Here is a 56,619-nt window from a genome sequence, read left to right on the forward strand (position 1 = left end):
GTCGGGGGCTTCCCCCTGCAAGAGTAGGACGTCGCTGGGCACAAAGCCGTCTCCTAATGGAGGCGGTTTTTTATTTTATGATTTTTACCATGCTGTATTTTTGGAAAACCAGCGTTTTAAAATATAGTAGTGCATGCCCACGTTGAGACTTTTTACAAATTCACTTGAATATAAAGGAAGAAAGGAATGCGAGATGACTCGGAAAAAGAGTGACCAATTATACAATGGGCTGACCGGCCTGCTGTTTGCGGCCGGTGGCCTGACTTACATAAACACACAATCCTTTGAAGCCGCAGCTTTTATATTTTTTGGCGGTTTGATCGGTTTGTTGTTGATCTTCTTTTCGCTTGGTTTGATGAGAGAACGGAAGCTGAATGCATCCGGCATCCGCCAGGTGGATGAAATGAGCGGCAAGGAGTTCGAACAGTTCCTGAAGCTCCGTTATGAAGCAAGGGATTATAAGGTTCGCCGCACTCCGTATCAGAATGATTTTGGTGCCGATCTTGTCATGGAGCGAGATGGCCGACGGATTGTCGTGCAGGCAAAACGGTGGAAGAAGAATGTCGGCATCAAGGCTATACAAGAGATTGTTGCGGCGAAAAGTCACTACAAGGCCGATGATGCCTGGGTGGTGACCAACAGTCAGTACACAAAGGCTGCAAAAGAGCTCGCATTGAGCAATGGTGTCCGCCTTGTCGACCGGGCACAACTGATTCATATTTTATTGGAGAAGAAGGCGGGTTAATAAAACCGACAATCCAATTCAATACGAACGTATGTGTGGTATATGATTGCGTAATAGAATAGGTGACTCAAGGATGGTCGGCTATCCTCCGGTAGAGTGGAGATGGTCGTATGGCAGTCTCAGAAGGATTGGTGCTCATGGTTTCGTTCGGGGCATTGATCGTGGCGATTCTGTCGTTTCACCATAAAAAAATAATCCATCCTTGAGTTGACGGCTCATAACGGATGGATTAACTCCTTTGACGCCGACCCCGATGAAGGGAGCCTGCTATTACAGACCGCTTACTGTTCCAGCAGTATGCGGTCCTTTTACATATATGTTGCAAATCCAGAAATAAACTTACTGTCATTATAGAATGGGGAGGTGCTTTTTACAATAACCCGTTCAGTTCAGTGGTACAAAAGAAGTTTTAAACCCGCAAACAGCCTCCAAACTAACATTGATTTTGGAGGCTGTTTTTATTGATACATCGAGCTTCCTTGTCATTTTAACGTGTAAATCAGCAATGAAATCAACAGACTTACAATAGCTGTTGCAATGTGAAAAAATGGTGCTGAAATACTGTTGGAAATCACGTTGAAATGATTGTTAATTTTGATGCTAATTCGATTGCTAAAACCGTTGCTAAAACTCCTAAGGATATGAAATGAACATTTTTTGTATTTGAGTTAAAATTAGAATAAGTTGTTAAAGGGTTTACTCCTAAACCATCAGAAAAGTTAGGGAAAAATCTTAAAGTTTATTCTATGTAGAAAAAGTTAGGAGTGTATCATGAGAGTCTTATTAGAGTTAATACGAATTATCGTTATATGTGCTATTGTGGGTGGCACTTTGGTTTATTTATTAAAAAATGCATATCTAGAAATTGGTATAAATACTGGAAAATATAGTTGGATGGGTTTTTTCTCCATATTTATTCTGATTTTTGTGCTTTACAGAAACAAGTTGCAATTTAGCGGATGGTATAATGGGAAGGGTAGAAATAGACTACCAAAAAAAGTTTCTCAAAAACTTATTTTAAGTTCAATTATCCTGTTACTATTACCGCCAATTCTAAATTTATTGTTCAACTAACTGAACGGAAGTAAAATTACAATGAGCTAAGAGCTACATTCCCCAACTCATTTTTATGTGTAATTTCTAGAATACAGCAATAAAAAACACCCATATGGGTGCAAATAAAGATGTTAATGTCTTGTTAAAAACAGTGTTATTTGTGGTGCTAATTCGCCTGTTTGCACCACTCAACTGAACGGGTTATTTTTACAAGAACCCCCTTCTTTATCGGATTCTTCTCCTTGCAGATTTATGAGTACAGAGGGCATTCGGCATGGAACCCATTCACCGGTTATCCCATAGCCTACAGGATGAAGAAAGGGGGAGGGCGCCTGTCCGCTTCCGCATTTATCCTGACGATGATCCCGCTTTATCTAATGGCTGTAATCGGTTTTATTGTGAGGAAAGTGAATATTCTCAGCAGCTTTGCTAATTCCGTGATTACGCAGCTGATGCTGTACGTTACATTGCCGGCGCTGATTTTGTACTCACTAAATACAACGTTTTCTATGGAGCTGTTGGTGGAATTCGGTTGGCTCGTCGCCATGTCGGTCTTTGTCATGACGGTTTCCATTGTAGCCGGTGCTTGGCTGAGGAAGCGGGCTGCACTCCCTGATGGACAGAAGAGCGTGTATGAGAGTCTCATCGTTTTCGGCAATCAGGGATTCATCGGGTTTGCTGTGAGTTATTTGCTTATGGGTGAGCAGGGAGTGATCTACCTGACTCTGTTCAACATCTTTTACCTGGTACTCATCTGGTCCTACGGGATCTATCTGTTCACCCGGCATGAAGCGGCAGTTGATTGGCGGAGGCTGTTCCTGAATCCCGGCATTCTTGCCACGCTGATCGGATTGGTCATGTTGTTTCTCCCATTAAACTGGCCGGACATGCTGTTGAGGACGTTTGAGGACGTGGGGCAAATGACGGTTCCGTTGTCGATGATCCTGATCGGTAGTTTGCTTGCGGACACGAAGATGGCTGATTTCAGGCGATACAGCAGCAACCTTTATCTTTGGATCGCTTCCATCATGAAGTTGCTGGTACTCCCATCGACTCTGCTGGTTTTTCTATTTCTTCAAGTTCCTGACCTGCTTCTTCTCGTTGCCGTGCTGACTGCCGGCATGCCGAGCGCCACGACCACTACGGTGTATGCCCAGAAGTTTGGGGCAGACGCTGTTTTCGCCTCATATGGTGTGATTTACTCGACCATTCTTTGCATGTTGACGATTCCTTTGATGTACAGCCTCTTGCAATGGATGATCAATTAGGGATGAGTGGTTTCGTCATACGCCCGTTTCATTTCGTCATTCAACACAAAATTTTCGTCATTCGTTGCCAGAACCTGGCTGAATAGCGAAATTCGGACCGCCAATGCAGGAATATCGAATGACGAATCCAGAGTCCATCTTTGCGTGATATTCCAAGAAAGCTGGTACCCATCTTCGGGGGCCGGCTTTTTCCTGGTTTTTGTTGCTTTCCACAATCCGGCCAGAGCATCTTTGGGCCATTCCCCATATCTCTTATTGAATAGTTGAGTTAATATTTAAACAATTCATCTATCAAGGGGGATAGTTGCTATGACTAAACTTGCAGGCGTAGAAGAACTCCGCCAGCCGAAAAAACCGAGCTTTTTCCAGAGAATGCTGAATGGGGTGGAGAAGGCAGGTAACAAGTTGCCTGATCCTGTCACGCTTTTTGCCATCTTTACTGTTTTGATCCTTATTGCCTCTGCTATTTTCGCAGTACTGGGTACTTCCGCAGTCCATCCGGGCACTGGTGAGACAATTAAGGTCGTGAACCTGCTGAATGCAGAAGGAATCAGAAGCATTGTCACCACGCTCGTCCCGAACTTTACCGGATTCCCGCCGCTCGGACTGGTTCTCGTCGTCATGCTTGGGGTCGGTCTCGCGGAGTCTACTGGTCTGGTGACAACGTTTATGAAGACGACGATCCTGAACGCGCCGGTGAAAATCATCTTGCCGACGATTCTGCTGATTGCGGTTCTCGGTAACACAGCTGCTGATGCGGCTCAGGTTGTCCTTCCTCCGATTGCGGCTATGATCTTTGCTGCGCTCGGCCGTAACCCGATTGCGGGACTTGTCGCTGGCTATGCAACTGTTACGGGTGCATTTAGTGCCAACCTAATTGTCTCCATGCTGGATCCTCTGATCTTTGGTTTTACACAGTCGAGTGCGCAGATGATCGATCCGTCTTACGTCGGGAACCCGGCCATTAACTGGTATTTCCTGATTGCGTCGACGTTTGTCCTTATTCCGGTTGCTGCCTTTGTTACGACCAAAATTGTCGAGCCGAGGCTAGGGACCTTTCAAGGTGAGGTAGAAAAGCTCGAAAAGACCACTCCTGAAGAAAAACGTGGCCTGCTCTGGGCTGGAATTACCCTTGCAGCTTACTCTGCACTCATTCTTTGGCTCGTTGTTCCGGATAACGCCATTCTGCGCGATCCTGAAACGAACGGAGTCATCGTTTCACCGTTCATGACAGGGATTGTTCCGATTATGCTATTCGGCTTCCTTCTTCCTGCACTCGCCTATGGTTTTGCCTCCGGTTCACTGAAGAACGATAAAGATGTGGCCGAACATCTGGGCAAGGCCATGGCCGGAATGGGCGGGTATATCGTGCTTGCGTTTGTAGCTGCCCAGATGATTTCATTTTTCGGAATGAGCAATCTGGGTCCTATTATCGCCATTAAGGGAGCTGCATTCCTGCAAGGAATCGGCTTCGAAGGATTGTCGCTCTTCCTCGGCTTCATTGTTATTGCAGCGTTGATCAACCTGCTGATTGCAAGTGCCTCGGCGAAGTGGGCGTTGCTTGCTCCGGTGTTTGTCCCTATGTTCATGCTCATGGGCTATGACCCGGCCGTGACACAGGTTGCCTATAGGGTGGCTGACTCGATCACAAACCCGATTACACCGATGCTAGCTTACTTTGCTATTCTCTTGACGTTCGCTAAGAAATACGACAAAAACATCGGAATCGGAACACTGATTGCGACGCTTCTGCCGTACTCTATCGCATTTGCAATCTTCTGGGTTATCCTGTTCTCGATCTGGTTCCTGCTCGGCTTACCGCTTGGACCAGGCGGCGGAATCATGCTGCCATAACATCTTCTAAGGGGGCTTTTGAATGGTATTAAAAATACAGAACGTTACTTTGTATACTGGTAATGGGGAAAAACAGTTAAACACTTCGATCGCAGTTGAGGGAAAGGTGATTCTGGCTGCCGGTGACGAGGCAGACCGCCTGCAGACTGATACCGTTATCGACGGAACAGGTAAGACCGTCATTCCGGGCCTGTTCGATATGCACGTCCATCTTGGGATGGACGGAGTGGGTGACCCATTTGCACAGGTGGCCGGCGACACGCCTGCGCTGTCGGCATATCGCCATCATTTAAATGCCCAAAAGCAGCTGAAATCGGGTGTTACAAGTGTCCGGAACCTTGGCTCCAAATGGCATATCGACCTGGATTACCGAAACTCAATCGCGGATGATATGATGGCAGGCCCAAATGTATATGGATCCGGACAAGCCATCGTGATGACTGGCGGTCACGGATACCCGTTCTCCACTGAAGCGGATGGAGAGGACGGCGTCAGAAAAGCGGCCAGGGATACGCTTAAGGCCGGAGCGGATGTCATCAAGCTGATGGCAACGGGTGGCGTGATGACCCCGGGAGTTGACCCGGGATCCCCACAATTATCGGAAAAGGAAATGAGGGCTGCCGTCGAGGAGGCACTACATGCCGGCAAGACTTCCGCGGCACATGCACAAGGAACGGCAGGCATTCAAAATGCAGTACGGGCCGAGATCACCACGATTGAACACGGGATTTTCCTCGATGACGAAACGATAGAACTTATGATCAAACACAATACGGTACTCGTGCCGACGCTTGCCGCGCCTTATTACATCGTCCAGCATGGAGAGTCTGGTGGTATTCCGGCACATGCCGTCAAAAAAGCAGTTGATTGCTTTAAAATCCATCAGGAAAGCTTCAAAAAAGCGCTCGCCGCAGGAGTTCGGATTGCAGCAGGCACCGATGCCGGAACACCATTCAATGTGCACGGAGACTTTGCAAAAGAGCTGGAACTGATGCACGAGTATGGCATGGAAGTGAAGGACATCATAAATGCTGCGACTCTGCAGGCAGCAAAAACGCTGACCGTCGATCAAACGGTCGGATCGCTTGAAAAAGGAAAAGTAGCAGACTTTGTCATTCTTAACGAAGACCCTGAATCCGATATCAGTGCGTTCCGCAAAATCCATTCCGTATACAAAGAGGGAGAGTGTGTTCATGAGTCCGCAAACAAACTTGAAGCCGTCGTTTGATGAAGATCTCCAGTCATGTCTGGCAACTCTCGAGAGCCTGTCGTCTGAAATGACGGAAATCAGAAGGCACCTGCACCAACACCCGGAACTGTCCTACAAGGAAGTGGAGACTCCAAAGCTGATTGCTGAATATTACCGGAAACTCGGATTGGGTGTCCGGACAGAAGTCGGCGGGCGGGGGGTTGTGGCCACATTCCGTGTGCCAGATCCCGTCAAGACCATCGCTTTCAGGGCCGACTTTGATGCACTTCCGATTCAGGACGAAAAAGTTGTCCCATACAAGTCAAAGATCCCGGGAGTGTCCCATGCCTGCGGACATGACGGGCATACTGCGGCACTTCTCGGATTTGCAAAAAGCCTGGTCGAGAACAAGGATCGAATCCGCCACGACGTGGTTCTGATCCATCAATTCGGCGAAGAGCTTTATCCGGGGGGCGCGATGGCGATGATCAAAGACGGCTGCCTTGAAGGTGTGGATGCGATTTACGGCTGCCACCTTCAGAGCATGATGCCGTCCGGCAGGATGTATTACCGGGAAGGCTATATCCAGGCTGCGGTGGATACATTCAGAATCGCAGTTAATGGAAAAGGCGGTTACGGGGCGGGTCCGCATGAAGCAGTCGACCCGATCGTTGTGGCTTCCCATATCGTGACGGCCCTGCAGACGATTGTCAGCCGGAGCACAGATCCTCTGGAGCAACTGGTCGTATCTGTCGGATCCATCCATGCAGGGGATGCCAACAATGTGATTCCCGGTGAGGCGGTGCTGACTGGAACAATTCGCTCCTATGCTCCGGAAACCAGGAAAATGGCTCGGGAGAAGCTCATAAAAATTGCTTCCAGCGTTGCGGATGCTTTGGACGCCCGTGCTGAGGTCGAACTGGAAAGCGGATATGATGCGCTGTGGAACCATCCCGAAGAAACGAAGGTTGTGAAAAAAGCCATGTTGACTCTCTTCTCGGAGGAGGATGTATTGGAAACGCCGCCGGTAATGCCGGGAGAGGACTTTTCCTACTACACACAACATGTTCCCGGTTCCTTCTTTTTCGCGGGGGCCCGTCCCGAAGGGGAAGCATATCCTCACCACCATGCAAAATTCGACTTTGATGAATCGGCTATGCTGAATACGGCAAAAACATTTTTGGCAATCCTGCATAAATACTGAAGCGTTTTTCAAAAGGCACCCTGTCCAGGGTGTCTTTTTTATTTTGAGAAACACTCAATTTAAATATTCCATCTGTTTGGAGCTTGTAAAGACATTGCAAGCTTACTGCAGGAATCTGCAACGTCCTGGCCATGCTGCAAAAGAGCTTCATATCCATACGAATACCCTCCAGTACAGGATCAAGCAAATCTCACGTCTATTGGATGCCGATCTGGCTGATCCTGAAATCCTTCTGAATTTACAGCTCGCCTGCCGGCTTGCCGGAGATAATAATATTACAATTGATAATCAGTGACTGAAGCAAGCCGTTGCACAAGCAACGGCTTGTTTCATTTGAACACTATTGGGCAAGCACTTTTGTGAGGTATAGATCTTCTATCCCGAGACATTGTCCTCATTCTTCCAGACATTTGCTTTGGTTAGAATTCCAAAACTATTCTTCCTTGGGATATTGCTTGTAGAAAAAAATAAACCGAAAGGCGTAAGATATGGAGTGAGGCTTTATTCTCATCCTTCTTGCACTTTTGCTTTGGTATGATAGAACAGCAGCAATTATTTTGAAAGTGAATAAAGATATTTTCAAATCCTACTTTATGGAGGGTGTTAAAATGAAAAAAATCCGTCTAAGTATGATGATGATTGTCTTACTGATCATGTCATTAGCGGCATGTAATTCATCCGCTTCAGATCAAATGAGTTTAGATAAAGAGTTTGAAAAATACCGTGCAGAAGTGATTGAACCTTTAAATGACCGGGCTATCAAAACGGCAGAAATGGGCGGTCGATATACCATGTTGCTCGAAGAGACGGAAGAAGCATATAACTATATCAATGATGAATTGATTCCATATGCAACAGAAACTAGGGACTTGGCTTTGGAAGCACAGGATGGGCTGGTTAATCCGGAGATTCAAGAGTTAAATGAAATCTTGATTGAAAACCTGGAGCTGACACTAAAATCGTTTGCGAAGACAGCAGCCATGACTGAAATGAATATTCCACCAATCGAGGACGAGAAGGCTGCTTACGAAAAAACAGAAAAAATCTATGCTGAGCTCATGGAGTTACAAGAAGAGATCGATCGTACATCAGCTGAATATGAAAAGCGGGTAGATGCGTTAGCGGAAGAATAAAGGTTCTCAATAAAAGATAAGTCCAATGTTGGAGTGAGGTAGTATGAAATGAACCGAAGAAGCTTTTTGCTCAGTTTGCTCATGATGGCTTTAATGTTCCTTGCCGCCTGCAGCAGTTCCGGAACTAGCTCCGGCTTGAATCCCGCTGAAGAGTTCGATCAATATCGGACGGAAGGGATCGAGCCGCTCCATGAGCGATCTTTGGAACTCGCTGAAATGGGTGGCCATCTTAACGCCATGATTCCTGAGCCGGAAAAGGCCCGTGACTATATCACCGACGAGATGATTCCCCATATTGAAGAAACACAGGGGTTGGCCGAAGAACTGCAGGACGGCCTGATCAACGAGGAAATTAAAGAAGTGAATCAGGTTACGATTGATCAACTGGATCTGATGATTGATTCGTTCAATAAGCAATCGGAGTTCCTTGAACTGCACATCCCGCCGGTCAGCGATGAATCATATGAGGAGTCCAAAGCGGTCTATGCAGAGATCATGCAGCTGCAGGAGCAGATTGATACGAATACCACAGAATACAATACCAAAGTGGACGATTTGGAACAGAAATACGGGAAATGATTTGCGACAAGAGCCGGTGCCCGGGGCATCGGCTCTTGTCTTAGAAGTGGTGGACCATTTTGCTGACGACATAGATGAATGCCGCAGCAATGCCGATCAGGTACAGGCTGCCGAGCAGGAAAAAGAGAAGGTCGACAAAGCTGGACTGTGTCTGTCTGGATGTCACTCCGATCATGGTGCTGGGTGCCTCCCGTCATTTAGGATAATTGGTTGAAGGACGTATCAAAGTCCTAAGGGGTTGGATCGCTTGCAGTCACCGGAATGACAGGATGTCAACTTACACGGGAAGCGGCGGAGCGGCCGGGAAGGGTATGTTATACTTTTCTTACATCATACGAGAGCAGCCAGGGCAGAAGGTAGGAATCCAATCATGTTTCGAATCGGTGTGGTCGGCCCGGCTCCGTCAGTTGAGCGGATCATCGGGGTCACCAAGGAAATTGAACAGGAGATTGAACTCATCCCGCATCCCTATGAAGAGGTGAGGGAAGTGGCGGATATCGTGAGCCGGCACGACAGGCAGGTGGATTACTGGCTGATGTCGGGATTCATCCCCTATCAGGCGGCCAAAAAAATCCTGCCTTCCGATGATAAGCTGGTTTACATCTATTCGACGGAAACCAGCATCTACAAGAGTTTCATGGAACTCGTGTACACTCAAGGCGAATTGTTGGAGCGCATCAGCATCGACATGATCCCCGCCACGAATATCGGAGAAGGCGAGAGCCTGGAAACACTGAAAAATACAATCCATCAGCTGTTTGTGAAGACCATTGAAGCTGAGACTGAGTCCATAGAGTTGCTTGAGTTCCATATGAATTTATGGAAAGAAGGAAAGGTGGATGGCGTGCTGACCTGCTATCCGGCAGTTCGCGATGCGCTGTCCCGCGAAGGCGTTCCGGTGGGGCTGATGTCTCCGACCCGCATTGAAATCTTTCATACCCTAAGAATTTTCTTGGAGAAAGTAAAGTCTTCCTATTATAAAGATACTCAGATCGGCATTGAGAAAATTGAGATCAAGGACTTTGATCTGCTGAAAGAGAAAATGGAAAGAACCTATCAAGTGCAGTATCTGGAACTCCGCCTCAAGGAAACGCTGCTCCAGCTGTGCGAGAAAATTGATGGAACGCTTGTCGATGAAGGGGGAGGCAGGTACTCCATTTTCAGTTCCCGCGGCGCCATCGAACGGGAGCTTCAGGCTTTAAGGGACAAAGCCCGTTATTTGGCGCTGGAAGCGGATACCCCTGTCTCTGTCGGAATCGGCTTTGGCACAACGGTGCTATCGGCGGAAATCCATGCCCACCGGGCGCTTCAGAAGTCAAAGCAGGATTCCGGGCAGCCGATTGTCATCATACAGGATGATGGAACCATCATTGAATCGGCAGGTGAACAAGAAGAGCTGACCTACTCCTACCGGACAGCCGATCAGGAAGTTATGGATAAACTCAAGGAAGGAACGATCAGCGTCAAATCCTATAAAAAGGTGGATGCCCTCGTCCAGAAAATGGGATGGAAGCAGTTTACCACCAAGGATTTGGCTGCTCATCTGCAGATGAGCGAACGGAATGCCCAGCGCATTGTCGCAGAACTGTGCGAAGCCGGATTGGCCGAAAACATTGGCGAAGAAGCCCAGCACACACGCGGGAGGCCGGTTAAACTTTACAGGTTAATTTAGCGCACTTTAAAGCATCCTGATCAGGGTGCTTTTTTCGTTGAAAAAAATATTGAACTATAGCCTAAACTATTATAGACTTATAAACGAAAGTTTCGTTATATGTTCGTTAAACAAAAAAACCTCTCCTTATTGAAAACGCTTCAATGTTGTTGGATAACATGGAAGCGTTTCATCAAGCACGATGAATATGCGTTCAACGACGAAACCACACATCCACACCTAAGAGACTAGGAGTTGAGAGCATGCTGCCCAAACGCGAACGAAACACCATTCTGATCCTGCTTTTCCTCGGCTGGTGCCTGGGCAATCTGGATCGGTACATCATGAACTATGCCGTCCTTCAGATCACGGAAGATCTAAGCCTGAGCGCTTCATCAACCGGGATCATTCTCAGCAGCTTCTTCCTCGGCTATGCCATTATGCAGATGCCGGGCGGCTTGCTGGCTGACAAGTTTGGAGCAAGGAAAGTCCTGCTTGCATCCGTGATTCTCTGGTCAATCTTCACTGGGCTCACGGGAGCGGCCTGGTCGCTTGCTTCCATGGTTCTCATCCGGTTCCTGTTCGGAATCGGAGAAGGTGGATTCCAGCCGTCCAGCTCCAAGATCATTTCGACTACATTCCCTGTAGCGGAACGGGGCAGAGCCATGTCGCTCATGCTGTCTTCCGGTGGGATTGTCGCGCTGATCGTACCGGTTTTGTCGGCATTTCTGCTGACTGCCATCGGCTGGCGGACGACATTTATCATTTTCGGTGCCATGGGATTTGTCATCGCCTTTCTTTATTGGAAGTTTGTCAGATTGCCTGAAGACAACCCTGAAGAAAAACTCGCCCGTGCTGCCAATCCGGCGGAAAAGGGATTGGTCGCTTCACTCATGAAGACGCCGATGATCTGGAATATGGTAATCGCCTACTTCTGCATCTATGCCGTGAACTGGGGCTTGGCTACCTGGATTCCATCTTACCTCGTGCAAGACCGTGGCCTCGACCTGGTGTCGATCGGCTGGGTACAGACGATCCCTGGGGTCACGATGCTTCTCGGTGTTTTCCTGAGCGGCTATGTGATTGATAAACTGCCGCAGGGACGGGAGAAAATTGTCGCTGCCGTCTCGTGTGCGATGATCGGACTGATGCTTTACCTGATGTTCACCGCGCCAAGTGTCACGGCGTTCATCACTTACCAGACGATCGTCAACCTCTTTATCGCATTTGTCATCACGGTCCTGCCGGTCATTATTCTGAAGCAGTTGCCGACATCGGTTACCGGAACGGCAATGGGTATTGCCAACACCGGCGGTCAGCTGGCCGGATTTGCGACACCGATGGCCATCGGATTCGTTGTGGATGCATTTGACGGTTCGTTCAATGCGGCATTTTGGATGCTGATCACCTTCGCACTGATCTGCATCGTAGCCATCCTCACCATGCGCAACAAAGGGGAATTGTTCGACCGGGCGAAAACGGAAGCAGCCGCTTCCTGATCCGGGAAGAACATTTTAAAGGAGGCACTTCAAATGGGAGTTCAAAAAACCATCTCATCGCTGATTGAAGAAAAACGGGATTTGTTTATCAATCTGAGTGACCGGGTCTGGGAGACGCCGGAACTGTACTTTGCCGAACGGGAGTCATCTGAAGCCCTTGCATCCGCGCTGGAAAATGAGGGATTTGATGTTGAACGGAAAGTGGCAGGCCTGGACACCGGGTTTGTTGCAAGCTTCGGCAGCGGAAAACCGGTGATCGCCGTCCTGGGAGAATTTGATGCTCTCGCCGGTCTCAGCCAGAAAAAGGGCCTGACGGAACATGCCCCTGTGAATGACGGAGGGAACGGCCACGGATGCGGACATAACCTTCTCGGCACAGGATCACTGGCCGCTGCAGTCGCAGTCAAAGAATATATGCAGGAGACCGGGTTGAAAGGGACGATCCGCTATTACGGCTGTCCCGCGGAGGAAAACGGATCGGGCAAGGCGTATATGGTCCGCGAAGGATTGTTTGAAGATGTCGATCTCGCCTTTTCCTGGCACCCGATGACGAAACCGAGCATCTGGCATGTCAGCACACTCGCCAACTACTCCGTCAGGTTCAGATTCAAAGGCAAGAGCGCGCATGCCGCGGCCGCTCCCCATCTTGGGCGGAGCGCATTGGATGCTGTAGAACTGATGAACGTCGGTGTCAATTACTTGAGGGAACACATGATTCCTGAAGCCCGCATCCATTATGCGATCACGGATACCGGAGGTCATTCGCCGAACGTCGTCCAATCCCATGCGGAAGTGCTTTACCTGATCCGGGCACCGAGAAAAAAGGCGGTTCAAGAACTGACAGAACGCGTCCACAACATCGCTGAGGGGGCAGCGCTCATGACCGGCACATCGGTGGAGGCAGTGTTTGAAGGAGCTGCCTCAGACTTGGTGCCGAACACCGTCCTTGCGGAAACCATGTATAAACACTTGGCCGCAATCGGTATCCCGGCCTACGACGAACAGGATTACCGTTTCGCAGAAGGGATCCAGGCCACGCTATCGGAGGAAGATATCGAAGCAGACCTGGCCGGCCTGGACCGGGAAACAGCCAAAATGATGAAAGGCCGGGCCATCGCAGACCTTCTTCCGCCGTTCGCGGAAGAAGTTGCGCTGTCCGGATCGACCGATGTCGGAGATGTCAGCTGGGTAGTGCCGACGATGCAGTGCCTCACCGCCTGCTTCGCATTAGGAACTCCGCTCCACACCTGGCAGGTCGTCTCGCAGGGGGCAATGCCGATCGCCCATAAAGGGATGCTCCAGGCAGCCAAAGTGATCGCCTGCACAGCAGTCGATGCAATGGAAAACCCGGCGATCATCGAGAGGGCGACCGCCGAATGGAAAGAACGTCTGGACGGAGAAGCATATCTCTCTTTGATCCCTGAAGATAAAACACCACCTAGACAATGGGATAGGACGTAATCAATCACGGTAAGAAATGATGAGAACACGATTTTCATCATTTCTTTTGCCAACACAGAAAGGAGAGACCGGCATGTCCATGGTAAAAGAAACCTTTCCGGCCAATCAAGAAACAACGCACGAACTGCAGCGCTATGCGGCCCAGCTGGACAAATGGGTGGAGCATGATCGTTTCTTTACGGCGGAAGGCAAGTGCGCCTCTTATATTCCCGCCCTCGCAAAAGCCGACCCTTCACAACTGGGAGTGGTCATGGTGGGACCGGATGGAATGGTCCTCCAGTCCGGAGATTGCGGGGAGCGCTTTACACTTCAAAGCATTTCAAAAGTCATCAGCTTCATGGCGGCCTGCATCGACTTTGGTACGCCTTATGTCTTGGACCGGGTGGACGTCGAACCGACCGGTGACGCATTCAACTCAATCATCCGGCTGGAAGTCCATAAGCCAGGCAAACCATTTAACCCGATGATCAACGCGGGAGCCTTGACTGTGGCTTCCCTGCTCGGCGACCGGACCCCTCAAGAAAAAGTGGAGTCGTTCATGACTTTGATCAGCAGAATGACGGGAACACGTCCCACGATCAACGAGGAAGTATTCCAGTCGGAATGGCAAACCGCGCACCGCAACCGGGCCCTCGCTTATTATCTTCAGGAAAACGGTTTTCTGGAATGCTCGGTTGACGAGGCGCTGGAAGTTTATTTGAAACAGTGCTCAATCGATGTCACTGCGACGGACATTGCGATGATCGGTCTTGTGCTGGCCCATGACGGATACCATCCGATCCTCAAGGAACAGATCTTCCCGGTGGAAATCGCGAAAATTACCAAAGCGATCATGGTGACGTGCGGAATGTATGACGCCTCCGGTAAATTCGCCGCTTTTGTCGGCCTGCCGGCTAAAAGCGGTGTCTCAGGCGGCATCATGGCCTCTGTTCCTTCGCATGCCGGATCCCCAGATTCGCCATTCCCGAACGGCTGCGGAATCGGCATCTACGGGCCGGCCATCAACGAAGTCGGAAACAGCGTGGCCGGAAGCATGCTGCTAAAACAAATTGCGCAAGAATGGAAAATGAGTATTTTCTGATTAAGCCGAAACTATAGGGTATCTTGAACGTATCCAGAGAGAAAGGAAAACAGTTTCCTTTCTCTCTTTTTTATATGGGTTACCAACCTGGACCTGCCAAATTGATGAGGGTCTTTAAGCACCTGCCGTTATTCCTATATTTCCAGTCTTTCCAATTTGCTATGATAAAAGTAACTTTGATTAGAAAAGGAGATTTCGTCCGATGGCCTTGTTAGCTGCTTTGATCGCACAACTCCAACTGAAGAAAGAACAGTTGAGAAGACTGACTGTCTGTGCGGTGAATCTGGGTAATTTGGACGGAGACTTCTCGCAAAACAGAAGTCTTTTGGAGGAGCCGGAGCTAACGGCAAAAACATGGAAAGGAATGCTTTCGGATAAGTTTCTTGAATATCGTGACGTAATGGCTGTGCAATACGACGATATTTCCAGTGTCCAGCTCACCCTTTCCAGACAGATGCTCAGTGAAAAGATTGCCCAAATCAAACTGGAAATCATGGCGCTTGAAGCCAGCATCGCAGCGGAGCGGACAAGGCTGGCTGCTATTCGTGCAGGAAAGGACTGATGTCATTGACTAATCAGATCAAGGTCGAATTTGAAACCGTCAGGCAGTCGGTTTCAAACATGGAAAGCATGACCGAATCTCTGGACCCCGCTCTTCCCAAGGATCTTGCGGGAGACAATGTGCTGGATCTTATTGAGAAGATCAACCAGCTCAACCTTATCCTTGAACAGCAGGGGGAGGAATTCAAGAGGATCCTGAGGCTTAATCACGAGTCGGTCAGGGAATCAGCGGATATGCTTGATGAAACAGATCATCAGCTGTCCATTTCAATGGATGCGAATTAAGGGGGTGAAGACATGAAAACGCTGGAGGTAAGCTCGCTGCTGGAAGGAATCGATGCGGTTGTCCGACAGATCGAGTCTCAGACGGCACAATTAAAGGAGCTTGAAAGAGCGGTTGCGTCATTCACCGATCTCGGAGATTCGTTCACGGGAGAAGGCGGGAACGCCATACGCCGTTTTTATCGGGAATGGCATCTTCCTCTGATTGCCTACAGGTCACTGACACTGGAAAAGTATGAAGGACTTTTGCAAAACCTGAAACAGGCGACATCAGCCCTTGAGCCTGCCCATGACGGATATATTCTGGAATCGTTTCTTGAGGGGCCGCTGATGAATGGAGTAACAAAGTCGGAAAGTGTAACGGCAGCTCTGGTCGACGAAGGGAACAGCTACATGGATGCGGTGAGCGACATCATCAGCTTGCCGAGGCTAAAGGACGATGCATTTCGGGAGGGTGTCCGTGACGCAAAACGGCATATCCTTCAAACCAGCCAAGATCTAAATACATATAATCATAGCCAGACCGGGGAACTGTCCGCACTTGACGCTGATTTAGATCTGATGGACGGCTACTTGAAAGACTTGTCCGGTATCTTTGGAGATTCGTCATTCCGGATTGAGACATATGATCTCCAGGTTCAGGATTTCAGCGGATATCAAAAGCTGCGCGTAAATCTGGCGATGGAGCACTTCAAGGAGTTCTCCGTTAGATTTTCAATGTTCTTCTCAAGTTTCTGGGCGATATTTGGCCCACACCTCATCCAGAGCGGAAAATCCGATGAATTCGTTTATGAGATGCTCCGTGGTTACGAGCGACGTTATGAAGAGCTAGAAAGGATAATTGAGTCTGATTTGGAATCCCGGGGGGAGGAGTTTATCCGAGGTCCTCACCAGGTGGCACGAGGGAAAGAGATCGACCTGGCCGCTATTGATGCAATGGACGGTATTTCAATTGAAACATACAATTTGAGGGGCGTTCCCCTGCACTATGCCATCATTAATGAAAAGTTGGTCATATTTAGGGATAATCCGAACCTTTGGTACTCGATTCAGAATGCAGAAGTCACGCTACTCGAGGAAGCTATGGCAACCACCGCGAAAAACGTTGCTATGGAAGCTGGGGATAGGTTTCTCGGCAAGTTAGGCAGTAAACTGCCTGGCTCAACTACAGTCACAGGGAAAATTGAGGGGTCTCCGGAAATTCCATTCACAGGGAAAAAGTCAGGAGAAATCGTCAAAGAAGAGATTTCAGAAAACATCCAGAAGAAGATCCCGCTTTGGGGTGAAATCATTTCTGCCGATGTTCCTAAAGCGGGAACCAAACAGGTCATTGTTTATCTGTCCGGTGATGGTGTCCAGTATGATCGCCGGGTGAGCATGACACTTGGAAAGGACGGGGTACTCTCCATCAAGGAGTGGTATACCGGTGAGCTGAACACTCTTAAGCAAAAAGATCACGATGAAGTTACTTTCAGCGATCTCTGGAACTGGACACAGAATAATACAGACCCGAACTTCAGTAAAGATTCGCCGGAAGAAGCGAAACAGGCAGTGAATGATTTTGCGCTCAAGGGAAATCAGCCGGAAGGATCTGTGAAGGGAATGGGCTTGGACCTCAACAAACTTGAATTTACAGATGGAGTGGATATCAACACAACAACGGTAAACGAAGTCCCAATCAATTACAGTGTGGTCGGTCAGGAACTCGTGATATTCCCGGATAATCCCGATGTTCATTACTCAATTCAAAACGTAGAGCACGGCAAACTCAATGAGGTGCTCGGAAGTCTTGCCAAGCGGACGCTGGAGAGTGCCGTCGATGAGCAAATCGGGAGTGGCATCGGAAAAATCAAGGGTATGGACGGTTTTGACGAGTATCTGAAACGGCTGCCTGGACAGGACACGTCTGAAGTGATCAAAAGCTCAGCCTCTCAGTTTGCGCAAAACCAGATTCCCGGATGGGAAAAAATCAAAAGTGCACCAGGTCCGTCAGCAGGTGAAAAGGAAGTTCTCCTGACCATCAGCGAAGACGGTAAAAAACCGTCGGGCGTCAAACTGTTCCGGCTCAATACGGACGGAACCATCACACTGTATTAAGATATACAGGATGAAATCGCCGAAGTTTAGGAGTGAAAGTAATGAAACGATTTTTATCGAAGTTGTTCCTGGTGGGTCTGTTGGCTGTATTCCTTGCTGCCTGCAACAGCGGCAACGGAGTGGAATCAAAAAACATAAGTGTTGATAAAGAATTTGAGAATTACAGAAAAGCAGTTATTGAACCACTGGAAGAACGTTCCTTCGAGTATGCGGAAATGTTCAACCACTATGCATCCATCATTGAACAAACCGAGGAAGCCCATAGCTATCTGGAAGAAGAAGTGATTCCTTTCTCAGAAGAATCCAGAAAAATCGCTTCTGATGCCCACGATGGACTGGTGAATGAAGAAATACGGGAACTGAACGAGACCACTATTGAGTATTTGGATCTGACGGTTGATTCCCTTCAAAAGTCTGCGGACTTGCTGGCATATGATCTTGATACAGTGACAGAAGAAACATACCAAAAAGCTGTCAAGTTACATGAGGAGAACATGGAACTGCAGGAAAAAATAGAACGAACCGGCGTGGAAATGGACCGGCAAATCGATGCACTCGCCAATGAACAATGAATCGGGCCGTATGTCGGCACTGCAATTTCAAGAACGGTGAACTGGAGGATTGCGGTGGTCCGGGAATTGCAGCAAAGAAAAGATTCCGTTATCTCCGAAACTATGGTTCTTAATGTGAAGGTCTGTGTTAAAAGGGGAATATCCTCCTTGAAAGGTGTTAGATTGAGAAGGAATAGTGTAGAGGGTGGGTTGAGTATGAACAAGCAAGCATTATTTCTGAAATTCACCTTCATGGCTATATTGGCATGTATACTCGTCGCCTGCAACAACGTAAACGGAGCAGAATCACAGAATATCAGTGTGGAAAAAGAATTTGAAGAATATCGGAAGAACGTTTTTGAGCCTCTGGATGAGCGATCATTTAAGATTGCAGAAATGCTCAATCACTATACATCCATCATCGAACAACCCGAGGAAGCCCACCGCTATATGGAGGAAGAAGTGATTCCCTTTATGGAAGAATCCCGAAAAATTGCTTCTGATGCCCATGATGGACTAGTAAATGAAGAGATTAGGGAACTGAACGATACCACGATCGAGTACTTGAATCTGACGCTCGATTCCCTTCATAAGAGCGCTGAGTTATCGGCAATCGATGTTGATACGGCGAATGTTGATACAGTGACTGAAGAAACTTACCAAAAGGCTGTTAAGATCCATGAGGAGAACATGGAGCTGCAGGAAAAAATAGAACGAACCGGCGTGGAAATGGACCGGCAAATCGATGCACTCGTCAATGAACAATGAACCGGGCCGTATGGCGGCACCGCGAGTAAGAGATCGGTGAACTGGAGGATGCATCATGAAAAATCTGATCCGGCTGATGGGGCTGTTGCTGGTGTTCGCACTGGCGGCTTGCGGCGGTCCGGGAATTGCTGCTGAATACAAGGAATACAAAGAAAAGGGAAGCACTCCGATCTACCAGAATTCCATGGAACTGATCATGATGACCAATCAGTTGAATGCTATTCTGGACAATCCCGAGCAGGCCAATCAGTACCTGAAAACAGAAATGCTCCCGCTGCTTGAAGAATCCAAGGAATTGTCGAAAGATTGGCAGGGCCGTCTGACCCACGAAGAGCTCAAGGAGCTGAACGGGCTGAAAGATCAGGAACTGGCCTTGCAGATTGACTACTTAGGAAAGCTTTCCGAAGTACTGGAACTGACCGCAGAGCCCGGGGAAGACATTGAACAAAAGATAGCTGAACTGTCCAAGGGAATTTCTGATAAACAGGAGCAGCTCGATAAGATTACGGATGATTATGCAGCGAAGTATGAGGAACTGGATAGTAAATACGGAACCGAATCATAAGAACCATGCCCGGGAAGCCAACGATTCCCGGGCATTTTTATATATACACCCGGCAGTGGCGAAGTCTGGAGGTTGTCAGCCAGTCCCGAACGTAGCCATGCCCGCGAACAAGCATCTTACCTCAGGGTAGGTCATCAATCGTGCACGTAGGGTAACCACTCAGGAAGAGTGCCGGATAATCGCAGTACAAGCGTATTCTCCGCACAGCCCCGGCAAGCCGGACGGACGGGGCTTCAGTCTTCCAGGCTCTGCAGTGAAAGAGGGAACGGATGTTTTGAATAAGAAGAAAAGGGAACTCCAGGCCGGAGGGAAATGCAGGTGTACACCCAATCGGGGAGCGGAAGGAGAAGTGCCGAAACTGAAACATGTGGAAAAACGGGCCATTGCTGATGATGCATCGGCACGAATCACAGACCTTTCATTTTCCGCAAACAGAACGCAATATCGAAAAGAGCCGATGCCGGGGGCATGGGCTCTTGTTTTAGAAATAGGAAATCATTTTGCTGATTACATAAATGAGTAACGCTGCGATGCCGGCCACGTATAGGCTGCCGAGCAAGAAAAAGAGAAGGTCGACGAGTCGGGACTGCGCCTGCCTGGATGTCATGCTGATCATGGTGAGGGGTGCCTCCTGTCTTCCCGTGGTGATGTGTTGTAGGACGCCCACTTATATGGAAGGTTCCGAGTCTGATTCTCAGGAATCCGACGGAGGCAGATCGCCTCCGTACCTGATGCCGTGATTGTGATTCGTAGAAATGCTGATGAAGAGAGCAGATATCGAGAGATGTGAGTGTTACGCAAGCGTGCTCGAGTGTTGCCGAACAGCCGGTGAGTGTTACGCAAGGCGTTATGAGTGTACCCATAGGTCATAGCCCGAACAACTGGTGCTTCCCGGGCTTTTTCATTTCGGATGAAGAGATCGCCTGTTGTTTACAGATCACTGTTTTTCCTGTTGTTTTATACCCTCCAAAGAAGGGGATGATTTAAGAAGGGATACATATCCGGCCAGCCGGAAGAAAGATGCGGGGAGGTCTGAAATTGGGGGCTATCTGGAGATTTTACAGGGACCAGTCGTTCATGATGAAAATGTCCGTTGGCTTTCTGCTCGGCATCGTCGTCGGATTGATTTTCGGAGAGTCGGCGGGCGTGCTGTCGCCTCTCGGGGAGCTTTTGCTGCGGCTGCTGAATCTGATTGTGATTCCGCTCGTGGTATTCACGCTGATTGCGGCGGTGGACCAGCTGAATCCGGCAAAGCTCGGGCGGATCGGCGGTAAAGTATTTACCTTTTACTTTATCACAACCGGAATCGCCATTATATTCGGTCTCCTGCTGGCGCTGTTGATCAGGCCTGGTGTCGGGCTGACACTGCCGAATGCCAAAGTGGATGTGCCGGAGCGGCCGTCCGTCGTGGACACCTTGCTCGGGATTGTCCCGGACAACCTATTTTCTGCGTTGGCAAACGCGGACATCCTCGGCCTGATTTTCATATCGGTCGTTGTGGGATTATCCATTTCTTCGATGTTGCATTCAGGAGAGGAACGGGTCCGGAAAATGGGCCATTTCCTTGGTGATTTGACGGTAAGCCTGAGTGAAGTGACCTTCCGGGTGTTGAACGGGATCCTGCAGTACGCGCCAATCGGCATCTTCGCCATCGCAGCATCGGCAATCGGGTCACAGGGGCTGCAGACCCTGGTTTCCCTCGGCAAGCTGACAGTTGTCATCTACGGGGGGATTGTGCTGCAATTCATCCTGGTCTACTTTGTCATCATGAAGCTTTTTGGCGTACGGATCGGTGAGTTCTTCAGAAATGTGAAGGATGCAATCGGCACGGCATTTATGACGTCATCCAGCCTGGGTACGCTTCCCGTCACCATGAAGGCGGCCCAGCGTGCCGGCATCAGTAATGAAGTTGCATCGTTTTCCTTGCCGCTCGGGGCGACTGTCAATATGGACGGAGCGGCAATCCGGCTCGGTGCATCGGTTGTATTTGCAGCAGACATCATGGGGCTTGATCTGAGCTTTGCGGCTATTCTTGGCATTATCGTGACCGGCACACTCGCTTCCGTAGGTACCGCAGGGGTCCCCGGCGCCGGGCTCATCGCCCTTTCAATCGTTCTCACACAGGCAGGCCTGCCTATTGAAGTTGTGGCACTTGTTGCGGGTATTGATGCGATTCTTGGAATGGGCGCGACGGCAACGAATGTCACCGGAGATTTGGTTGGGGCATCGATTGTCGATAAAAGTGAAAAACGGCGCCTGACAAAGCTTGAGCGGGCATGATTAAAGCGGTTCGCCTATAAAAGGCGGATCGCTTTTCTCGGGAGTAGGGTTTAAATGTGAAACCTTTCACAGAGCATTATCGTATATAAGGTATAGTTTGCAAGGTTTTTTAACATAAGAGGTGTGAACAGCGACCTCACGAGTTTGCACACGAAAGCCTGTTGTTCGTGTGTGAATCTACCTCTATAATTGCAGGAGGAATGTGAAATGGAGATAACAATCAGACAAAGTGTTCCGAGTGATTTTGAATCAATCAGGCAAGTAGTGGCACAAGCCTTCAAGGATGCCGAAATGAGCGACCAGAACGAATATGTTCTCGTCGGGCGGCTTCGGGTATCGGATGCCTATATTCCTGAGTTGTCGATCGTGGCGGAAGATGTGACGGGACAAATCATAGGACATATACTGATGACCAGAATTTCGATCGTGGACGCAGCGAATGCTGAAGACTCCTTGGCGATGGCACCGGTATCCGTCCTTCCGGCCAATCAGAGACAGGGTATCGGTAGCCGGTTGATCCGGACTGCATTGGCCAAAGCGAAGGAACTCGGATACGGTTCGGTCATCGTTCTCGGACATCCTGATTTCTACCCGAGATTTGGTTTCAGGAAAGCAACGGAGTGGGGGATTCGCCCGCCGTTCGATGTTCCGGACAATGCGTTTATGGCTTTGGAATTACAGAAAGGGGCCTTGAAACACGTTGCCGGGGTTGTCCGGTATCCGGAACCTTTCAATGAATCAGCAATCGAGCCGATGTGAACCGGACATCGGTTTTAGTATGTGAGAATATATGTTGCATTTACACTTATTTAAAAGTAAAGTGTACATAAGTAATATGTTGCAAATGCAACAAGGAGGTATTGCATGGAGTTGCTCCGGGAAATTGGAATGATAGCAAGGTCCCTGGATTCAATCAGCAACATCGAGTTCAAGGAGATCGATCTGTCTAAGGGCCAGTATCTGTACTTGGCAAGGATTTGCGAGCATCCGGGCATCATCCAGGAAAAGCTTGCCGAGATGATCAAAGTCGACCGTACGACGGCTGCACGTGCCATTATGAAGCTGGAGGAAAAGAGGCTCATTGAAAAAAGGGACGCTCAGGACAACCGGAGAATCAAGAAACTTTTTCCGACGGAGAAGGGACTCGAAATATATCCGTACATCATGAGGGAGCACGCGCACTCCAATTCGGTTGCGCTTGAAGGATTTTCAGAAGATGAAGCGGACATTCTCCTCCGGCTGCTCCGGCGGGTCAGAACAAATGTGGAGAAAGACTGGGAATACGTGAAAAAAGGAAACCAGAGAAGCTATTGAAGCGAGGGGGAGCAGCCATGACTGTAGAAATCAGACAATGTGGAATTGAAGATCTTGAAGCGCTCCGGAACATCAGCTTCGAAACGTTCAGAGAAACGTTCGAGGATCAGAATTCACCAGAAAATCTGAACACGTATCTGGAGCGGGCGTTTGATCCGGAGCGCCTGAAGGAGGAACTGGCTCATCGGGAGTCGAGGTTTTTCTTCATTGAGAAGGACGGGGAAACCGCCGGCTATCTGAAGGTCAATACAGGACACGCCCAAACCGAGGGGCAGGGGGATCATTCGTTTGAAGTAGAAAGGATCTATATCAGCAGCAGATTCCAGCAACAGGGTCTCGGTAAAATCCTGTTTAATCATGCATTGGATATGGCCAGAAAAGAAGGGAAAACAAAAGTCTGGCTTGGTGTCTGGGAAGACAACCAGAATGCCATCGCATTTTATGAGAAGCTGGGCTTTATCCGCACAGGCGCGCATTCGTTTTTCATGGGGGATGACGAACAGACCGACCTCATCCTGGAGAAGCAGTTGGATTAAGGGGGATTTTGATGTTCATACCGAAGTTATTTGAGGTCACGGACTTTGAAGAAATCAGAGGATTTGTCGAGGAGAACGCATTCGGGTCGATTGTAACTGTACATGAAGGAAGGCCGGTCGCGACTCATCTGCCTTTCCAGTTCCGCCGTATCGGGGGAGAGTGGATGGTCACCGGGCATTTCGCGAAGGCGAATCCCCAGTGGAAAAACATTGAGGGGCAGGAAGCGCTCGTAATGATCCAGGGTCCGCATGTCTATGTCTCGTCATCGTGGTATACCCATGAAAATGTGTCCACCTGGAACTACCAGGCAGTACATCTTTATGGCGGGGTACAACTGATGGATGAAAAGGAACTGGAGGAAGAACTGGCGTTGCTGATGAGGAAATACGAGCGTCACCGTGAAAAGCCCGTCCTGTGGGAAACCCTGTCCGAAGAAACGAAAAAACAAAAAAACGCTGTCGTCGGCTTTAAGATCAAGGTAAATGAAATCCAGGCGGCCTATAAACTAAGCCAGAACCGGAACAGCACCGACTACAGGAGAGTCATCGAAGGTTTGCGCAACGAAGGCAACGTTGAAGCCGGCCGTATGGCAACGTTGATGGAGACGAAACGATCAGAATAAAGCAAGAAGCCGATGCGTCAGTCCGCATCGGCTTCTTGTTCATTGAGTGCTGGATAAACAACTTCGCCGTCCTCCCGCCTGAACGGCTCCGCGCCCCAGCGGCCCGGCTGATGCGGCTCGACGATGGTTTTTCCTTCTTTGCCGTCCAGAATGTGATAGACGTCGTTGCCATGAAGGGAGACGTAATTGCTGATGAGCATGCGATGACAGCGAGCGGGGTGCCGTTCCGAACAGCAGACTGCCGCCCGCCGTCCCGCCGCCGCTTCCTGAAGCGTTTTAAGGCCTTCTTTAAAATCGTCTTCCTGGGTGTAGTCGGCATAGTTGTGGAAGGAACGGTTGTTCCAGCCAGCATTGACTTCATCACCGACCGTTTTAGATTTTCGCCGACGGCCTCCCAGTTCGCGGATATGTAAGTAGCCGACTCCGTTTTCCGGGAGCCACGCCTTCATCCGGTCTGTATGGAACCAGGGGAATTTCCGGCTGCCGGGAAAAGCCCGTACGTCTACAAGCAGTTCCACACCTGCATCATGAAGCAATTTCAAAAACTCCTCTTCGTTATGCGTTGAATGTCCGATTGTATATAGTTCCATTTGAACACCCGCTTTGATTTGCTGTTGGTGATCTTGTTCCCTAAAATAAATCCGGACAATCATTTCGGAAAGATGTTTGACGAAATGAAAGATTATGATAATATAGAAAACAATCCTTATCGAATAACTTGGATTAGATCATTAAAGGGGAGAAAACGAGATGGCGATCATGAACGTGCAAGCAACGGCAACACTAAAAGAAAATGTACGGGTGGAAGTCGAGGCGCGTGGGCATCAGGTGGTCATTGACGAACCGGAGGCGCTCGGAGGGACTGACCAGGGGATGAATCCTGTGGAACTTCTGCTGTCGGCACTGGGGGCTTGCCAGGCGATTGTCGCCAGGACATATGCCAAAAAGTTCGATATCGACCTGAAAAGCTTCCGTGTGGATCTGGAAGGGGAGCTGGACATCGACGGCTTCCTCGCGAAATCAGACGTCCGTGCCGGATTCCAGAACATCACGCCGGTGTTTTATATTGAAACGGATGCCGCAGAGGAAAAAGTTCAGGCGTTCAAAGAATTTCTTGAGGCCCATTGCCCGGTCGGAGATTCCATTGCCAATCCGGTTGAACTTGCCGCTGCAAAAGTCGTCATCGGCTCACCGGCTGAGATGAATTAAACACCAAAAAAGCAAAGGGAGTGCCTTTGCTTTTTTTCAGGCCTTATTCTGCTCCGGACAGTTCCGTTTCAATGACCCATTTATGATTCTCCACGGTTTCGCCGTTTTCTCCAGACACAAAATCAACCATATAAACGGTTGTTTGCTTGGCGGACTCGATAATCGCTTCCGCCCCTTTCATGCCCGGCATATGATCTGCCTTTAACGTGACGGCTGTGCCTTCCTTGAGCGGTGCATCACCCGGATCCTCCAGTTCTTCGTGAATCACCCATCTGTGAGCCTTGACCGGCTTGCCCCCGTCGACAGGCGTGTAGGTGACCGAATAAACGGTAGTGTCATAGGCGCCGGTGACGGTCGCTTTCACTCCGTCCATACCGGGCATATGATCGGCATGCATCGTCACTTCAGCACCGGCAGGGAACTTCGCATTTTGAGACTCTTTCAGGCCTTCAGGGAGCTTGCCGGAACCTCCATGCATGCCGTGCATATGTGAACGGTCATCCGATTGGTGCATGTCATACGGATCATTGGATTCATCGCGGTCGTATTGCTGTTCCTGGCTGGTCGGGTCTTCTTCCGGCTGTGCACTGTCCTGTCCGTCATTAGCCCCGCAGGCGGATAAAAGCAGGATCAGCGCGCTGGCGGGAATGAAGGTTTTCTTATAAGACATAAACGCTTCCTCCCTTAATTGGTGTGCTTCTGATAGCGTACCCGCTTTCCAGAAATCGTATGTACAATGAGGAACAGGCAGGGAACCGGGTTCCCCGCCTGCAGTCGCTCCTCAACATGTGATTGTACCCAATGGCTTATGTGACATTCCGGCAAGCTTCAGCGCACTTCATGCATGCTTCTGCACACTTCTGGCAATGTTCGTGGTCATGTTTCCTGCACTCTTCGGCACAGGCTTCGCAGATCTCCGCACAAACTTGCGCGAGTTGCCTGATGAACGGCGAGTTCCGGCTGATCGCCGCTTCCAGGAATCCGCACATATCTGCGCATTCACGGTCAAGCCGGATACACTCCGCCATCATCTTCATATCCTCTTCCTTCAGGCATGCATCAAAGCAGTGGTTGCAGGCTTCCATGCACTCGTGCAGCGTCTTCAAAAGCTCCTGATACTGTTCGTGAGCCAGTTGCCATCCCTCCTGTTTTGAGCCGGAATTTCTGTACACCTATGTACTTCCCGTTTAAGTCGTGGCGAAACGGGAGAAATTTTGACAAGTTCATGTTTTTTGGAGCTAAACTGCGGGAAATATGGTAACTTGAATAGGTAAGGAGTGATGAAGATGACACACGTGATTACGGCAGCGTGCATCGGCGAAAAGGCCGGTGAATGCGTGGACGTATGTCCGGTAGATTGCATCATCGAAGGGGAAGACCAATTCTTTATCGATCCGGATCTCTGCATTGACTGCGGAGCCTGCACAGCGGTCTGCCCGGTCGACGCAATCTTTTATGAAGACGACTTGCTTCCGGAAGACCAGCCGTTTGTCGAAAAGGCAAAACAGTTCTTTATGGAAGCTTAAACCGGAGCCCAAGAGGCTCCGGTTTTCTCTTTTAATATGTAGAGAAGCAGGAGGATTTCGCTGAGCGGGATTCTCTTTTTTGTCGTGGTCCGACGGTTTTTGGAACAATTAATAATAAATTTATGATTATCCGAATTTGTATCTTTGAATAGTATTTTCAGTAAATAACTGAGTGAAACACCAGGATAAACGTTTATTAATATTATTTCTGGAAACCTCCTAAACGAAATGGAGTAGATGATAGCAGAATATTATTAGTGATGCTTGATTGACAGAAAAGATTTCATTCAATATATTTTATTCATTCAGACAATTGAAAACGCTTTCTCTGGCTTTACCGGCGGGTTCGCCGAATCATAGATTAAGGGAGGTTTTCATTTTGTACGTTTCGGACCGTATGATGTACTTGTTTTCCGGACTTATCGCATTGTCACTGGTCGGCATGTTCATGGAATCTTGGAGACTAATTCTTTATCCGTATGTGATTGTCATTGGAGTTGCCATTACCGTCGGCATGTGGCGGGCGGTCAGGGAAAAGCCAGGAATGATCTGGGTCCCGACAGTGATTGCCGGGGGGTATCTGGCGTTGTTTGTCACTCTCGACGTAATCACGCGCAGTGATCCGGCCGGAGGAAGTCACTATATTCTTGGCATGACTCCTGCCCTGGCCCTTTACCTGCTGGGCATCCTGCCGCTAGCCGTCATTGCCTCTCTGATTTATGCTCTGATTTTTGATCCGGATGACATGGAGGAAATGGACAGAGAATTCAGGACTGGGGAGGCTGCTGAATGAACGGGACGATTATCAGTATTGTCGCGGTTTATCTGTTGATCTGTATCTTGATCGGTGTCTGGGCTACACGCAGGACAAAGACTGCCAGTGACTTCCTCGTAGCAGGCAGGAGCCTTGGCATGTTCGTCATGGCCATCGCTGCATTCACATCCATCCAGAGTGGATTCGGCCTTCTCGGAGGGGCAGGACAGACCTTTACCGGGGGAATGGGCTTTGCCGCAGGCGTCCTGATCGCAGCTCCACTCGGATTCGCCCTCACTTGGTTCCTGGTCGGCAAACGAATCTGGATGATGGGTGAACAGGGGGATGTTTTCACGCTCGGAGACGTAGTGGAAAAACGGTACAACAGCCGCTCCGTCCGGGGGTGGCTCGGATTCGCGATCACGCTCGGTGTTATCGGGTATCTTGGCACGCAGGTGCAGGCGATGGGTGTCATCATGCACTCGATCTTTGGTGTATCGCCGGCTGTCGGGGCGCTGATCGGACTTGGGATTCTTGCGTTTTACTCGGTTGGCGGAGGAATTATCGCTTCTGTTTATACCGACCTATTCCAGGGTGTGATTATGATCGCCGTCTCGATTGTCATTTTCTTTTTTGCACTGAATGTTGGCGGCGGCATGCAAAACATCACGGAAACCCTGCAGTCATCCGACCCGCTTCTTGCTTCTCCCTTCGGCAATTTTTCTCTGATCACAATCGCATGCTGGTTTCTCCTGTTCAGTCTCGGGGCAGCTGGACAGCCCCACTTCATCAACAAATTCCTCATGATCAAGAGTGTTAAAGAATTGCGCTGGGGCGCGTTCACCGCGGGGCTGGCTTACGCAATCACCGTGCTTCTTGTTGTCAGCATCGGACTGACTGCTCGCTCGCTTCAGATACAGGGACGATTCCCGGACATTGCGTCCGCAGATGATTCACTGGTTGTTTTTGTCACCGCATTTACACCTTCAGTCATCGGAGGCCTTGTCCTGGCAGGACTCCTTGCTGCAATCATGTCCACAGGATCAGGTTTCGTCACGCTGGGTGCGGCGAGTCTTGTCCGGGATATTCCCCGCGCATTCGGAAAGGAAGTCAAAAATGAGCTTCTCTGGAACCGGATTGTCGTCATGGCGCTGCTCGTCATCTCCACCCTGTTCTCTTTCTATATGGATACGCTCGTTGCGCTCCTCGGCGTGTTCGGCTGGGGCACCTTCGCCGCAGCCGTATTCCCCGCAGTCGTGCTTGGTCTCGTATGGAAGCGGGCAACCAAACAGGGAGCAGTCACCAGCATCATTCTGGGGGTATTCCTGAACTTCACTTTTGAAATCCTGAAAAAGTATGGCATCATCCTGCTTCCCGAAGGAGTCGTCGTCGGAGCCATCTCGCTGGTCATTTCGATTCTCGGCTTTGTCGTCGTCTCCCTGTTGACGCAGCCGCAGGAAGCAGCGGAAATGGACCAGCCACCTCTTAAGGCGATGGAAGGCTGAGAAATAACTGATAGGAGGGGTCGCACATGGATGTCGGATATTTGCTGGACCGGGTAGAGCCCCATCTGCAGACACTCAGGTCTGACAAGGAAGCACTGGCACTTGAAACAGGGGAAACCTGGACTTATGGAATGCTCAATGAGACCGCCAACCGGTATGCCAATGCACTTCTGGACAAAGGCGTCCGACAAGGAGACCGCGTTGGCATTCTGATGTTCAATTCACTGGAGTACTTTGCCATCTACTTTGCGGTTGCCAAAATCGGCGGGATTGCGGTCAGGATCAATTTCCGTCTGGAGACTGAGGAACTGGACTACATCCTGAATGACTCCGGTTCGAAAGTGCTTTGCTTTGACGGACCACTTGCGGAGCGCCTGGAGCCGCTCATGGACCGGACGTCCGTGGAATGCTTCATCTGCTGCGGCGGGGACGGCGGTGCCACGCCTGACTGGGCAGAAAGCTGGGATATCCTTGAAAAAGGGGACAAGGTGCTGACCCGCCGCCCGAAACTCGAGGAAACGGATCCGGTCATGCTAATGTACACATCCGGCACGACAGGCCGCCCCAAGGGCGCGCTATGGACGCACCAGAACACCGTTTGGTTCGCCGCGATACAGTCACTGAAATGGAACTTTAACGGCAACACCGTCGGCATGACCACCGGGCCCCTTTATCATGTAGGAGCAATGGAAGACGTGGCGCTGGCTGTCATTCTGTCCGGCGGAACGGTCGTGATATCCAAGAGCGGAAACTTCGATATCAGGCGGACGCTTGAAGTGATTGGGGAAAAACAGGTATCTGACATATTCTTGTTCCCATTCATGATTTACGAAATGCTCAAGCTGAACGATGTAGAGTCCTATCAGCTGGATTCTCTCAAGACAATTTATTCAGGAGGCGACCCCATCATTTCCTGGGCAATTGACCGCTTGTATGAGCTATTCCCGCAGATCGGGCTTGTGCAGGTGTACGGACTGACGGAAGGAACGCCGATTGCCGTATCACTCGACCCGGCAGATGCAAAAAGTAAAGGCTACACCGCCGGCAAACCGATGCCGTTCACCGAGGTGAAAGTGGCCGATGACCAGGGCCGGGCGCTTCCGGCCGGTGAGATCGGTGAGATCTGCACGAAAGGTCCGGCGGTCGTCTCGGAATACTGGAACAAGCCGGAAGCCACCGCCAAGACGTTTGTGGATGGCTGGTGCCATACGGGAGACCTGGGGGTCATTGATGCAGAGGGGTTCCTAACCATTTCCGGCCGCAAAAAAGACATGATTCGGAGCGGCGGGGAAAACATTTATCCGGTGGAAGTGGAGGACGTGCTGATCCGGCACGAGGCTGTCCGGGACGTGGCGGTCATCGGCATACCAGACCCGAAATTTATCGAGACGGTCTGTGCGGTTATCGTGAAAAAGCCCGGCCGGTCCATAACAGAAAAGGAGCTCCTTGATTTCATCGAAGGCAAACTGGCCCGGTATAAAAAACCGCGCTCGTTCGTTTTCTTGGATGAGCTGCCGAGGACCGCATCCGGCAAGGTACAGAAGTACCTTCTGCGGGACACATACAAGCACTTGCGTGAACCGCAAGTGAATTCCTGAAGGGAGAGAATGAAATGTTTAATAAATACTACGGAGAAGTGGAAGTCGGAGAAGAATGGATGTCTGGAGGCCGCACGATTACCGAAGCGGACATCGTGAATTTTGCCGGGGTCAGCGGGGATTTCTATCCGCTTCATCTTGACCGTGAATATGCTAAAAGCACCCTGTTCGGAAAGCCGATTGCCCATGGCATGCTCGTTTTGTCCGTTGCAACCGGCCTGATGAATTTCACACCCGGAATCATCGCCGCATTTTACGGCATGGATAAAATCCGGTTTGTCCGCCCGACATTCATTGGCGACACGGTGAAAGTCAGGTTGACAGCCGCCGACAAGCAGGAAGGAAAAAGCGGGACAGGGGTCGTTGTCTGCAATACGGAGATCATCAACCAGAACGGTGAGACTGTCATTGCAGGCACTCTCAGGATGCTGGTCAACAAAGCGCCTGTAGGTGCGGAAGTCTAACTGCTTGAGGACCGTCGGAACGGTCCTCTTTTATGGCATGATGGCCATCTTCCTCGCCGGCAAGGTTTCCTTCAATCTGACACTTTCTAAAAATCCTGTTTTTATCGGTTTTTTATCTGGTTTAATGGGAATATTGTATGAAACGGGAGGGGATGTGGTTGAAAACTTTGAAAACCATCGATGAATTTGTTGATGCCGCGATGGGATTCGATGCGGAGGCGCATCCGGGGAACCTGTTCGTGAGCCAAGCGACTGAAAATGGGTTCGAAGCAGAAGAAGTGCTGATGGGTGATGAGGACTCGGTCAGGAAACAGGTCATGCAGGTATTCGAAGTCCTGCTTGAAACCGAGCGGGGATCATACTACTTCCATTATCCGTTTAGCGATCCGGCCGAAATCGAAGAAATTGTGGCCAAACTTGAGCCGGTCTACGAACGCTTCCCGAAGCTTGTCTTACCGAGTGAACAAATGGCCGAAAAGATTGCAGTTGCATAATGGAGAACTGACCGGTCCCGTGTGGGTGCCGGTTTTTTCGTGCAACTCTTAGCGGCCGTAATTAGCTTTGGGCATTTTGCAATAAAATGCGTTTCCGTCAGCTCCTCTGTGCAATTAAGCACCATGGCGGATAAAGCAGCGATAAAACGTTTTTTTATGGATATTTAGGATGACACACTTTTGTGAAATAAATATTTTGTGCAAAAGTATTTAAACCTGTCTGAAAATATGTATAATAAGGTCAATATTTCTTTTTCATGAGTATACGATATATCGCGTACCTTGAATATCAAGGAGGAAGATGTTTGATGGAGAACATGCAGATCAGCATCAATGAGAGCCAGGAGCGAAAAACTAAGCCATCCACGGACGGCATTGCTTTCGGGCGCAACTTCACAGACCATATGTTCATTGCGGACTATACGGAAGGAATTGGCTGGCACGATCACCGTATCGTCCCGTACGAGCCGATTACGCTCGATCCGTCTGCAACCATCTTCCATTACGGACAGACCGTATTCGAAGGCCTGAAAGCATACCGCGCAAAAGACGGAGCGATCCGCCTTTTCCGCCCGGAAGAAAACTTCCGCCGGATGAATGAATCTTGCGACCGCCTGTGCATGCCTCAGATCGATGAGGAACATGCACTTGAGGCACTAAAGACGCTTATTAAGGTGGACAGGGACTGGGTGCCGGAAGCCGAGGGGACATCCCTTTATATCCGCCCGTACATGATTGCGACCGAGCCGCATCTGGGTGTCGCACCTTCGCTAACGTATCAGTTCATTATCATCCTGTCTCCGGTCGGGATGTACTACAAGGAAGGGATCGCTCCCGTCAAGATCCTTGTCGAGAACGAATATGTTCGTGCGGTGGCCGGCGGCACGGGGGCCGCGAAAACGGCAGGAAACTACGCTGCTTCACTCAAGGCGCAGGCGGTGGCGGAGAAGATGGGTTACTCCCAGGTGCTCTGGCTTGACGGTGTGGAGAAGAAGTATGTCGAAGAAGTCGGCAGCATGAACGTATTCTTCAAAATTGACGGCGAGGTCATCACACCTGCACTCAACGGCAGCATCCTCGGCGGCATCACTCGCAAGTCGATCATTGAGATGCTGAAGCACTGGGGCATTCAGGTGACCGAGCGCCGCATCTCGATGGAGGAAATTAAAACCGCCCAGCAGGAAGGACGCCTCGAGGAAGCATTCGGTACAGGAACAGCGGCCGTGATTTCTCCGATCGGGGAATTCAGCTGGAAAGGCGAAGCCTTCACCATCAACGGCGGCCAGGCCGGCGAACTGTCGACCAAGCTTTACGAAGAGCTGACAGGCCTGCAGAGCGGCGTGAAAGAAGATCTGTTTAACTGGGTCACGGAAATCCGTGAAGAAGCGGCCGTCCGTAATTGACCATTTAAGAAAGTAGGGAAGCCACGCAAGTGGTTTCCCTACTTTCTTATGGCTGTGTTAAAAAAATGCACATAAAAATGAGCTGGAAAATGTATCTCCAAGCTCATTGTATTTTGACGTCCATTTTAATAAAGAACCCGTTAGTTTAAGGAGGAATAGCAGTTTAATGGTATCGAAACCAAACAAACCATCCTTTTTCCTTACTCTTAGCTAAAAATATTTGACCTTGGGCTAAGTCAGCTCCAGGTGCTTTGGGGAAATCTAAACGCACAAGCCATGACTTTTCAGCAATTTCTTTGCCACAAAAGGTTTTAGCCATTCCAAAATAGCCTTCTTCTATTTTATTACCAACTGTTTTAGGGAAAGGTTTGGCAGTTACTACATTCCACTTAGTATATAGGTCAGGTAAATCATCTAATCCAGTTCCATAAGTTTTTGGTATTAAAGTATTTAACGCTTCTATTACCTCTTTTTTATCCTTAAGCGATGTTTTCTCTAATTCACTTAATACAGGACAATTTTTAGGCTGTGCATAAGCTCCAAATGATACCAAAGTAAATAAAGATATGATTAATATCAGCACATGCATTTTTTTCAAGATAATTTCACCTCTTTTCTAATTACTATCTCCAATTAGGAAAGAATTATTAATACGTTTCAGCAACGTGTCAGCACGATTTTCGAACGTATAATTTTTGTGCGTTCGTCAAAACACTTGCTAATTAGGGTGTTAAAAGCATTAAGTTTATTTGGCAGTAAAATAAAAGAAAAAGCACCCTGATTAGGGTGCTGAATAAGGTGTGATTCCCATGTTGAAATCTTTGCTAAATCGATTGCTGTTTCTTATGTTTGTACCACTGAACTGAATGGGTTAAGAGATGTTAGTGCTGTCGCTTAAAATCGGCAAGAAGATTTCGACTTCTTCGCCGGCTTCTGTAGGGTGATAGACCTCAATTATAGAGTCCGTAAGGTTGATCTGGCACCCGTTGCCGGCTGTCCATTTCTGCAAACTGGCGTGCAGTTCCGTCAATCCTTCCATCTTTCCTCTGGCCGTGGCGTAATTGCCGCCAACCTCCATGTAAGTCATTCCGATTGGCACGGTCTGGACGGGACACTTCACCAGCAGGCCAACGCAAAATTCCCCTTCCAGGTGGTCACTGCTTTTCTTCGGTTCGAATACAGCGATTTCTTTGCTCCCGGCAGATCGGATTTCTTCTGACTGGGACATGAATTCGCGGGCAAGGCTGGGAACAATCGTGCCAAAGTCCGCAAAAGGACCTTTCCCTTTTTTTCCTACCAACTTAAACAATCTGGTTACGATCCTGCCTTTCATTTGCAACCTCCTTCATCAATCACCTATAGTAGTTCTGCGCATCCCCATCCAATTCCTATCAAACCGTTTCATTGGAATCAAAAAGGGCATAATAGAATAGATATCATTTGGAGGGGTCTTCATGAAAACACTAGAAAATAAGATGCTTGTCAAAGAAGATTTCAGTACCAGGGACGATCTTCCTGAGTGGCTGTTGCGTGAATACGATACGTTCCGGAAAACCGTGACGGACAAGACGTTTCCCTGCTACTTCGGGATGGCCGCCCAACTCGGCGGGGAGTTGCGGTATGCCTATATTGAACGGGAGGACTGGTCCAACCTGCCTCAGGCGCTGACGGAATTTCTGAAGCTTTTTGAGAATCCGAAGCACAAGAGATATGGGTTCTTCGTGTTTGTTGAGCCCTTCGAGGAAGAGGGCACCTTGGAGGATTACCGGAATGAGTTTTGGGAGATTCTCCAGTACTTGCACGAACAGGATCCGGTCGAATGGCCCGAGGACGCACCGAGGGATCCGGACCATTATTTATGGGATTTTCGCTTCGGCGGTGAGCCGATCTTCGTCTTCGGCAATGCACCGGCCTATAAGCAGCGGAAGACCCGTGACCTTGGCAATGCGATGGTTCTCGGGTTCCAGCCGAGGAAAATCTTCAAGGGGCTGGAAGGGACCGAGCCCGGCGGCATCAACTCACGCGACAAAGTCCGTGAGCGCGTAGAGAAATGGGACAACCTGCCGAAGCATCCGGACATCAGCCACTTCGGAGATCCCACACACAACGAATGGAAGCAGTTTTTTATCGGCGACGATGTGGTACCGATTAAGGGAAAGTGTCCGTTCAGGCATAAGGACATGGACTGAACACAACTGCAATGCAAAACGCCTCCCGTCATCGGGAGGCGTCAGACTGTAGACAAAACGGACCCAAAAGATCTTTTTGGGTCCGTTTTGTCATTTTCGTGGTTATTTCGCATGTTTTCCCCCATCCCCCCTTGCAATGACCGGCCGTCAGGCCGGTTCCGGTGACTCCCAAGTCCAGCAGGCCAATCTCTTCAGATTTAGGGCAGCAAAAGTAAGCATCGCCTGCATGGACATTTTTTCCTTCCCGCGAAGGGTTGTCCATCGCACACACTTCTCCTTGGCATCTCCAAAACCGCGTTCCACGGTCTCTTTCCGCCTTGCATAGATTTCTTTGTTTTCCGAGGTGAGCCGAATGGCTTCTGCCTGATCGAGGTAGTCCTGCCAGATATGCCGGGTGATGACTTTTACATGATTCTGGCTTTGAGTGCACTGAGCAAGCAGCGGACAACCTGCACACTTGGCTCCGTTCGACTTATATTCTCGGTAGCCGTGCTTATTGGTGGTCGAATACCGGAGTTCCTGTCTGTTTGGACAGATTTAGACATTCCTTTCGGAATCGTAATGGAACTCACTCTTTCTCAGATATCCTTCTTTACCGCGCGGCCTGGTGTAAGGCAGGCAAGGGCGGATTCCATCATCGATCATGACCTTGGCGATATGAGGTGTTTTGTATCCAGCGTCTGCAGCAACGGCAAGCGGTTTTCCGACTTTCTCCGGTCAGTGGCTGCGTGACAGGAATAGGCGAATTGCGATTGGTTCCATTCGATTTCGACAGCATATTCATCACCCGTTTTGTAGTCTGTTAATTCGATTATATAAACAGGTACGGTTTGCCTCAATAAGCCATATGGCGGATTGAAGCGGAGAGCCCGAGACACCTGCGGGAAAAGCGTTAGCCGAAGACCCCGCAGAGCGAAGCTCGAGGAGTCTAAGGCAACGCCCGCGGTAAGTGAGGGCCTGCAGCGGAAATCCGGAGGATTTTATGGAAAAGAAAAAACTGCAGACAAAGGAGTAATATACTCACTTTGTCTGCAGTCTGACGCCTCCCGTCACCGGGAGGCGTACATTTATGCTTCAAAGGCAACCAAGTCGTCGCGGATTACTTTCTTGTATCCGACAATTTCCTGGATCTCATCGCCGTCAATCGTTTCTTTTGTCATGAGCGCATCGACGAGCCGTGCGTATTCTGATGGGTGGCTCTTGATAAGCAGTTCAGCCATCTCAAGCGCCTCGTTGAACAGTTCCTGCATGCGCGCTTCTTTTTCATTGTTGTTGAATGTGAGTTGGAACCCTTCCTGGAGAAGGCCGGTGTCCACCATTTCCTCGAGCAGATGCTTTGCCTGCTGAACGTCGCCTCCGACGCCGATGCTGTGCTCGCCGAGGTGAATCCGTTCGGCGACGCCGCCGGCAAGGATCATCGCGACTCGGTCGAGCTGCTCGCTCACGGTCGACAGATGAAGTTCCTTTTGCAGTGGGGCGACATAGCCGAGCGCCATGCCGCGCGGAATGATTGTCGCTTTCCGGACTGATCCCGGGTTCGTGAGTGCCTGGACAAGTGCGTGTCCGGCCTCGTGGATGGCGACGCGGCGTTTTGTTTGAGGGTCGTTCAGCGACCGTGCCGTACTGCCGAGTATGGTCCGGTCGATGGCAAAGTCCAGGTCCGGCTTTGCGATTTCGGTCCGGCCGTCCCGCAGTGCCCGCCGGCTCGCCATCTCGAACAGGGAGCTCAGCTCGGCGCCTGAAAAGCCGGATGTGCTTTCCGCCAGCGCGTCAAATGACGCGGCCACTTCCGGCGCAAAAACTTTTCCTTTTGTATGGATGTCGATGATCTCACGGCGTCCTTGTGTATCCGGAAGCGGAACCTGGAACTCGAAGTCGATTCTGCCGGGACGCACAAATGCGTCGTCCAGCATGTCTTTCCGGTTTGTCGCCGCGATAAAGAGGATACCGTCATTGTCGTTGCCGCCGTCCAATTGGACCAGAAGTTCGGTAAGGGTCTTTTCCGATTCCTCGCCGCCGTGCTGCTTCCGTTTTCCGGCAAGCGCGTCGACCTCATCGATGAAGATGACAGCCGGCCGCTGTTTGCGGGCGTTCTGGAAAAGGGTGCGTACGCGTGACGCCCCGACGCCGACGAACATTTCTGTAAATGCGGCACCGCTTGAGGAGAAGAAGGTGGCTCCAATTTCCCGGGCAATGGCTTGTGCGAGTAGCGTTTTCCCGGTACCCGGAGGTCCATAGAGCAAGATGCCCCGTGGAGGCGTCAGGCCGACTTCCTCCGCTGCTTTCGGATCCTTCAGGACGGCAAGCGCCTGGCCGATTTCGTCTTTCATCTCATCCGGGATGCCGCCGATGTCGTCAAGCGTGACATCCGGGAGCGGAGCGGATTTTGCCGCACTCTGCTTCATCGATGAAGCCGTGCCGAGCTTGCCCTTCCGGTAAAGGATGAAAAACGTCACTGCGATGGCACCGAAAATCCCTGCGAGGAGCAGCCGGTCTGCCGTGCTTTGTTTGGAGTACTCATAATTTACCGCATGGTTCACAACCAGCTGTTCGACGCTTTGGCTGTTCGGCGGCACATTCGTGCGATACGTTCCGTCTGGTGTCTTGAGTGTCAGCGTTCCGGAAGCCGATTCGGTGAGCATCATCGCGCCGGCGTCAGATTGGACCAGTTCCTGGATCTTGGCGAACGGGACCTCGGCAGGCCGGGTACTGTCATACCAGAACCACCCGGCACCACCGACTGCCGCGACGATTAGCAATGCGACAAGAAACACTTTGGTAGATAGTTTGGAAATCGGCTTCAAGACCGTCAACTCCTAAGTCAGAATAAGCCCATTATAGCGGAATTCTTTATTCCTTTGTAGGGAAAAGTGTTGAGTTATATCTTACAATTTATTGTCGATAGAAATAGAGTCTTGCGCAATAAAGAATGAATGTTCATTCATTTATCCTTGACAGCCTTTCCACGAAAGTTGAAAATGAAGGAAGAGTCAATGTTTTCAATCGATTGTTAAAGGGGTGGGGGATATGGTGAAACTGCCGGTGATCGTGGCGCCGATGTTTTTGGTGTCCAATCCGGAAATGGTGATTGAATCCGGGAAAGCGGGGGTCATCGGGACATTCCCGCTGCTGAATGCGCGGCCGGTCTCGAAGTGCGCCGAATGGCTGCAGCAGGTGAAGGATGGACTGGATGACATGCCTTGGGGGGTCAACTTTATCTGCCATAAAAAAGCGAATCAGCGTTACGATGATGACCTGGAACTGATCAGGAAATACGAACCGCCGATCGTCATCACTTCTCTCGGCCACCCGGGCGAAGTCGTTGAAGTGGTGCATGCATACGGCGGCAAGGTTTACTCGGACGTCGCGAACGTCAGGCATGCGAAAAAAGCGGCCCAGACCGGTGTTGACGGCCTGATTCTCGTCTGTGCGGGAGCGGGAGGCCATGGCGGCCTTCTGAATCCGTTCGCTTTTGTCTCGGCGGTGAAGAAATTCTACGACGGGACAATCATCCTTTCGGGTGCGATGTCTTCAGGGGCGGACGTGGCAGCGGTACGTGCGATGGGCGCGGATTACGCCTATCTCGGCACCCGCTTCCTCGCAGCGGCGGAAAGCGGCGCGTTCGAAGACTACAAGCAGATGGTGATCGATTCAACGGTGGAGGATATCATTTACACGGATGCCATCAGTGGAGTGCCGGCCAACTTCCTGATCCCGTCTCTGATCAGGCAGGGACTGGATCCGGAAAATCTGAAAGGGACCACGGGCAAGCTCGACTTTTCCGGCGAAGACGAAATCAAGGCCTGGCGGGATGCCTGGTCTGCCGGACAGGGAGTCACCAATGTCACGGAACGCGAAACCGTCGCGGAAATTGTGGAGAAGCTCGCTGAAGAATATGAAGCCACAATCGCCAGGCTCTCGGAAGACCGGAGCGGGATTGTTCATTAAGACAAAGATAAGCACCGGCCGCTGCCGGTGCATTTTTTTTATGGAAGGCTGCGGCGCGGAATAAGGGTGAAGCCGCGAATTCAGTGGTTGCGGCCGTGAAATGATAACTTGCGGTCGCGAAATCACGAGGTGCGGTCGCGAAATGCGGGCTTGCCGCCGCGAACTCATCTTCCAAGCCCCAAATCTCTCACATCAAATAGGGGAATGGGAACCTGGCGGCCGATGCGTTATAATGAGAATCACACCGAAGGATCGGGGGATCGCCATGGAACGGATCATGCTGATCGGGCCGGGCGGAGCGGGGAAGTCGACGCTCGCCCGCCAATTGGGGGAACGGCTGGGAATCGAGGTCCACCATCTGGATGCACTGCTGTGGAAGCCGGGGTGGATGCCCACGACGCGGGATGAACAAAAGGAGATCCAGCGGGGTCTCTTCGACCGGGAGCGCTGGATTGTCGACGGCAATTACGGGGCGACGATGGATCTCAGGCTGCAGGCGGCCGATACGGTCATTTTCATGGATATGCCTCGGCGCGTCTGCATGTATGGAATTATTCGTCGCCGGGTCCGGTATCACGGAAAAACAAGGCCTGACATGCAGAAGGACTGCCCGGATCGCCTCGATTTTGAATTCGTCAAATGGGTATGGAATTATCGGAAAAACAAGCGGCCGGGGGTACTCAGGAAACTGGAGAACCTCGGCCCTGACAAACAAGTCATCATATTGAAAAGCAGAAAGGACGTCCGCCGGTTTCTTGAGGAAGCCGGACGGCGTCCTTCATGATTGGAGTGTCAACCATGCTTGAGCAGGCGCATGAACAACTGAAAACGTATTTTGGCTATCCGTCTTTCCGGCCGGGACAGGAGCGGGTGATCGGCCAGGTGCTGACCGCCGAAGACACCCTATGTGTGATGCCGACCGGCGGCGGGAAATCGGTATGCTACCAGATTCCTGCGCTTGTCCGGGAAGGCACGACGCTCGTCATCTCACCACTTATCTCGCTGATGAAGGACCAGGTCGATGCCCTGAACGAGATCGGCATCCCCGCAGCATACATCAACAGCACACTGTCGCTGGATGAATTCCGATATACGATGGAGCGGGCGAGGGCGGGGGCTTATAAGCTGCTTTACGTCGCACCCGAGCGATTCGAGTCGGACTTCTTCCTCCAGGATCTGGTCAGGATGGATATCCCGATGGTGGCGGTTGACGAGGCACACTGCATATCGCAATGGGGCCACGACTTCCGTCCGAGCTACCGGCTGATCGGCAGTGTGGTGGAGGCGCTGCCCGAACGCCCGGTGATCCTCGCGCTTACCGCAACGGCGACCCCCGAAGTACGGGCGGACATCTGCCGGCAGCTGAATATACCGGAGTCCAATACAGTCCTGACCGGATTTGAGCGGGAAAACCTTTCCTTCTCGGTTGTACGGGGACAGGACCGGGGCAAATTCGTCAAGGATTTCCTGAAGAAAAACAGCGTGGAAGCCGGAATCATTTATGCGGCTACACGAAAAACGGTTGATTCCCTATATGAAAACATGAAAAAAGCCGGTCTTCCGGTGGCTCGCTATCACGCCGGGCTTTCCGAGGAAGAGCGCCGAGATGCGCAGGAGGCATTTTTAAATGATGAAGCACGGATCATGATCGCGACGAACGCGTTCGGCATGGGAATCGACAAATCGAACATCCGTTACTGTATCCATTATCAGGTTCCGAAAAATATGGAAAGCTATTATCAGGAGGCGGGGCGTGCCGGCCGTGACGGGCTGCCGAGTGAATGCATCCTGCTGTATTCCCCGCAGGACGTCCAGACACAGCGCTTCCTGATTGATCAGACCGACGACCGCGACGGCATTCCCCGAGAGCTCGAGAAGCTGCAGGCGATGGTGGACTACTGCCATACCGAGGACTGCCTCCAACAGTACATCGTGCGTCACTTCGGCGATTCGGATACAACTACCTGCGGACGCTGCGGCAACTGCACCGATGACCGGGAAAAGATCGATGTGACGGAAGATGCCCAGAAAGTCCTTTCCTGCATCATCCGGATGGGGCAGCGCTGGGGCAAGGCAATCACCGCCAAAGTGCTCTGCGGTTCAGCCGACAAGATGGTGAAGGATCGCGGATTCGACGAATTGTCGACCTACGGTATCCTGAAGGGCGACTATAGCATGAAGGAAGCGACGAATCTCATCGACTTTATGATTTCACGCGATCTGATCGGCGTGAGCCAGGGAGAGTTCCCGACGATCTTTGTCACCGCAACAGGCAAGGATGTCCTCACGGGCAAGGAGCGTGTCACGCGCAAACAGGCGGTCGTGAGCGTAGCAATCGGGGATGCCGACCCGCTGTTTGAGAAGCTGCGTGATCTTCGGAAATCCCTCGCTGACGAAGCAGGAGTCCCGCCGTACGTCATCTTCTCGGACAAGTCCCTGAAAGACATGTGCGCACGGAAACCGGTTGATGAGAATAGCTTCCTCGATGTCCACGGCGTCGGGGAGAATAAGCTGGCGAAGTACGGAGAGCCGTTTCTGGAAGCGATCCGTGAGTTTCAGAGTGCGGAAGTGTAATGGAAAAGAAGAAGCGGCACCGGGTGAGCAAGTACCCGGTGCCGCTTTTTTCGGTTCAGTTTGTAGTTGTAACACTCAGCGCCCGTTCGGTAACACTCCCGGACTTTTTCGTAACACTCGGGCCCGCTTTAGTAACACTCAGCCATCTCCCCCCATGATCACTATACCCCGTACAGGAATATGCCTGTACGGGGTGTGCTGTTTAAAAGATATGCTGGAAAAACGACCGGATGACGTCGGCCCCTCCGATAAAGGTGCCGAGAGAGCTGCCGATGTTTCCGAGGACGACGACGAGCAGTACACGTGTGGCTTTGTTTTGCCAGAAGCCCTTCACGCTCAACACATCATCCGCAAGCTTTTGGAAGTCTTTTACACTCGGACGGGTAAAGTAAGCCTGCACGAGACCCGAGAACCAGCCGACCGCAAGCAGCGGGTTCAGGGAAGTGAACGGTGCAGCGGCAAATGCGGTAAGCACAGCGAGCGGATGCCCTTTGGCAAGGATCGTTCCAAGAGCCGCAAGGGAGCCGTTCCACAGCAGCCAGCTGAGCATCTGGCTCGTGGCGACATCGCTGTTTTGCATGAAGGTGTAGGCGATGATTCCAATAATAAGGATCGGAATTGCCCAGCCGACAACTTTCGGCCAAACCGGTTTTGGCGGTTTTTCGGTCAGTTTTTTCAAATCGTGTTTTCGGTGAATCTCTTTTGTGATCCCGGGGACGTGTGCCGCCCCCAGCACGGCGACGATTTTTTTGCCCGGTGCCGTACGGATTTTCTCGGCAAGGTACTGATCGCGCTCGTCGATGAGCGGAGTTTTCAGCCGGGGGAACGCTTCGGTAAATTCCGCCAGAACGGCATTAAGTGTGTCCTGTGACTTCATTTTCTCCATTTCTTCCTCGGTGATGTCATCCCGGCTGAAGATGCTCGCAATGACCGAGGTGAGCAGTTGGGCCTTGCCGCCTGGGCCAAGGTTGCCCCAGATGCGGGAAAACGTGGTCTGGATGTTGCGGTCGGCAAGGACGAGCTTCGCGCCGGTTTCCTTCGCGGATTCGATTCCCTGGATCATCTCCGCGCCCGGTTTGACGTCGAACTGCTTCGCCATCCGGTTCTGGAAGGAGGAGATGGCCAGGTTCATCAGAAGGAGTGTCGCTTTCTTTTCCTTGATGACTTTGAAGATGTCCATGTCCTCCCAGCGGTTGCCGTTTGTGATGGCGTCGAAACGCTGTTTGTCCAGCTCGACTGCTACGGTGTCGGGCTGTTCCCGGTCGATGACGTCCTTTACCTGCTGGGCGCTAAGTTTTGAAACGTGTGCCGTGCCGATCAGGATAATTTCTTTGCCCTCCAACTGGATCCGGGTGACATTCTCCTCCTCAAGGGCGGAAGCAGCCTCAAGTGGGTTGATTAGGTTTTCTTCCATATGATGATCCTTCATTTCTGTAGTGGTCATACCGTTAATGATGACGGAAGAACGGTTAAAGTTCAATATTTTGGGCAAAAGAATTGAGTAACCGGAACAAACAGCGTATACTTATCTTGAATTCAAGATAAAAATCATTGGAGGCAACCAATATGGAAAGTTTGAAAGGAATGCACCACGTAACCGCAATCACGAGCTCAGCGGAAAAGAACTATGAGTTTTTCACATACGTGCTCGGAATGCGCCTTGTGAAAAAAACCGTAAACCAGGACGATATTAGCACGTACCATCTGTTTTTCGCAGATGATCGGGGCAGTGCCGGTACCGACATGACATTCTTTGATTTTCAGGGGATTCCGAAGGGGACCCACGGAACTGATGAGATCCACAGAACTTCGTTCCGCGTGCCGGATGACGCGGCACTCGACTACTGGGTCAAGCGCTTTGACCGTCTTGAGATCAAGCACGACGGCATCAGGCAGCAGTTCGACCGCAACGTCCTGCCGTTCACTGACTTTGACGGTCAGTTGTATCAGCTCATTTCTGACGAAGGGGATACGGGAGTGGCCGCGGGTATTCCATGGCAGAAAGGGCCGATTCCGCTTGAATACGCCATCACTGGGCTCGGGCCGATCATCTTGCGCGTCAGCAACATCGACTATATGAAACAGGTCATGGAAAAAGCGCTCGGTTTCCGGGAAGTCGCCAAAGACGGATCCGTTTACCTGTTCGAAGTCGGCGAAGGCGGCAATGGCGCCCGGGTCATCATTGAGCACAATGCTGTTCTTCCGCGAGGGATGCAAGGCTTCGGAACAATCCATCACAGCGCCTTCCGGGTTGAAGACCGCTCCGTGCTCGAAGACTGGATTAACCACATGGAAAGCATGGGCTTCAGCACTTCCGGCTATGTGGACCGCTTCTATTTCGAGTCCCTTTACGCGCGCGTCGCTCCGGGCATTCTGTTCGAATTCGCAACTGACGGACCGGGCTTCATGGACGACGAGCCATATGAAACCCTCGGCGAAAAGCTTGCCCTCCCGCCGTTCCTTGAGCCAAAACGGGAACAAATTGAATCTTACGTCCGCCATATCGATACGATGCGCAGCGATCAGGCAATTGAAAAAGAATATGAGTAATAGATGAAACCGGGCCGGCGCCCGGTTTTTTCTTTTTGATTGGATTCGCGACCGCAGCACGGGGATTCGCGACCGCACCCGATGATTTCGCGACCGCAACACGGGGATTCGCGTCCGCCCTCCATCATTTCACTACAACAATCCCCAGTTCCGCGCCGGCATCATCAACGGCCCGTCCGCCGCATACGTTGTAAGAAACGAAGCACTGACTGGAGGCGATCAGTTGGACATCCTGGAGAAGGCAAAACGACATCGTGAAGAAGAGGACCGTCTAAAGTGGGAAGGGACATTCGCGGAATATCTGGAGATTGTCAAGGAACGGCCGGAAGTGGCGCAGAATGCACACTCGCGTGTTTACAATATGATCAAGAGCCATGGAATCACGGAAGTTGAAGGAGTCCGCAGGTACGGGTTTTTCGGTGAGCAGATCTTCGGTCTCGAGGAATCGGTGGAGCGGCTTGTGGAGGAGTATTTCCATCCCGCTGCAAAGCGGCTCGATGTGCGCAAGCGGATCCTGCTTTTGATGGGACCCGTCAGCGGCGGTAAATCTACGATTGTGACTCTTTTAAAACGGGGGCTGGAAGCATACTCGCGGACAGACGAGGGGGCGGTGTATGCCATCAAGGGCTGCCCGATGCATGAAGACCCGCTTCATCTGATCCCGATTCACCTCCGTGAAGATTTCCGCCGGGCTTACGGAATCCGGATTGAAGGGACGCTTTCGCCACTGAATTCGATGCGGCTGGAGCGGGAGTACGGCGGGCGGATCGAAGACATGCCTGTCGAGCGAATTTTCCTTTCAGAAGATAAGCGGGTCGGCATCGGAACGTTCACGCCGTCCGATCCGAAATCCCAGGACATCGCGGACCTGACCGGCAGCATCGACTTTTCGACCATCGCAGAGTTCGGATCCGAATCGGATCCGCGTGCGTACCGGTTTGACGGTGAACTGAACAAGGCGAACCGGGGACTGATGGAATTCCAGGAGATGCTGAAGCTGGATGAAAAATTCCTCTGGCATCTGCTGTCGCTCACTCAGGAAGGAAACTTCAAGGCGGGCAGGTTCGCGCTCATCAGCGCGGATGAGCTGATTGTCGCCCATACGAACGAGACCGAATACCGGTCGTTCATTGCAGACAAAAAGAACGAAGCGCTGCATTCCCGGATCATCGTCATGCCGGTACCGTACAACCTGAAGGTGTCTGAGGAAGAACGCATTTACCGGAAGATGATTTCTGACAGCGACATGGCCCATGTGCATATCGCACCGCATGCACTCAAGGTCGCAGCCATCTTCTCGGTGCTCACCCGGCTGAAGCCGTCCAGAAAGCAGGGTGCCGACATCGTGAAGAAAATGCGTCTCTACGACGGTGAAAACGTCGAGGGCTTCAGTACGGTCGATGTAAATGAGCTCAAAAAAGAGTTTTCGGACGAAGGCATGAGCGGGATCGATCCGCGGTATGTCATCAACCGGATCTCGTCCGCCATCATCCGGAAAGACGTTCCGGCGATCAATGCGCTTGATGTGCTGCGTTCACTCAAAGACGGCCTTGCCGACCACGCATCAATCAGTGACGAAGACCGTACCCGATACATGGAGTATATCGGCATTGCGCGCAGGGAATATGACGATATTGCGAAAAAGGAAGTCCAGAAGGCGTTTGTTTATTCCTATGAAGAGTCCGCAAAGACGCTGATGGATAATTACCTGGATCATGTCGAGGCGTTCTGTAATAAAAACAAGCTGCGCGACCCGCTCACAGGAGAGGAACTTCCGCCGGATGAAAAGCTGATGCGTTCGATCGAGGAGCAGATCGGCATTTCGGAAAATGCGAAAAAGGCGTTCCGTGAAGAAATTCTCATCCGGATTTCCGCCTATGCGAGAAAGGGCAAGCGGTTCGACTACAACTCCCATGACCGCCTGCGGGAGGCCATCCAGAAAAAGCTGTTTGCCGACCTGAAGGATGTCGTGAAGATCACCACCTCGTCTGCCACGCCGGACGAAGCGCAGCTCAAGAAAGTCAACGAAGTTGTCGGGCGGCTCATCGACGAACATGGATACAACAGCACCTCCGCAAACGAGCTGCTCAGGTATGTCGGAAGTCTATTGAACAGATGATTCCTGCTTCGGAGTAATCTGATTGACCTGTTGAACCAACGAAACTGAGATGTTTGGCAGGGGCCCGCCGGACCGGGGATTTGGGCGGTGCTCCTGCTTTTTGTCTTTCCGATTGCCCCGGCAGTTGCCCGAAATTTCATTATATTCTTTCATAATTCAGAACATTGTCAAGCGTCCGCTCCGTACTGCATAAGATAATGGAAACTCAAAGAAGAGAGGCGGGTGGAGCATGAACAAATATGGCCGGTTTGTCGTGTCGCAGGATGATTGGAGCCTCCACCGGAAAGGCCACGAGGACCAGAAACGTCACATGGACAAGGTGAAAAGGGCAATCCGGGATAATCTGCCTGATCTGATCAGTGAAGAGAATATCGTGATGTCGGACGGGCGTAAGGTTGTGAAAATTCCAATCCGCTCGCTCGATGAATATAAAATCCGCTACAACCATTCCAAGTCGGAACACGTCGGCCAGGGAAAGGGAGACAGCCAGGTCGGCGATGTCATCGCAAAAGACGGCAGCGGACGTTCTGGACAGGGCAAAGGCAAGGAAGCAGGGGACGCACCGGGGGAGGATGTCTACGAAGCGGAAGTCTCGGTAGCGGAACTGCAGGAAGCACTTTTCTCTGAAATGGAGCTGCCGAACTTGGAGCGCAAGGAACAGGCGGACATCATTACTGAGCGCATTACCTTCAACGATATCCGGAAAAAAGGTCTCATCGGAAATATTGATAAAAAACGGACGATCGTATCCGCATTAAAGCGGAATGCGATGGAAGGACGCAGCGGGATCATGCCGATATTGGATGATGATCTCCGATTTAAGACCTGGGAAGACGAAAAACGGCCGGAATCCCGTGCCGTCGTGATTGCCATGATGGATACCAGTGCCTCGATGGGCGCATTCGAAAAATATATGGCGAGAAGCTTCTTTTTCTGGCTGACCCGTTTTCTCCGGACCCGATACAGTTCGGTCGACATTGAGTTCATTTCCCACCAGACCGAGGCCAAGGTGGTGACCGAGGAGGAATTCTTCACAAAGGCGGAAAGCGGCGGCACGCGGTGCTCGTCGGCCTACCGGATGGCAATGGAGCTGATCGGCGAGAAGTACAGCCCGGCCCGCTATAACATTTATCCGTTCCATTTCTCCGACGGCGAGAATATGACCTCGGACAACAAAGAAGTGCTGCGCCTGGTCGGAGAGCTGTTGGAGGTCTCCCGCATGTTCGGCTATGGAGAAGTGAATGAACACAGCCGATACTCGACCATGCTGACGGCGCTCCGCACGGTGGACGATCCGAAGTTCAGGCACTATGTCCTGAAGGAAAAAGCGGATGTGTACCATGCGCTGAAAAGCTTCTTCCGGAAAGGGGAGGCGATCGGATCATGACTGATGTCAAAGCATTGGAGCGTGCGATCGCGGAAATCACAGAGGTCGCGGAAGGATTCGGACTCGACTTTTATCCGATGCGCTATGAAATCTGCCCTGCTGATATCATCTATACATTTGGCGCATATGGAATGCCGACCCGTTTCAGCCACTGGAGCTTCGGCAAGCAGTTCCACAAGATGAAGCTGCAGTATGATCTCGGACTCAGCAAAATCTACGAACTCGTCATCAATTCGGATCCGTGCTACGCGTTTCTCCTTGATTCCAACTCGCTTGTCCAGAATAAGCTGATCGTCGCCCACGTGTTGGCGCACAGTGATTTCTTCAAAAACAATGTACGTTTTGCCAATACGCGCGGCGATATGGTCGAAAGCATGTCTGCGACGGCGGACCGGATCGCGGATTATGAAGTGACGTACGGCAAAGACCGTGTGGAGAGGTTCCTCGATGCGGTGCTGGCCGTCCAGGAACATGTCGATCCGTCGCTCATCATTGCGAGTGACGAAAAAGATCCGAACGAAGTTCCGGAGCTGCGGGCCACCCCATATGACGATCTCTGGGCACTAGACCGGACAACGGGGAAGGACGCCCGCCAGGAAACCCCGGCAAGAAAGAGAACCCCTGAAAATCCGGAAAAGGACATTCTTCATTTTATCCAGGAGCACGGGCGGGACCTGGAAGGCTGGCAGCGCGATATCCTCACGATGATGAGGGAAGAAATGCTTTACTTCTGGCCGCAGCTGGAAACGAAAATCATGAATGAAGGCTGGGCGACTTTCTGGCACCAGCGCATCATGCGGGAGCTCGACCTGACCCCTGCCGAGACGATCGAATTCTCCAAGCTGAATGCCGGGGTCATTCAGCCGTCCGCGACCTCGATTAACCCATACACGCTCGGCCTGCGAATTTTCGAAGACATCGAGCGCAGGTATGACCAACCGGACGATCAGATGAAACGGAGGGGCGTCCGGCCCGGCAGCGGGAGAGAAAAGCTGTATGAAGTCCGGGAAATCGAGTCGGACACGTCGTTTATCCGCAATTACCTGACAAAGGAACTGGCGGAGCAGGAAGACCTGTATCTGTTCGGCAAGCGCGGGCAGGAATATCGGATCACGGAAAAAGATTTTGAGAAAGTGCGTGAACGGCTTATTTCCTCAAGAGTAAACGGCGGCTTCCCTTACATCGTCGTGGAGGATGGCGATTACCTCCGAAACGGTGAACTGTACCTGGCCCACCGGTACGAGGGAACCGAGCTCGATCTGCCTTATCTGGAACACGTGCTGCCGCATCTGCACGTTCTCTGGGGACGGACTGTCCACCTCGAAACGGTCGTGGAAGGAAGAAAGATTTGCTTTTCCTGTGATGGCAAGAAAGTGACCCGGCGGGCCTTATAATACGGAGATCATGATCCTCCTTCCTGTCATTGGAAGGAGGATTGTTTACATAATATTGTTATTTTCTTGTTAAGCAGTTTCTTGGCATCTCTACGGGGCAGGGAGGTAAGATAAAAAGGAGAGAGGGAGTTGATCCGATGAAATTGATCCGAGAAAATGCGAAGAAATTCGAAGGCATTCCGCTGTCTGTCCTCGACCTGGTACAGGTCCGCGAAGAGGACACGCCGGCTGATGCAATAGAAAACAGCGCGAAGCTGATCCGCCGTGCGGATGAGCTCGGCTTCAACCGTTATTGGCTCGCCGAGCACCATAATTTTGAAGGCATCGCGAGTTCTGCAACAGCCGTACTGATTGGCCGTCTTGCCTCGGAGTCGAAGGAGATCCGCGTCGGCTCCGGCGGGGTCATGTTGCCGAACCACGCGCCTCTGATCATTGCCGAGCAGTTCGGAACGCTCGATGCGATGTATCCGGGCCGAATCGACCTTGGTCTCGGACGTGCGCCCGGAACCGACCAGCAGACGATGTGGGCGCTCCGCCGGAATTTAAAAGGCGGGCCGGACGAGTTCCCTCGTGATGTGGCGGAACTTGAAGCTTACTTTGAAGGCGGGGAGGACATGCCTGTTCGGGCATTCCCTGGTGACGGACAGGATATTCCGATCTGGCTGCTGGGCTCGAGCGGCTTCAGCGCCCAGCTGGCTGCAAGGAAAGGCCTGCCGTTTTCGTTTGCCAGCCACTTTGCACCGGGTTATATGGATGCCGCGCTTGATCTGTACCGGAGCGGATTCGAGCCATCCGGGAAAATGGAAAAGCCTCACGCCATGCCGGGCGTCAATGTCCTCATTGCCGACACGCAGGAAGAGGCGGAGTACCTGATCACGACGCATATGCAGCAGTTCCTCTCCATCATCCGGAACAGCCGCGGAAAGATGCAGCCGCCGGTAGAGGATATCGAACAGCTTTGGACGCCGTATGAGCGCCAGTATGTCATGCAGACCCTCGATCCTCGGACTACGCTGTTCGGCACGAAAGACAAGGTCCGGGAAGGACTGCTCCGGCTCATTGAAGAGACGCAGGCGGACGAACTCATCGTCAACACCGTCGCCTACGATACCGACAAGCGGATCCGTTCCTACGAACTGCTTGCCGAAATGATGGATTAACGCAAAGACCCACTGCCTGAGCGGCAGTGGGTCTGTTTGTTTATTTGGCGACAGCATCTGCAGGAACGATCGGATCGGGTTCCGGTGCGTCCTTTTTCGACCATATCGTGGCCAGGATAGGTCCGGAAATGTTGTGCCAGATGGCTCCCCATACACTCGGGAGCGCTGCAAGCGGGCTGAAGTGGGCGGTTGCGAGCGCGACGCCCAATCCGGAGTTTTGCATTCCGACTTCGAGCGAAATCGCACGGCGGTCGTTTTCATTCAAACCGAATGCACGGGCAAGCAGGTAGCCAAACAACAGGCCGGCACTGTTATGAAGGAATACCGCAATGAAGACAATGAATCCGGAGGACGTGACGTTTCCTGCATTGGCTGCCGTGACGGCCATGACGATGACCAGGATAGCGAAAACCGAAATCAGCGGAACGACTGCGATACTTTTCTGGACGAGTCCCGGAAGAAAACGCCGGACGATCAGACCGAGAGCAATCGGGACGATGATCACTTGGACAATGGACATGAACATCGACTTTGCATCGACAGGGAGCCATTGCCCCGCGAGAAGCAGGAGGATAGCGGGAGTCGCTATCGGCGCCAATAGCGTCGAAAATGAGGTCATTGCGACGGACAGCGCCACGTTCCCCTTGGCGAGATAGACCATCACGTTGGAAGCTGTTCCGCCAGGCACGCATCCGAGAAGAACGAGTCCGGCTGCAAGCTCTGCCGGCAGCTGCAGGAGCGTGGCAATGACAAAAGCAGTTAGCGGCATGACCGTGTATTGAAGCAGCACGCCGGTAATGACCGGAATCGGATTTGTGACGACGAGCTTGAAATCTACCGGCTTAAGGGTGAGCCCCATGCCGAACATGACGACTCCAAGAAGGATGGTGATGTAAGCGCCAAAGGGAAGAAACGGATCCGGTACCAAAAATGCAATAACAGCCGCTGCAATGACAAAGAAGGCGAAGTTCCGGCCGGCAAATGCGCTGATGGATTCAAGGGCCCTCATTTAAACATCCTCCTTAAATGGGCTGAACAGCTTGCCCGGATTCATCAGATTGTCCGGGTCGAGCGCCCGCTTGATCGTTTCCATGACTGCCAAAGCAGCCCCATGCTCACGAGCCTGGTATTTCAGTTTTCCGACGCCGACGCCATGCTCACCGGTACAAGTGCCGTTACGGTCCAGCGCATAACCGACGATGGCTTCGTTCAATTGTTCGGATTTCATAACTTCCTCCGGATTGTTCATATCAATCATGAGAATGATATGGAAGTTCCCGTCACCCACATGGCCGGTAATGCCGCCGATCAGGCCCAGCTTGTCCACTGTTTCCCGTGCGTGGTGCACCGCTCCGGCCAGTTCGGAAATCGGAACACAGACGTCCGTGACCATCATTTTGCGTCCCGGGTGGCTGTGGATATAGGAATAGGCAAGGTGATGACGGGCTTCCCACAGCCGGTTCATGCCTTCCTGGTCCATTTCGAACTCCAGGTTTTCGCAGCCGAGGTCGGAGACAATTTCCTCTGTAAACTCGATGTCCTGCCGGAGTCCGGCCTCGTTGCCGCTGAACTCGAGAAAAAGGGTTGGCTTCACCGGATAATGGGTTCCGGCATGACGGTTGACCTGCTGCATCGATGGTTCGTCGACCAGTTCCACACGGGAGATCGGCACACCGGCCTGCTGGATTGAGACGACTGCGGTCACTGCGTTATCGATCGTCGGAAAGGAAGCTCTTGCCGCGGCAATCTGCTCCGGGATTCCGTACACGCGGAGGGTCAGCTCGGTAAAGCAGCCGAGTGTTCCTTCAGAACCGATGAACAGGCCGTTCAGATGAAGGCCTGAGGCCGACTTGGCCGCAAGGCTCCCGGTATGGATGACCGTTCCGTCTGCAAGAACCACTTCAAGGTCACGTACCTGGTCACGCATGACACCATATTTCACTGTCGTTGTGCCGCTGGCATTCGTTGCCGCCATGCCGCCGAGTGTGGCATCGGCACCAGGGTCGACGGAAAAGAAGAGGCCCCGTCTTTTCAGTTCTTTATTTAGCTGGGTTCTCGTGACTCCCGGCTGAACCTTCACAAGAAAGTCATCTTCACGGATTTCCAAAATCTTGTTCATTAAAGAAAAGTCGATGGTAATGCCGCCATTGTAAGGGATCACATGGCCTTCGAGGCTGGAGCCGAGGCCGAAGGGAACAATCGGTATTTTGTGCTTGGCCGCTATCTTGACGATTGAACTCACTTCATCCGTCGTCTCCGGGAAAACCACAATGTCCGCCGGCCGGACGGCATGGTAGGATTCATCCCTCCCATGCAGATCACGGACGGTGTCATTAGCCGTAGCGCGCTCGACACCGAGTAGTTGTTTTAGTTCATCCAAAATCAGTTCAGTTGATTGTACAGCCAAAGTGACCCACTCCTTTTCCTGTTGCAGCTTGCCAAAGATGAATAATACAGAAAATTATACATGGACATTTTTGAATTTCAAGGCGATTTGAAAAGTATCTACTACTAAAAACGCTTTCATTTGAGGTTGCGTAAAGGAAATTAAAATCCGCTACATAATCGGGGAGGAAAAAGCCATCATAGACAAAAAGGAAAGGAGGAAAAACATGAACAAGTTTCTTTTGGGTCTTGCTTCCCTCACACTCGTGCTCGGTCTTGCGGCATGTGGAGGCAATAACGAGGATCCGTCCACAACGTCAAATGGCCATGAAGAAAACGATGTCGGCATGGACACAAACAATGACCAGAACGGCAGCAACCCGGACAATGGCGCAATGGATGAAAATAATGGCGGGCAAAACGGCAACAATGGCGGAGAAGGGGACGCAAACAACCTTGAACACGACCAGGAAATAGCTGACCGGGTGTCCACTGTTGAAGGCGTGGAAGGTGCAACCGTCCTAATGTCAGCAAATAATGCGTATGTGGCCGTCAATCTTGCTGAAGGAACTGAAGAGACCGATGACCTGAAAACGAAAATCAGCGATGAAGTAAAGGCAGCCAAGCCGGACACGGAAAATGTGTACGTTTCGGCTGACCCGGACTTCACGAGGCAATTCGAGGATTATGGAAAAAGAATCGAACAGGGCGATCCTGTGGAAGGATTCTTTGACGAATTCAGCGATCTGGTAAGAAGAACATTCCCTGACGCAAAGTGATCTTGCAGGATGTTGGAAGGCGATTAGAAGCCCGGATATTGGGACAAAGCCGAAACGGGTCTATTGACCTGTTTCGGCTTTGTTGTGCTGCAGTCTTGGCTGTTTAGACTTTGTAATTGTGAACTTTTATTGAATTTCACAATCCTGCTGTTTTTCGACAAACATTGCACAAATCGCGTTGTATGATGAACAAGCTGCTTTAAACCATCATAATCATACAAAACATGGAGGCAAATTGAACATGGATGTGTCGAAGAAGATTTTGAAAAATCGGATTTACTGCCGGAGGATGATCATGTACTGGAAAGCGCGACAATTCGGGCTCACTCATCCGAAAACCGTCGAATGCAGCCAGATGCTGGATAACTTGCTGAACAGATATCAGAAGTTCGACCAACATGTTTCCTGACCAGTTGATAATATGGAAAAGGCGCCGATCCATGAAGACCGGCGCCTTCAGACTGTAGACAAAGTGAGTGTAATACTCCTTTGTCTGCAGTTTTTTATTCCTGAAAATCCAGCGGATTTCCGCTGCGAGCCCTTGTCGCTCAACGCTCCGCTAGTCCGCGGGCGTTGCCTTAGCCGATGACAACACGCAGATTCGCATCTGCGTGCAAAAGCGCAGCGTTAAGCGGCAGGCAATTAATGACTGGCGTCTGTGCGCATCGCGTAGCGGAAGATCTTCTGCGCGCAAAAGCGCAAGCGTTACGAAGCATTGCGCAACATCCTGCGGGGGTCTTCGGCTAACGCTTTTCCCGCAGGTGTCTCCGACCCTTCGCTTCAATCTGCGTAGAGCTCGTTAAGATGACAGTTGCTCTCATATGGGATCAAATAAATACCACTCCTGATGACCTGCGGCGACCTTCAATAGAAAAACCCGCCATAGTCACGTTTGGATTCAACGCAGACTATGACGGGCTTTTAACGATTAGCGTCCCAGGGGAGATTCGAACTCCCGACCTACAGCTTAGGAGGCTGTTGCTCTATCCTGCTGAGCTACCAGGACATGATATAACGACCTTTCTTATTATACATGAAACGTCAGTCAGAACAAAGGGGGAAATTCAGATCGTGCATATGGAGTTTGCGAATGGGGGTGGAATACTCCGATGATGCAAAATTTCCTGACATTTTACCATGAATTTTGCCTTTACCATTAAAAATTTTTCGACTATGATCGATACAGCGCTTTCATATTTTTTCTGAGGGGGGTTCAGAATTATGAATTCTATTGAGAATAAGCAAGATCAAGGCAGCAAGCAGCGGGAATTCGGCATCTTCTGGGCTCTGCTACCTTTAATAATCATGATCGGTGTCATGCTTTACACCGTTGTCGGCCTTGAACAGGGACCGCATATTCCGTTGATCGTCGGAACCGTTACAGCGGCGCTTGTCGCGCTTAAAGGCGGATTTAAGTGGAAAGAAATTGAGGAAATGATGTACAAGGGGATCCGTCTTGCACTTCCGGCGGTTGTTATCATTATCCTTGTCGGGTTGATCATCGGTTCCTGGATGGGCGGCGGAATCGTCGCTTCCATGATCTTCTATGGGCTTCAACTTCTGAATCCTTCGTTTTTCCTGGTCGCTATCTGCCTGATCTGTGCTATTGCTTCCATTGCGATCGGAAGCTCCTGGTCTACGATGGGAACAATCGGTGTGGCGGGGATGGGCATCGGGATGGCCATGGGGATTTCTCCGGGGATGGTGGCAGGCGCGGTCATTTCGGGTGCCTATTTTGGTGACAAGCTGTCTCCGCTTTCGGATACGACCAACCTTGCTTCCGGGCTCACGGATACGGATCTGTTTGACCATATTAAGCACATGTTGTGGACCACGATCCCTGCTCTAGTCATTGCCCTCGGGGTGTATGCGCTCCTTGGCCAAAATGTAAGCGGGAACATCGATGCTGAACAAATTGCAACGACTGCCTCCGTCATGCAGGAAAATTTCCTGATCTCGCCTTGGCTCCTGCTCATTCCGGTTCTGGTCATCGGAATGGTGGCGATGAAGGTTCCGGCCATTCCGGCGCTTGTCGTCGGAGCGGTACTCGGATTCCTCTCCCAGCTGTTCGTTCAGGGAGACACGGTCACGGTGGCACTGACCGCATTGCAGGAAGGCTACGCAATCGAAACCGGCAATGCACTTGTCGATGATCTGTTTAATGGCGGAGGCCTGGATTCGATGATGTATACGGTCAGCATGACCATTGTGGCGATGACGTTCGGCGGAATCCTGGAGTACTCGGGCATGCTCAAGTCCATCATGAACCAAGTGATGAAACTTGTCCGGAACACAGGATCGCTCATTGCTTCCACGATCAGTGCCGCTTTCATTACGAATGCTACTTGCGCCGAGCAGTACATCTCGATTGTGGTTCCTTCCCGGATGTTCGCAAACACATACCGGAAGATGGGGCTCGCTTCGAAAAACCTTTCGAGAGCGCTTGAAGACGGCGGGACACTCACTTCGGTCTTTATCCCGTGGAATACGTGCGGCGTGTTTATCTTCGGAACACTCGGAGTCGGTGTCGTTGAATACGGTCCATATGCCCTGGTGAACCTGCTGTGTCCGATTATCTCCATCATCTACGCGTTTACCGGTTTTACAATCGCGAAGATTGATGAGGGAGGCGGCGGGACCGGCGGCAAGAAAGAGCCGGCTGAAGTGAATACAGAACTCCAACACGTATAAAAAGTAAAAAGAAGCCCTGCAGATGGGCTTCTCAGACTGTAGACAAAGTGAGTGTAATGCTCCTTTGTCTGCAGTTTTCTCTTTTCCTGAAAATCCTTCGGATTTCCGCTGCGGACCCTTGCTTACCAAAACTGAGTCTTGGTAGCAGGAAGAGCTTTGTTGGCCAACGCTGTCGCTTTTGGCCACAGACGCC

The 56,619-nt window shown here is 51.0% G+C and carries 56 protein-coding genes, 1 tRNA gene and 1 pseudogene; 45 read left to right on the forward strand and 13 right to left on the reverse strand.

The genetic code is table 11. The annotated features are described in order from the left end of the window. The first annotated feature begins 193 nt into the window (after positions 1-193). The 9 genes from KHA84_RS14370 to KHA84_RS14405 all read left to right on the forward strand — a co-directional run bounded on the left by KHA84_RS14370 (position 194) and on the right by KHA84_RS14405 (position 9,028). Positions 194-745: a restriction endonuclease gene (locus tag KHA84_RS14370; RefSeq protein ID WP_213424211.1), complete on the forward strand. Its 552-nt coding sequence runs from the start codon at positions 194-196 to the stop codon at positions 743-745. A 110-nt stretch (positions 746-855) separates the two neighbouring features. Continuing rightward, positions 856-951, forward strand: a complete 96-nt coding sequence (locus KHA84_RS15640; RefSeq protein WP_419465611.1) for a putative holin-like toxin — start codon at positions 856-858, stop codon at positions 949-951. A gap of 1,092 nt (positions 952-2,043) precedes the next feature. Then, positions 2,044-3,069 carry an AEC family transporter gene (locus tag KHA84_RS14375; RefSeq protein ID WP_236823315.1) on the forward strand — a complete coding sequence of 342 codons (1,026 nt, stop codon included), beginning with the start codon at positions 2,044-2,046 and terminating at the stop codon, positions 3,067-3,069. 309 nt (positions 3,070-3,378) lie between these two features. Next, entirely contained in the window at positions 3,379-4,923 is a 1,545-nt protein-coding gene (locus tag KHA84_RS14380) for an AbgT family transporter (RefSeq protein ID WP_272875317.1), read from the forward strand. 22 nt (positions 4,924-4,945) lie between these two features. Continuing rightward, complete coding sequence (locus KHA84_RS14385; RefSeq protein ID WP_213424212.1) at positions 4,946-6,151, forward strand: metal-dependent hydrolase family protein; 1,206 nt, start codon at positions 4,946-4,948, stop codon at positions 6,149-6,151. After that, complete coding sequence (locus KHA84_RS14390) at positions 6,117-7,316, forward strand: M20 metallopeptidase family protein (protein ID WP_236823316.1); 1,200 nt, start codon at positions 6,117-6,119, stop codon at positions 7,314-7,316. The genes KHA84_RS14385 and KHA84_RS14390 overlap by 35 nt, the downstream gene beginning before the upstream one ends. A gap of 94 nt (positions 7,317-7,410) precedes the next feature. Further along, positions 7,411-7,611, forward strand: coding sequence for a helix-turn-helix domain-containing protein (locus KHA84_RS15445; protein ID WP_236823317.1), 201 nt, complete (start codon positions 7,411-7,413; stop codon positions 7,609-7,611). A 313-nt stretch (positions 7,612-7,924) separates the two neighbouring features. Further along, positions 7,925-8,449 (forward strand): hypothetical protein, encoded by a 525-nt coding sequence (locus tag KHA84_RS14400; protein WP_157295259.1) that lies wholly within the window; start codon positions 7,925-7,927, stop codon positions 8,447-8,449. A 48-nt stretch (positions 8,450-8,497) separates the two neighbouring features. Beyond that, positions 8,498-9,028 (forward strand): hypothetical protein, encoded by a 531-nt coding sequence (locus tag KHA84_RS14405; RefSeq protein ID WP_213424213.1) that lies wholly within the window; start codon positions 8,498-8,500, stop codon positions 9,026-9,028. Positions 9,029-9,068: 40 nt separating this feature from the next. Here the strand turns inward: KHA84_RS14405 and KHA84_RS15545 are convergent, their stop codons facing one another. Beyond that, positions 9,069-9,203 (reverse strand): hypothetical protein, encoded by a 135-nt coding sequence (locus KHA84_RS15545; RefSeq protein WP_272875318.1) that lies wholly within the window; start codon positions 9,201-9,203, stop codon positions 9,069-9,071. 195 nt (positions 9,204-9,398) lie between these two features. On the opposite strand from KHA84_RS15545, the gene KHA84_RS14410 reads away from it, so the two are divergent. The 10 genes from KHA84_RS14410 (at position 9,399) to KHA84_RS14455 (ending at position 19,544) form a co-directional block, all read left to right on the forward strand. Next, positions 9,399-10,700 carry a helix-turn-helix domain-containing protein gene (locus KHA84_RS14410; RefSeq protein WP_213424214.1) on the forward strand — a complete coding sequence of 434 codons (1,302 nt, stop codon included), beginning with the start codon at positions 9,399-9,401 and terminating at the stop codon, positions 10,698-10,700. A gap of 242 nt (positions 10,701-10,942) precedes the next feature. Further along, a complete protein-coding gene (locus KHA84_RS14415; protein WP_213424215.1) occupies positions 10,943-12,178 on the forward strand; it encodes an MFS transporter in 1,236 nt (411 codons plus the stop codon). A gap of 33 nt (positions 12,179-12,211) precedes the next feature. Then, complete coding sequence (locus tag KHA84_RS14420; protein ID WP_213424216.1) at positions 12,212-13,639, forward strand: M20 family metallopeptidase; 1,428 nt, start codon at positions 12,212-12,214, stop codon at positions 13,637-13,639. 79 nt (positions 13,640-13,718) lie between these two features. Beyond that, positions 13,719-14,720, forward strand: coding sequence for a glutaminase (locus tag KHA84_RS14425; protein WP_236823318.1), 1,002 nt, complete (start codon positions 13,719-13,721; stop codon positions 14,718-14,720). A 202-nt stretch (positions 14,721-14,922) separates the two neighbouring features. Then, the gene (locus KHA84_RS14430; protein ID WP_213424218.1) at positions 14,923-15,282 is read left to right on the forward strand and encodes a hypothetical protein; all 360 of its coding nucleotides are present in this window, start codon (positions 14,923-14,925) and stop codon (positions 15,280-15,282) included. After that, positions 15,282-15,566: a DUF5344 family protein gene (locus KHA84_RS14435; protein ID WP_213424219.1), complete on the forward strand. Its 285-nt coding sequence runs from the start codon at positions 15,282-15,284 to the stop codon at positions 15,564-15,566. Before KHA84_RS14430 ends, KHA84_RS14435 begins: the two co-directional genes overlap by 1 nt. Positions 15,567-15,578: 12 nt before the next feature. Next, positions 15,579-17,660, forward strand: a complete 2,082-nt coding sequence (locus KHA84_RS14440; RefSeq protein ID WP_213424220.1) for an LXG domain-containing protein — start codon at positions 15,579-15,581, stop codon at positions 17,658-17,660. A gap of 41 nt (positions 17,661-17,701) precedes the next feature. Continuing rightward, entirely contained in the window at positions 17,702-18,232 is a 531-nt protein-coding gene (locus KHA84_RS14445; protein WP_213424221.1) for a hypothetical protein, read from the forward strand. A 195-nt stretch (positions 18,233-18,427) separates the two neighbouring features. Further along, a complete protein-coding gene (locus KHA84_RS14450; protein WP_213424222.1) occupies positions 18,428-18,979 on the forward strand; it encodes a hypothetical protein in 552 nt (183 codons plus the stop codon). Between the two features lie 55 nt (positions 18,980-19,034). Next, positions 19,035-19,544, forward strand: coding sequence for a hypothetical protein (locus tag KHA84_RS14455; RefSeq protein WP_213424223.1), 510 nt, complete (start codon positions 19,035-19,037; stop codon positions 19,542-19,544). 481 nt (positions 19,545-20,025) lie between these two features. On the opposite strand, the gene KHA84_RS15550 is transcribed toward KHA84_RS14455, so the two are convergent. After that, positions 20,026-20,160 carry a hypothetical protein gene (locus KHA84_RS15550; RefSeq protein WP_272875319.1) on the reverse strand — a complete coding sequence of 45 codons (135 nt, stop codon included), beginning with the start codon at positions 20,158-20,160 and terminating at the stop codon, positions 20,026-20,028. A gap of 422 nt (positions 20,161-20,582) precedes the next feature. On the opposite strand from KHA84_RS15550, the gene KHA84_RS14460 reads away from it, so the two are divergent. The 5 genes from KHA84_RS14460 (at position 20,583) to KHA84_RS14480 (ending at position 24,297) form a co-directional block, all read left to right on the forward strand. After that, positions 20,583-21,824 carry a dicarboxylate/amino acid:cation symporter gene (locus KHA84_RS14460; RefSeq protein ID WP_213424224.1) on the forward strand — a complete coding sequence of 414 codons (1,242 nt, stop codon included), beginning with the start codon at positions 20,583-20,585 and terminating at the stop codon, positions 21,822-21,824. A gap of 207 nt (positions 21,825-22,031) precedes the next feature. Next, positions 22,032-22,583, forward strand: a complete 552-nt coding sequence (locus tag KHA84_RS14465) for a GNAT family N-acetyltransferase (RefSeq protein ID WP_213424225.1) — start codon at positions 22,032-22,034, stop codon at positions 22,581-22,583. 105 nt (positions 22,584-22,688) lie between these two features. Further along, entirely contained in the window at positions 22,689-23,138 is a 450-nt protein-coding gene (locus KHA84_RS14470; RefSeq protein WP_213424226.1) for a MarR family winged helix-turn-helix transcriptional regulator, read from the forward strand. A 17-nt stretch (positions 23,139-23,155) separates the two neighbouring features. Continuing rightward, positions 23,156-23,674, forward strand: coding sequence for a spermidine/spermine N(1)-acetyltransferase (gene paiA / locus KHA84_RS14475; protein ID WP_213424227.1), 519 nt, complete (start codon positions 23,156-23,158; stop codon positions 23,672-23,674). Between the two features lie 11 nt (positions 23,675-23,685). Beyond that, complete coding sequence (locus tag KHA84_RS14480) at positions 23,686-24,297, forward strand: FMN-binding negative transcriptional regulator (protein WP_213424228.1); 612 nt, start codon at positions 23,686-23,688, stop codon at positions 24,295-24,297. 17 nt (positions 24,298-24,314) lie between these two features. On the opposite strand, the gene KHA84_RS14485 is transcribed toward KHA84_RS14480, so the two are convergent. After that, the gene (locus KHA84_RS14485; RefSeq protein ID WP_213424229.1) at positions 24,315-24,887 is read right to left on the reverse strand and encodes a DUF488 domain-containing protein; all 573 of its coding nucleotides are present in this window, start codon (positions 24,885-24,887) and stop codon (positions 24,315-24,317) included. A 160-nt stretch (positions 24,888-25,047) separates the two neighbouring features. Here KHA84_RS14485 and KHA84_RS14490 point away from each other — a divergent pair, with 160 nt between their 5' ends. Continuing rightward, positions 25,048-25,506, forward strand: coding sequence for an OsmC family protein (locus tag KHA84_RS14490; RefSeq protein ID WP_213424230.1), 459 nt, complete (start codon positions 25,048-25,050; stop codon positions 25,504-25,506). A 43-nt stretch (positions 25,507-25,549) separates the two neighbouring features. Here the strand turns inward: KHA84_RS14490 and KHA84_RS14495 are convergent, their stop codons facing one another. Together KHA84_RS14495 and KHA84_RS14500 are read right to left on the reverse strand one after the other, a co-directional pair. After that, entirely contained in the window at positions 25,550-26,176 is a 627-nt protein-coding gene (locus tag KHA84_RS14495) for a YdhK family protein (protein ID WP_213424231.1), read from the reverse strand. A 136-nt stretch (positions 26,177-26,312) separates the two neighbouring features. Then, complete coding sequence (locus KHA84_RS14500) at positions 26,313-26,639, reverse strand: four-helix bundle copper-binding protein (RefSeq protein ID WP_213424260.1); 327 nt, start codon at positions 26,637-26,639, stop codon at positions 26,313-26,315. A 153-nt stretch (positions 26,640-26,792) separates the two neighbouring features. Here KHA84_RS14500 and KHA84_RS14505 point away from each other — a divergent pair, with 153 nt between their 5' ends. From KHA84_RS14505 to KHA84_RS14540, 8 genes are all read left to right on the forward strand, one after another. Continuing rightward, entirely contained in the window at positions 26,793-27,032 is a 240-nt protein-coding gene (locus KHA84_RS14505; protein WP_213424232.1) for an indolepyruvate ferredoxin oxidoreductase subunit alpha, read from the forward strand. Between the two features lie 379 nt (positions 27,033-27,411). Next, positions 27,412-27,825, forward strand: coding sequence for a hypothetical protein (locus KHA84_RS14510; protein WP_213424233.1), 414 nt, complete (start codon positions 27,412-27,414; stop codon positions 27,823-27,825). Beyond that, positions 27,822-29,291 carry a sodium:solute symporter family transporter gene (locus tag KHA84_RS14515; RefSeq protein ID WP_213424234.1) on the forward strand — a complete coding sequence of 490 codons (1,470 nt, stop codon included), beginning with the start codon at positions 27,822-27,824 and terminating at the stop codon, positions 29,289-29,291. Before KHA84_RS14510 ends, KHA84_RS14515 begins: the two co-directional genes overlap by 4 nt. A 26-nt stretch (positions 29,292-29,317) precedes the next feature. Next, positions 29,318-30,889, forward strand: a complete 1,572-nt coding sequence (locus KHA84_RS14520; protein WP_213424235.1) for a class I adenylate-forming enzyme family protein — start codon at positions 29,318-29,320, stop codon at positions 30,887-30,889. A gap of 14 nt (positions 30,890-30,903) precedes the next feature. Then, positions 30,904-31,353, forward strand: coding sequence for a MaoC/PaaZ C-terminal domain-containing protein (locus tag KHA84_RS14525; RefSeq protein ID WP_213424236.1), 450 nt, complete (start codon positions 30,904-30,906; stop codon positions 31,351-31,353). 4 nt (positions 31,354-31,357) lie between these two features. Continuing rightward, a complete protein-coding gene (locus tag KHA84_RS14530; protein ID WP_213424237.1) occupies positions 31,358-31,537 on the forward strand; it encodes a hypothetical protein in 180 nt (59 codons plus the stop codon). Continuing rightward, the gene (locus tag KHA84_RS14535; protein ID WP_213424238.1) at positions 31,512-31,847 is read left to right on the forward strand and encodes a hypothetical protein; all 336 of its coding nucleotides are present in this window, start codon (positions 31,512-31,514) and stop codon (positions 31,845-31,847) included. The genes KHA84_RS14530 and KHA84_RS14535 overlap by 26 nt, the downstream gene beginning before the upstream one ends. A 308-nt stretch (positions 31,848-32,155) precedes the next feature. Then, positions 32,156-33,250 carry a branched-chain amino acid aminotransferase gene (locus tag KHA84_RS14540; RefSeq protein WP_213424261.1) on the forward strand — a complete coding sequence of 365 codons (1,095 nt, stop codon included), beginning with the start codon at positions 32,156-32,158 and terminating at the stop codon, positions 33,248-33,250. A gap of 163 nt (positions 33,251-33,413) precedes the next feature. Here KHA84_RS14540 and KHA84_RS14545 read toward each other — a convergent pair whose 3' ends face one another. After that, positions 33,414-33,839, reverse strand: coding sequence for a hypothetical protein (locus KHA84_RS14545; RefSeq protein ID WP_213424262.1), 426 nt, complete (start codon positions 33,837-33,839; stop codon positions 33,414-33,416). Between the two features lie 282 nt (positions 33,840-34,121). After that, complete coding sequence (locus KHA84_RS14550; RefSeq protein WP_213424239.1) at positions 34,122-34,583, reverse strand: AraC family transcriptional regulator; 462 nt, start codon at positions 34,581-34,583, stop codon at positions 34,122-34,124. Positions 34,584-34,704: 121 nt separating this feature from the next. Between KHA84_RS14550 and KHA84_RS14555 the strand changes: the two genes are divergently transcribed. Continuing rightward, positions 34,705-35,439: a YqcI/YcgG family protein gene (locus KHA84_RS14555; protein WP_213424240.1), complete on the forward strand. Its 735-nt coding sequence runs from the start codon at positions 34,705-34,707 to the stop codon at positions 35,437-35,439. Positions 35,440-35,586: 147 nt separating this feature from the next. Here KHA84_RS14555 and KHA84_RS15450 read toward each other — a convergent pair. Further along, positions 35,587-36,153: pseudogene (locus KHA84_RS15450) on the reverse strand (transposase); the annotation flags it as partial. 353 nt (positions 36,154-36,506) lie between these two features. Continuing rightward, positions 36,507-38,243 (reverse strand): AAA family ATPase, encoded by a 1,737-nt coding sequence (locus KHA84_RS14565; RefSeq protein WP_213424241.1) that lies wholly within the window; start codon positions 38,241-38,243, stop codon positions 36,507-36,509. Positions 38,244-38,466: 223 nt separating this feature from the next. Between KHA84_RS14565 and KHA84_RS14570 the strand changes: the two genes are divergently transcribed. The 3 genes from KHA84_RS14570 to recQ all read left to right on the forward strand — a co-directional run bounded on the left by KHA84_RS14570 (position 38,467) and on the right by recQ (position 41,961). Further along, positions 38,467-39,387 carry an NAD(P)H-dependent flavin oxidoreductase gene (locus tag KHA84_RS14570; RefSeq protein WP_213424242.1) on the forward strand — a complete coding sequence of 307 codons (921 nt, stop codon included), beginning with the start codon at positions 38,467-38,469 and terminating at the stop codon, positions 39,385-39,387. 265 nt (positions 39,388-39,652) lie between these two features. Continuing rightward, complete coding sequence (locus KHA84_RS14575) at positions 39,653-40,171, forward strand: DNA topology modulation protein (RefSeq protein ID WP_213424243.1); 519 nt, start codon at positions 39,653-39,655, stop codon at positions 40,169-40,171. Positions 40,172-40,185: 14 nt separating this feature from the next. Further along, positions 40,186-41,961 carry a DNA helicase RecQ gene (gene recQ / locus KHA84_RS14580; RefSeq protein WP_213424244.1) on the forward strand — a complete coding sequence of 592 codons (1,776 nt, stop codon included), beginning with the start codon at positions 40,186-40,188 and terminating at the stop codon, positions 41,959-41,961. Positions 41,962-42,163: 202 nt separating this feature from the next. Here recQ and KHA84_RS14585 read toward each other — a convergent pair whose 3' ends face one another. After that, on the reverse strand, positions 42,164-43,375 hold the full coding sequence (locus KHA84_RS14585) for a TraB/GumN family protein (protein WP_213424245.1): 1,212 nt from the start codon (positions 43,373-43,375) through the stop codon (positions 42,164-42,166). 152 nt (positions 43,376-43,527) lie between these two features. On the opposite strand from KHA84_RS14585, the gene KHA84_RS14590 reads away from it, so the two are divergent. From KHA84_RS14590 to KHA84_RS14610, 5 genes are all read left to right on the forward strand, one after another. Continuing rightward, a complete protein-coding gene (locus KHA84_RS14590; RefSeq protein WP_213424246.1) occupies positions 43,528-44,511 on the forward strand; it encodes a ring-cleaving dioxygenase in 984 nt (327 codons plus the stop codon). Between the two features lie 223 nt (positions 44,512-44,734). Further along, on the forward strand, positions 44,735-46,630 hold the full coding sequence (locus tag KHA84_RS14595) for a PrkA family serine protein kinase (protein ID WP_213424247.1): 1,896 nt from the start codon (positions 44,735-44,737) through the stop codon (positions 46,628-46,630). 229 nt (positions 46,631-46,859) lie between these two features. Continuing rightward, on the forward strand, positions 46,860-48,017 hold the full coding sequence (yhbH, locus tag KHA84_RS14600) for a sporulation protein YhbH (protein WP_213424248.1): 1,158 nt from the start codon (positions 46,860-46,862) through the stop codon (positions 48,015-48,017). Continuing rightward, entirely contained in the window at positions 48,014-49,411 is a 1,398-nt protein-coding gene (locus KHA84_RS14605) for a SpoVR family protein (protein WP_213424249.1), read from the forward strand. The genes yhbH and KHA84_RS14605 overlap by 4 nt, the downstream gene beginning before the upstream one ends. Positions 49,412-49,548: 137 nt before the next feature. Next, a complete protein-coding gene (locus tag KHA84_RS14610; RefSeq protein ID WP_213424250.1) occupies positions 49,549-50,571 on the forward strand; it encodes an LLM class flavin-dependent oxidoreductase in 1,023 nt (340 codons plus the stop codon). 40 nt (positions 50,572-50,611) lie between these two features. Here the strand turns inward: KHA84_RS14610 and KHA84_RS14615 are convergent, their stop codons facing one another. Together KHA84_RS14615 and KHA84_RS14620 are read right to left on the reverse strand one after the other, a co-directional pair. Continuing rightward, complete coding sequence (locus KHA84_RS14615) at positions 50,612-51,580, reverse strand: bile acid:sodium symporter family protein (RefSeq protein ID WP_213424251.1); 969 nt, start codon at positions 51,578-51,580, stop codon at positions 50,612-50,614. Next, positions 51,581-52,978 carry an FAD-binding oxidoreductase gene (locus KHA84_RS14620; RefSeq protein WP_213424252.1) on the reverse strand — a complete coding sequence of 466 codons (1,398 nt, stop codon included), beginning with the start codon at positions 52,976-52,978 and terminating at the stop codon, positions 51,581-51,583. A gap of 205 nt (positions 52,979-53,183) precedes the next feature. On the opposite strand from KHA84_RS14620, the gene KHA84_RS14625 reads away from it, so the two are divergent. Together KHA84_RS14625 and KHA84_RS14630 are read left to right on the forward strand one after the other, a co-directional pair. Then, positions 53,184-53,735, forward strand: coding sequence for a YhcN/YlaJ family sporulation lipoprotein (locus tag KHA84_RS14625; protein WP_213424253.1), 552 nt, complete (start codon positions 53,184-53,186; stop codon positions 53,733-53,735). A gap of 241 nt (positions 53,736-53,976) precedes the next feature. Further along, complete coding sequence (locus tag KHA84_RS14630; protein WP_213424254.1) at positions 53,977-54,144, forward strand: aspartyl-phosphate phosphatase Spo0E family protein; 168 nt, start codon at positions 53,977-53,979, stop codon at positions 54,142-54,144. A gap of 523 nt (positions 54,145-54,667) precedes the next feature. Here the strand turns inward: KHA84_RS14630 and KHA84_RS14635 are convergent. Then, positions 54,668-54,741: transfer RNA gene (locus KHA84_RS14635), tRNA-Arg, on the reverse strand. A 215-nt stretch (positions 54,742-54,956) separates the two neighbouring features. Between KHA84_RS14635 and nhaC the strand changes: the two genes are divergently transcribed. Further along, positions 54,957-56,426, forward strand: coding sequence for a Na+/H+ antiporter NhaC (nhaC, locus tag KHA84_RS14640; RefSeq protein ID WP_213424255.1), 1,470 nt, complete (start codon positions 54,957-54,959; stop codon positions 56,424-56,426). Positions 56,427-56,619: the final 193 nt, after the last annotated feature.

This window comes from Bhargavaea massiliensis (assembly GCF_018390575.1).
Lineage (GTDB): Bacteria > Bacillota > Bacilli > Bacillales_A > Planococcaceae > Bhargavaea > Bhargavaea massiliensis.

Coding starts and splice junctions, on each gene's coding strand:
- KHA84_RS14495 (WP_213424231.1), bottom strand. CDS start 26,176: ATGTCTTATAAGAAAACCTTCATTCCCGCCAGCGCGCTGATCCTGCTT.
- KHA84_RS14370 (WP_213424211.1), top strand. CDS start 194: ATGACTCGGAAAAAGAGTGACCAATTATACAATGGGCTGACCGGCCTG.
- KHA84_RS14540 (WP_213424261.1), top strand. CDS start 32,156: ATGGAGAACATGCAGATCAGCATCAATGAGAGCCAGGAGCGAAAAACT.
- KHA84_RS14625 (WP_213424253.1), top strand. CDS start 53,184: ATGAACAAGTTTCTTTTGGGTCTTGCTTCCCTCACACTCGTGCTCGGT.
- KHA84_RS14420 (WP_213424216.1), top strand. CDS start 12,212: ATGGGAGTTCAAAAAACCATCTCATCGCTGATTGAAGAAAAACGGGAT.
- recQ (WP_213424244.1), top strand. CDS start 40,186: ATGCTTGAGCAGGCGCATGAACAACTGAAAACGTATTTTGGCTATCCG.
- KHA84_RS14615 (WP_213424251.1), bottom strand. CDS start 51,580: ATGAGGGCCCTTGAATCCATCAGCGCATTTGCCGGCCGGAACTTCGCC.
- KHA84_RS14450 (WP_213424222.1), top strand. CDS start 18,428: ATGAACAAGCAAGCATTATTTCTGAAATTCACCTTCATGGCTATATTG.
- KHA84_RS14435 (WP_213424219.1), top strand. CDS start 15,282: ATGTCATTGACTAATCAGATCAAGGTCGAATTTGAAACCGTCAGGCAG.
- KHA84_RS14455 (WP_213424223.1), top strand. CDS start 19,035: ATGAAAAATCTGATCCGGCTGATGGGGCTGTTGCTGGTGTTCGCACTG.
- KHA84_RS14445 (WP_213424221.1), top strand. CDS start 17,702: ATGAAACGATTTTTATCGAAGTTGTTCCTGGTGGGTCTGTTGGCTGTA.
- KHA84_RS15550 (WP_272875319.1), bottom strand. CDS start 20,160: ATGATCAGCATGACATCCAGGCAGGCGCAGTCCCGACTCGTCGACCTT.
- KHA84_RS14630 (WP_213424254.1), top strand. CDS start 53,977: ATGGATGTGTCGAAGAAGATTTTGAAAAATCGGATTTACTGCCGGAGG.
- KHA84_RS14575 (WP_213424243.1), top strand. CDS start 39,653: ATGGAACGGATCATGCTGATCGGGCCGGGCGGAGCGGGGAAGTCGACG.
- KHA84_RS14590 (WP_213424246.1), top strand. CDS start 43,528: ATGGAAAGTTTGAAAGGAATGCACCACGTAACCGCAATCACGAGCTCA.
- KHA84_RS14505 (WP_213424232.1), top strand. CDS start 26,793: ATGACACACGTGATTACGGCAGCGTGCATCGGCGAAAAGGCCGGTGAA.
- KHA84_RS14480 (WP_213424228.1), top strand. CDS start 23,686: ATGTTCATACCGAAGTTATTTGAGGTCACGGACTTTGAAGAAATCAGA.
- KHA84_RS15640 (WP_419465611.1), top strand. CDS start 856: ATGGCAGTCTCAGAAGGATTGGTGCTCATGGTTTCGTTCGGGGCATTG.
- KHA84_RS14585 (WP_213424245.1), bottom strand. CDS start 43,375: ATGGAAGAAAACCTAATCAACCCACTTGAGGCTGCTTCCGCCCTTGAG.
- KHA84_RS14390 (WP_236823316.1), top strand. CDS start 6,117: ATGAGTCCGCAAACAAACTTGAAGCCGTCGTTTGATGAAGATCTCCAG.
- KHA84_RS14440 (WP_213424220.1), top strand. CDS start 15,579: ATGAAAACGCTGGAGGTAAGCTCGCTGCTGGAAGGAATCGATGCGGTT.
- KHA84_RS14405 (WP_213424213.1), top strand. CDS start 8,498: ATGAACCGAAGAAGCTTTTTGCTCAGTTTGCTCATGATGGCTTTAATG.
- KHA84_RS14430 (WP_213424218.1), top strand. CDS start 14,923: ATGGCCTTGTTAGCTGCTTTGATCGCACAACTCCAACTGAAGAAAGAA.
- KHA84_RS14425 (WP_236823318.1), top strand. CDS start 13,719: ATGGTAAAAGAAACCTTTCCGGCCAATCAAGAAACAACGCACGAACTG.
- KHA84_RS14380 (WP_272875317.1), top strand. CDS start 3,379: ATGACTAAACTTGCAGGCGTAGAAGAACTCCGCCAGCCGAAAAAACCG.
- KHA84_RS14545 (WP_213424262.1), bottom strand. CDS start 33,839: ATGCATGTGCTGATATTAATCATATCTTTATTTACTTTGGTATCATTT.
- KHA84_RS14610 (WP_213424250.1), top strand. CDS start 49,549: ATGAAATTGATCCGAGAAAATGCGAAGAAATTCGAAGGCATTCCGCTG.
- KHA84_RS14515 (WP_213424234.1), top strand. CDS start 27,822: ATGAACGGGACGATTATCAGTATTGTCGCGGTTTATCTGTTGATCTGT.
- nhaC (WP_213424255.1), top strand. CDS start 54,957: ATGAATTCTATTGAGAATAAGCAAGATCAAGGCAGCAAGCAGCGGGAA.
- KHA84_RS14485 (WP_213424229.1), bottom strand. CDS start 24,887: ATGGAACTATATACAATCGGACATTCAACGCATAACGAAGAGGAGTTT.
- yhbH (WP_213424248.1), top strand. CDS start 46,860: ATGAACAAATATGGCCGGTTTGTCGTGTCGCAGGATGATTGGAGCCTC.
- KHA84_RS14570 (WP_213424242.1), top strand. CDS start 38,467: ATGGTGAAACTGCCGGTGATCGTGGCGCCGATGTTTTTGGTGTCCAAT.
- KHA84_RS15545 (WP_272875318.1), bottom strand. CDS start 9,203: ATGATCGGAGTGACATCCAGACAGACACAGTCCAGCTTTGTCGACCTT.
- KHA84_RS14470 (WP_213424226.1), top strand. CDS start 22,689: ATGGAGTTGCTCCGGGAAATTGGAATGATAGCAAGGTCCCTGGATTCA.
- KHA84_RS14555 (WP_213424240.1), top strand. CDS start 34,705: ATGAAAACACTAGAAAATAAGATGCTTGTCAAAGAAGATTTCAGTACC.
- KHA84_RS14465 (WP_213424225.1), top strand. CDS start 22,032: ATGGAGATAACAATCAGACAAAGTGTTCCGAGTGATTTTGAATCAATC.
- KHA84_RS14385 (WP_213424212.1), top strand. CDS start 4,946: ATGGTATTAAAAATACAGAACGTTACTTTGTATACTGGTAATGGGGAA.
- KHA84_RS14410 (WP_213424214.1), top strand. CDS start 9,399: ATGTTTCGAATCGGTGTGGTCGGCCCGGCTCCGTCAGTTGAGCGGATC.
- KHA84_RS14490 (WP_213424230.1), top strand. CDS start 25,048: ATGGCGATCATGAACGTGCAAGCAACGGCAACACTAAAAGAAAATGTA.
- KHA84_RS14605 (WP_213424249.1), top strand. CDS start 48,014: ATGACTGATGTCAAAGCATTGGAGCGTGCGATCGCGGAAATCACAGAG.
- KHA84_RS14550 (WP_213424239.1), bottom strand. CDS start 34,583: ATGAAAGGCAGGATCGTAACCAGATTGTTTAAGTTGGTAGGAAAAAAA.
- paiA (WP_213424227.1), top strand. CDS start 23,156: ATGACTGTAGAAATCAGACAATGTGGAATTGAAGATCTTGAAGCGCTC.
- KHA84_RS14415 (WP_213424215.1), top strand. CDS start 10,943: ATGCTGCCCAAACGCGAACGAAACACCATTCTGATCCTGCTTTTCCTC.
- KHA84_RS14400 (WP_157295259.1), top strand. CDS start 7,925: ATGAAAAAAATCCGTCTAAGTATGATGATGATTGTCTTACTGATCATG.
- KHA84_RS14525 (WP_213424236.1), top strand. CDS start 30,904: ATGTTTAATAAATACTACGGAGAAGTGGAAGTCGGAGAAGAATGGATG.
- KHA84_RS14520 (WP_213424235.1), top strand. CDS start 29,318: ATGGATGTCGGATATTTGCTGGACCGGGTAGAGCCCCATCTGCAGACA.